63 protein-coding genes (2 of these 63 only partly in view) are annotated in these 54,489 nt (G+C 67.3%); 37 read left to right on the forward strand and 26 right to left on the reverse strand.

The window, feature by feature from the left end:
* The 3 genes from arfB to ACWDXS_RS02070 form a co-directional block, all read left to right on the forward strand.
* Positions 1–132, forward strand: the 3' end of a protein-coding gene (gene arfB / locus ACWDXS_RS02060) for an alternative ribosome rescue aminoacyl-tRNA hydrolase ArfB (RefSeq protein WP_379313894.1). It extends 297 nt beyond the left edge of the window; only the last 132 of its 429 coding nucleotides appear in the window; its start codon lies beyond the left edge, outside the window; it ends in the stop codon at positions 130–132.
* Positions 133–323: 191 nt separating this feature from the next.
* Positions 324–1,004, forward strand: a complete 681-nt coding sequence (ribB, locus tag ACWDXS_RS02065) for a 3,4-dihydroxy-2-butanone-4-phosphate synthase (protein ID WP_449961054.1) — start codon at positions 324–326, stop codon at positions 1,002–1,004.
* Positions 1,001–1,681, forward strand: a complete 681-nt coding sequence (locus ACWDXS_RS02070) for an HAD family hydrolase (RefSeq protein WP_449961057.1) — start codon at positions 1,001–1,003, stop codon at positions 1,679–1,681. Before ribB ends, ACWDXS_RS02070 begins: the two co-directional genes overlap by 4 nt.
* A gap of 17 nt (positions 1,682–1,698) precedes the next feature.
* Here ACWDXS_RS02070 and ACWDXS_RS02075 read toward each other — a convergent pair whose 3' ends face one another.
* The gene (locus ACWDXS_RS02075; protein WP_449961060.1) at positions 1,699–2,139 is read right to left on the reverse strand and encodes an orotate phosphoribosyltransferase; all 441 of its coding nucleotides are present in this window, start codon (positions 2,137–2,139) and stop codon (positions 1,699–1,701) included.
* Between the two features lie 3 nt (positions 2,140–2,142).
* Entirely contained in the window at positions 2,143–2,982 is an 840-nt protein-coding gene (locus tag ACWDXS_RS02080; RefSeq protein WP_449961063.1) for a LysR family transcriptional regulator, read from the reverse strand.
* Between the two features lie 105 nt (positions 2,983–3,087).
* Here ACWDXS_RS02080 and ACWDXS_RS02085 point away from each other — a divergent pair, with 105 nt between their 5' ends.
* Positions 3,088–3,813, forward strand: a complete 726-nt coding sequence (locus tag ACWDXS_RS02085) for an SDR family NAD(P)-dependent oxidoreductase (protein WP_378989872.1) — start codon at positions 3,088–3,090, stop codon at positions 3,811–3,813.
* 87 nt (positions 3,814–3,900) lie between these two features.
* Here the strand turns inward: ACWDXS_RS02085 and ACWDXS_RS02090 are convergent, their stop codons facing one another.
* A complete protein-coding gene (locus tag ACWDXS_RS02090) occupies positions 3,901–4,566 on the reverse strand; it encodes a maleylpyruvate isomerase family mycothiol-dependent enzyme (RefSeq protein ID WP_449961066.1) in 666 nt (221 codons plus the stop codon).
* Between the two features lie 529 nt (positions 4,567–5,095).
* Between ACWDXS_RS02090 and ACWDXS_RS02095 the strand changes: the two genes are divergently transcribed.
* The 4 genes from ACWDXS_RS02095 (at position 5,096) to ACWDXS_RS02110 (ending at position 8,579) form a co-directional block, all read left to right on the forward strand.
* Positions 5,096–5,491 (forward strand): MerR family transcriptional regulator, encoded by a 396-nt coding sequence (locus ACWDXS_RS02095; protein WP_449961069.1) that lies wholly within the window; start codon positions 5,096–5,098, stop codon positions 5,489–5,491.
* Positions 5,492–5,598: 107 nt separating this feature from the next.
* Positions 5,599–6,522 carry an NADP-dependent oxidoreductase gene (locus tag ACWDXS_RS02100; protein ID WP_449961072.1) on the forward strand — a complete coding sequence of 308 codons (924 nt, stop codon included), beginning with the start codon at positions 5,599–5,601 and terminating at the stop codon, positions 6,520–6,522.
* A gap of 205 nt (positions 6,523–6,727) precedes the next feature.
* A complete protein-coding gene (locus ACWDXS_RS02105; RefSeq protein ID WP_449961075.1) occupies positions 6,728–7,843 on the forward strand; it encodes a protein kinase family protein in 1,116 nt (371 codons plus the stop codon).
* 418 nt (positions 7,844–8,261) lie between these two features.
* Positions 8,262–8,579, forward strand: a complete 318-nt coding sequence (locus tag ACWDXS_RS02110; protein WP_449961077.1) for a hypothetical protein — start codon at positions 8,262–8,264, stop codon at positions 8,577–8,579.
* A 138-nt stretch (positions 8,580–8,717) separates the two neighbouring features.
* On the opposite strand, the gene ACWDXS_RS02115 is transcribed toward ACWDXS_RS02110, so the two are convergent.
* Positions 8,718–9,200, reverse strand: coding sequence for a hypothetical protein (locus ACWDXS_RS02115; RefSeq protein ID WP_379316722.1), 483 nt, complete (start codon positions 9,198–9,200; stop codon positions 8,718–8,720).
* A gap of 288 nt (positions 9,201–9,488) precedes the next feature.
* Here ACWDXS_RS02115 and ACWDXS_RS02120 point away from each other — a divergent pair, with 288 nt between their 5' ends.
* A complete protein-coding gene (locus tag ACWDXS_RS02120) occupies positions 9,489–9,893 on the forward strand; it encodes a hypothetical protein (protein ID WP_449961081.1) in 405 nt (134 codons plus the stop codon).
* 36 nt (positions 9,894–9,929) lie between these two features.
* Here the strand turns inward: ACWDXS_RS02120 and ACWDXS_RS02125 are convergent, their stop codons facing one another.
* Positions 9,930–10,463, reverse strand: a complete 534-nt coding sequence (locus ACWDXS_RS02125; RefSeq protein ID WP_449961084.1) for an AAA family ATPase — start codon at positions 10,461–10,463, stop codon at positions 9,930–9,932.
* Positions 10,464–10,833: 370 nt separating this feature from the next.
* Between ACWDXS_RS02125 and ACWDXS_RS02130 the strand changes: the two genes are divergently transcribed.
* The 3 genes from ACWDXS_RS02130 to ACWDXS_RS02140 all read left to right on the forward strand — a co-directional run bounded on the left by ACWDXS_RS02130 (position 10,834) and on the right by ACWDXS_RS02140 (position 12,490).
* Positions 10,834–11,079 carry a VOC family protein gene (locus ACWDXS_RS02130; RefSeq protein ID WP_378989880.1) on the forward strand — a complete coding sequence of 82 codons (246 nt, stop codon included), beginning with the start codon at positions 10,834–10,836 and terminating at the stop codon, positions 11,077–11,079.
* 530 nt (positions 11,080–11,609) lie between these two features.
* Entirely contained in the window at positions 11,610–12,227 is a 618-nt protein-coding gene (locus ACWDXS_RS02135; RefSeq protein ID WP_449961087.1) for an alpha/beta hydrolase, read from the forward strand.
* Between the two features lie 119 nt (positions 12,228–12,346).
* Complete coding sequence (locus ACWDXS_RS02140) at positions 12,347–12,490, forward strand: pentapeptide repeat-containing protein (RefSeq protein WP_449961090.1); 144 nt, start codon at positions 12,347–12,349, stop codon at positions 12,488–12,490.
* Between the two features lie 69 nt (positions 12,491–12,559).
* On the opposite strand, the gene ACWDXS_RS02145 is transcribed toward ACWDXS_RS02140, so the two are convergent.
* Positions 12,560–13,558: a helix-turn-helix transcriptional regulator gene (locus ACWDXS_RS02145; protein ID WP_449961093.1), complete on the reverse strand. Its 999-nt coding sequence runs from the start codon at positions 13,556–13,558 to the stop codon at positions 12,560–12,562.
* Positions 13,559–13,661: 103 nt separating this feature from the next.
* Here ACWDXS_RS02145 and ACWDXS_RS02150 point away from each other — a divergent pair, with 103 nt between their 5' ends.
* From ACWDXS_RS02150 to ACWDXS_RS02165, 4 genes are all read left to right on the forward strand, one after another.
* The gene (locus ACWDXS_RS02150) at positions 13,662–14,048 is read left to right on the forward strand and encodes a VOC family protein (protein WP_449961096.1); all 387 of its coding nucleotides are present in this window, start codon (positions 13,662–13,664) and stop codon (positions 14,046–14,048) included.
* 61 nt (positions 14,049–14,109) lie between these two features.
* Entirely contained in the window at positions 14,110–14,715 is a 606-nt protein-coding gene (locus ACWDXS_RS02155) for a TetR/AcrR family transcriptional regulator (RefSeq protein ID WP_449961099.1), read from the forward strand.
* On the forward strand, positions 14,712–15,479 hold the full coding sequence (locus ACWDXS_RS02160) for a maleylpyruvate isomerase family mycothiol-dependent enzyme (RefSeq protein WP_449961101.1): 768 nt from the start codon (positions 14,712–14,714) through the stop codon (positions 15,477–15,479). Before ACWDXS_RS02155 ends, ACWDXS_RS02160 begins: the two co-directional genes overlap by 4 nt.
* A gap of 23 nt (positions 15,480–15,502) precedes the next feature.
* Positions 15,503–16,228 carry an oxygen-binding di-iron domain-containing protein gene (locus ACWDXS_RS02165; RefSeq protein ID WP_387447332.1) on the forward strand — a complete coding sequence of 242 codons (726 nt, stop codon included), beginning with the start codon at positions 15,503–15,505 and terminating at the stop codon, positions 16,226–16,228.
* Between the two features lie 70 nt (positions 16,229–16,298).
* Here ACWDXS_RS02165 and ACWDXS_RS02170 read toward each other — a convergent pair whose 3' ends face one another.
* Positions 16,299–17,450 (reverse strand): hypothetical protein, encoded by a 1,152-nt coding sequence (locus ACWDXS_RS02170; protein ID WP_387447333.1) that lies wholly within the window; start codon positions 17,448–17,450, stop codon positions 16,299–16,301.
* 11 nt (positions 17,451–17,461) lie between these two features.
* Positions 17,462–18,388 (reverse strand): metal-dependent hydrolase, encoded by a 927-nt coding sequence (locus ACWDXS_RS02175; RefSeq protein ID WP_378630996.1) that lies wholly within the window; start codon positions 18,386–18,388, stop codon positions 17,462–17,464.
* A 118-nt stretch (positions 18,389–18,506) separates the two neighbouring features.
* Between ACWDXS_RS02175 and ACWDXS_RS02180 the strand changes: the two genes are divergently transcribed.
* The gene (locus ACWDXS_RS02180) at positions 18,507–19,115 is read left to right on the forward strand and encodes a TetR/AcrR family transcriptional regulator (RefSeq protein ID WP_378989891.1); all 609 of its coding nucleotides are present in this window, start codon (positions 18,507–18,509) and stop codon (positions 19,113–19,115) included.
* Between the two features lie 48 nt (positions 19,116–19,163).
* On the opposite strand, the gene ACWDXS_RS02185 is transcribed toward ACWDXS_RS02180, so the two are convergent.
* The 5 genes from ACWDXS_RS02185 to ACWDXS_RS02205 all read right to left on the reverse strand — a co-directional run bounded on the left by ACWDXS_RS02185 (position 19,164) and on the right by ACWDXS_RS02205 (position 23,074).
* Positions 19,164–19,733: an ABC transporter permease gene (locus ACWDXS_RS02185; protein ID WP_378989892.1), complete on the reverse strand. Its 570-nt coding sequence runs from the start codon at positions 19,731–19,733 to the stop codon at positions 19,164–19,166.
* A gap of 25 nt (positions 19,734–19,758) precedes the next feature.
* Positions 19,759–20,778, reverse strand: a complete 1,020-nt coding sequence (locus ACWDXS_RS02190) for a medium chain dehydrogenase/reductase family protein (RefSeq protein ID WP_449961106.1) — start codon at positions 20,776–20,778, stop codon at positions 19,759–19,761.
* Positions 20,779–20,864: 86 nt separating this feature from the next.
* A complete protein-coding gene (locus ACWDXS_RS02195; protein ID WP_378989894.1) occupies positions 20,865–21,434 on the reverse strand; it encodes a TetR/AcrR family transcriptional regulator in 570 nt (189 codons plus the stop codon).
* Positions 21,435–21,486: 52 nt separating this feature from the next.
* On the reverse strand, positions 21,487–22,293 hold the full coding sequence (locus ACWDXS_RS02200) for an SDR family oxidoreductase (protein WP_449961109.1): 807 nt from the start codon (positions 22,291–22,293) through the stop codon (positions 21,487–21,489).
* A 4-nt stretch (positions 22,294–22,297) separates the two neighbouring features.
* On the reverse strand, positions 22,298–23,074 hold the full coding sequence (locus ACWDXS_RS02205) for a crotonase/enoyl-CoA hydratase family protein (protein WP_449961112.1): 777 nt from the start codon (positions 23,072–23,074) through the stop codon (positions 22,298–22,300).
* A gap of 252 nt (positions 23,075–23,326) precedes the next feature.
* Between ACWDXS_RS02205 and ACWDXS_RS02210 the strand changes: the two genes are divergently transcribed.
* The 3 genes from ACWDXS_RS02210 (at position 23,327) to ACWDXS_RS02220 (ending at position 26,596) form a co-directional block, all read left to right on the forward strand.
* On the forward strand, positions 23,327–23,746 hold the full coding sequence (locus ACWDXS_RS02210; RefSeq protein ID WP_378989897.1) for a YciI family protein: 420 nt from the start codon (positions 23,327–23,329) through the stop codon (positions 23,744–23,746).
* 6 nt (positions 23,747–23,752) lie between these two features.
* Positions 23,753–25,030, forward strand: coding sequence for an RNA polymerase sigma factor (locus tag ACWDXS_RS02215; protein ID WP_387447337.1), 1,278 nt, complete (start codon positions 23,753–23,755; stop codon positions 25,028–25,030).
* Between the two features lie 207 nt (positions 25,031–25,237).
* Positions 25,238–26,596 carry an MFS transporter gene (locus ACWDXS_RS02220; RefSeq protein ID WP_378989900.1) on the forward strand — a complete coding sequence of 453 codons (1,359 nt, stop codon included), beginning with the start codon at positions 25,238–25,240 and terminating at the stop codon, positions 26,594–26,596.
* 55 nt (positions 26,597–26,651) lie between these two features.
* Here the strand turns inward: ACWDXS_RS02220 and ACWDXS_RS02225 are convergent, their stop codons facing one another.
* The 6 genes from ACWDXS_RS02225 to ACWDXS_RS02250 all read right to left on the reverse strand — a co-directional run bounded on the left by ACWDXS_RS02225 (position 26,652) and on the right by ACWDXS_RS02250 (position 32,895).
* Complete coding sequence (locus ACWDXS_RS02225; RefSeq protein WP_378989901.1) at positions 26,652–27,128, reverse strand: nucleoside deaminase; 477 nt, start codon at positions 27,126–27,128, stop codon at positions 26,652–26,654.
* Positions 27,125–28,105: an ornithine cyclodeaminase family protein gene (locus ACWDXS_RS02230; RefSeq protein ID WP_449961117.1), complete on the reverse strand. Its 981-nt coding sequence runs from the start codon at positions 28,103–28,105 to the stop codon at positions 27,125–27,127. Before ACWDXS_RS02230 ends, ACWDXS_RS02225 begins: the two co-directional genes overlap by 4 nt.
* A gap of 28 nt (positions 28,106–28,133) precedes the next feature.
* Entirely contained in the window at positions 28,134–29,060 is a 927-nt protein-coding gene (locus ACWDXS_RS02235; RefSeq protein ID WP_378989904.1) for an ABC transporter permease, read from the reverse strand.
* The gene (locus ACWDXS_RS02240) at positions 29,057–30,115 is read right to left on the reverse strand and encodes an ABC transporter permease (RefSeq protein ID WP_449963377.1); all 1,059 of its coding nucleotides are present in this window, start codon (positions 30,113–30,115) and stop codon (positions 29,057–29,059) included. Before ACWDXS_RS02240 ends, ACWDXS_RS02235 begins: the two co-directional genes overlap by 4 nt.
* A 155-nt stretch (positions 30,116–30,270) precedes the next feature.
* A complete protein-coding gene (locus ACWDXS_RS02245; protein WP_449961120.1) occupies positions 30,271–31,896 on the reverse strand; it encodes an ABC transporter ATP-binding protein in 1,626 nt (541 codons plus the stop codon).
* Positions 31,897–31,902: 6 nt separating this feature from the next.
* A complete protein-coding gene (locus ACWDXS_RS02250) occupies positions 31,903–32,895 on the reverse strand; it encodes a BMP family protein (protein ID WP_378989906.1) in 993 nt (330 codons plus the stop codon).
* A gap of 134 nt (positions 32,896–33,029) precedes the next feature.
* Between ACWDXS_RS02250 and ACWDXS_RS02255 the strand changes: the two genes are divergently transcribed.
* Positions 33,030–33,776, forward strand: coding sequence for a GntR family transcriptional regulator (locus ACWDXS_RS02255; RefSeq protein ID WP_387447342.1), 747 nt, complete (start codon positions 33,030–33,032; stop codon positions 33,774–33,776).
* A gap of 17 nt (positions 33,777–33,793) precedes the next feature.
* Here ACWDXS_RS02255 and ACWDXS_RS02260 read toward each other — a convergent pair whose 3' ends face one another.
* On the reverse strand, positions 33,794–34,624 hold the full coding sequence (locus tag ACWDXS_RS02260; protein WP_449961123.1) for a TetR/AcrR family transcriptional regulator: 831 nt from the start codon (positions 34,622–34,624) through the stop codon (positions 33,794–33,796).
* A gap of 74 nt (positions 34,625–34,698) precedes the next feature.
* On the opposite strand from ACWDXS_RS02260, the gene ACWDXS_RS02265 reads away from it, so the two are divergent.
* Positions 34,699–35,943, forward strand: coding sequence for an MFS transporter (locus ACWDXS_RS02265; RefSeq protein WP_449961126.1), 1,245 nt, complete (start codon positions 34,699–34,701; stop codon positions 35,941–35,943).
* Positions 35,944–36,029: 86 nt separating this feature from the next.
* Here ACWDXS_RS02265 and ACWDXS_RS02270 read toward each other — a convergent pair whose 3' ends face one another.
* A complete protein-coding gene (locus tag ACWDXS_RS02270) occupies positions 36,030–37,175 on the reverse strand; it encodes an LLM class flavin-dependent oxidoreductase (RefSeq protein WP_449961129.1) in 1,146 nt (381 codons plus the stop codon).
* An 88-nt stretch (positions 37,176–37,263) separates the two neighbouring features.
* Positions 37,264–38,136 carry a LysR family transcriptional regulator gene (locus ACWDXS_RS02275; RefSeq protein ID WP_378989911.1) on the reverse strand — a complete coding sequence of 291 codons (873 nt, stop codon included), beginning with the start codon at positions 38,134–38,136 and terminating at the stop codon, positions 37,264–37,266.
* 71 nt (positions 38,137–38,207) lie between these two features.
* Between ACWDXS_RS02275 and dapA the strand changes: the two genes are divergently transcribed.
* Together dapA and ACWDXS_RS02285 are read left to right on the forward strand one after the other, a co-directional pair.
* A complete protein-coding gene (gene dapA / locus ACWDXS_RS02280) occupies positions 38,208–39,098 on the forward strand; it encodes a 4-hydroxy-tetrahydrodipicolinate synthase (protein ID WP_449961133.1) in 891 nt (296 codons plus the stop codon).
* Positions 39,099–39,164: 66 nt separating this feature from the next.
* Positions 39,165–40,697 carry a DHA2 family efflux MFS transporter permease subunit gene (locus tag ACWDXS_RS02285; protein ID WP_378989914.1) on the forward strand — a complete coding sequence of 511 codons (1,533 nt, stop codon included), beginning with the start codon at positions 39,165–39,167 and terminating at the stop codon, positions 40,695–40,697.
* Between the two features lie 62 nt (positions 40,698–40,759).
* Here the strand turns inward: ACWDXS_RS02285 and ACWDXS_RS02290 are convergent, their stop codons facing one another.
* Positions 40,760–41,191: a type II toxin-antitoxin system Rv0910 family toxin gene (locus ACWDXS_RS02290; RefSeq protein ID WP_449961136.1), complete on the reverse strand. Its 432-nt coding sequence runs from the start codon at positions 41,189–41,191 to the stop codon at positions 40,760–40,762.
* 295 nt (positions 41,192–41,486) lie between these two features.
* Here ACWDXS_RS02290 and ACWDXS_RS02295 point away from each other — a divergent pair, with 295 nt between their 5' ends.
* Genes ACWDXS_RS02295 through ACWDXS_RS02315 form a run of 5 tightly spaced genes read left to right on the forward strand, consistent with a single transcriptional unit; the run spans position 41,487 to position 45,383 of the window.
* Positions 41,487–42,866 carry a sensor histidine kinase gene (locus ACWDXS_RS02295; RefSeq protein WP_449961139.1) on the forward strand — a complete coding sequence of 460 codons (1,380 nt, stop codon included), beginning with the start codon at positions 41,487–41,489 and terminating at the stop codon, positions 42,864–42,866.
* Positions 42,844–43,257 carry a roadblock/LC7 domain-containing protein gene (locus tag ACWDXS_RS02300; protein WP_378989920.1) on the forward strand — a complete coding sequence of 138 codons (414 nt, stop codon included), beginning with the start codon at positions 42,844–42,846 and terminating at the stop codon, positions 43,255–43,257. The genes ACWDXS_RS02295 and ACWDXS_RS02300 overlap by 23 nt, the downstream gene beginning before the upstream one ends.
* Positions 43,254–43,604, forward strand: coding sequence for a DUF742 domain-containing protein (locus ACWDXS_RS02305; RefSeq protein WP_056817094.1), 351 nt, complete (start codon positions 43,254–43,256; stop codon positions 43,602–43,604). The genes ACWDXS_RS02300 and ACWDXS_RS02305 overlap by 4 nt, the downstream gene beginning before the upstream one ends.
* Positions 43,579–44,181 (forward strand): GTP-binding protein, encoded by a 603-nt coding sequence (locus ACWDXS_RS02310; RefSeq protein ID WP_266289261.1) that lies wholly within the window; start codon positions 43,579–43,581, stop codon positions 44,179–44,181. Before ACWDXS_RS02305 ends, ACWDXS_RS02310 begins: the two co-directional genes overlap by 26 nt.
* Entirely contained in the window at positions 44,178–45,383 is a 1,206-nt protein-coding gene (locus ACWDXS_RS02315; RefSeq protein ID WP_378989921.1) for a cytochrome P450 family protein, read from the forward strand. Before ACWDXS_RS02310 ends, ACWDXS_RS02315 begins: the two co-directional genes overlap by 4 nt.
* Positions 45,384–45,429: 46 nt before the next feature.
* Here the strand turns inward: ACWDXS_RS02315 and ACWDXS_RS02320 are convergent, their stop codons facing one another.
* On the reverse strand, positions 45,430–45,825 hold the full coding sequence (locus tag ACWDXS_RS02320) for a nuclear transport factor 2 family protein (RefSeq protein ID WP_378990020.1): 396 nt from the start codon (positions 45,823–45,825) through the stop codon (positions 45,430–45,432).
* Positions 45,826–45,952: 127 nt separating this feature from the next.
* Between ACWDXS_RS02320 and ACWDXS_RS02325 the strand changes: the two genes are divergently transcribed.
* The 4 genes from ACWDXS_RS02325 (at position 45,953) to ACWDXS_RS02340 (ending at position 48,406) form a co-directional block, all read left to right on the forward strand.
* The gene (locus ACWDXS_RS02325) at positions 45,953–46,564 is read left to right on the forward strand and encodes a TetR/AcrR family transcriptional regulator (RefSeq protein WP_378989922.1); all 612 of its coding nucleotides are present in this window, start codon (positions 45,953–45,955) and stop codon (positions 46,562–46,564) included.
* Positions 46,565–46,594: 30 nt separating this feature from the next.
* On the forward strand, positions 46,595–47,473 hold the full coding sequence (locus tag ACWDXS_RS02330; protein ID WP_449961148.1) for a siderophore-interacting protein: 879 nt from the start codon (positions 46,595–46,597) through the stop codon (positions 47,471–47,473).
* Positions 47,474–47,570: 97 nt separating this feature from the next.
* Entirely contained in the window at positions 47,571–48,032 is a 462-nt protein-coding gene (locus ACWDXS_RS02335) for a MarR family winged helix-turn-helix transcriptional regulator (protein WP_378989924.1), read from the forward strand.
* The gene (locus tag ACWDXS_RS02340; protein ID WP_378631042.1) at positions 48,029–48,406 is read left to right on the forward strand and encodes a DUF5313 family protein; all 378 of its coding nucleotides are present in this window, start codon (positions 48,029–48,031) and stop codon (positions 48,404–48,406) included. The genes ACWDXS_RS02335 and ACWDXS_RS02340 overlap by 4 nt, the downstream gene beginning before the upstream one ends.
* 44 nt (positions 48,407–48,450) lie before the next feature.
* Here ACWDXS_RS02340 and ACWDXS_RS02345 read toward each other — a convergent pair whose 3' ends face one another.
* Positions 48,451–49,005, reverse strand: a complete 555-nt coding sequence (locus ACWDXS_RS02345) for a TetR/AcrR family transcriptional regulator (RefSeq protein ID WP_378989925.1) — start codon at positions 49,003–49,005, stop codon at positions 48,451–48,453.
* A gap of 215 nt (positions 49,006–49,220) precedes the next feature.
* On the opposite strand from ACWDXS_RS02345, the gene ACWDXS_RS02350 reads away from it, so the two are divergent.
* The 4 genes from ACWDXS_RS02350 (at position 49,221) to ACWDXS_RS02365 (ending at position 53,091) form a co-directional block, all read left to right on the forward strand.
* Positions 49,221–50,459 carry a cytochrome P450 gene (locus tag ACWDXS_RS02350; protein WP_449961153.1) on the forward strand — a complete coding sequence of 413 codons (1,239 nt, stop codon included), beginning with the start codon at positions 49,221–49,223 and terminating at the stop codon, positions 50,457–50,459.
* 57 nt (positions 50,460–50,516) lie between these two features.
* Positions 50,517–51,314, forward strand: coding sequence for an N-acetylmuramoyl-L-alanine amidase (locus ACWDXS_RS02355; RefSeq protein WP_379314318.1), 798 nt, complete (start codon positions 50,517–50,519; stop codon positions 51,312–51,314).
* A 420-nt stretch (positions 51,315–51,734) separates the two neighbouring features.
* On the forward strand, positions 51,735–52,571 hold the full coding sequence (locus ACWDXS_RS02360) for a carbohydrate-binding protein (RefSeq protein WP_449961155.1): 837 nt from the start codon (positions 51,735–51,737) through the stop codon (positions 52,569–52,571).
* A 127-nt stretch (positions 52,572–52,698) separates the two neighbouring features.
* Positions 52,699–53,091 carry a hypothetical protein gene (locus ACWDXS_RS02365; protein WP_378989929.1) on the forward strand — a complete coding sequence of 131 codons (393 nt, stop codon included), beginning with the start codon at positions 52,699–52,701 and terminating at the stop codon, positions 53,089–53,091.
* Between the two features lie 56 nt (positions 53,092–53,147).
* Here ACWDXS_RS02365 and ACWDXS_RS02370 read toward each other — a convergent pair whose 3' ends face one another.
* On the reverse strand, positions 53,148–54,489 hold the 3' portion of the coding sequence (locus ACWDXS_RS02370; RefSeq protein WP_449961159.1) for an ATP-dependent Clp protease ATP-binding subunit. 1,256 nt of this gene lie beyond the right edge of the window; 1,342 of the gene's 2,598 nt are visible here — the last part of the coding sequence; the start codon falls outside the window, past its right edge — the gene reads right to left on this strand; it ends in the stop codon at positions 53,148–53,150.

The following is a 54,489-nucleotide window of genomic DNA, read 5'->3' on the forward strand; positions in this document are numbered from 1 at the left end:
GATGCCGCTGCCGCCCCGCCACCCGTTCGCCGCGCCACCAAGCCCTCGCGCGGAGCGAAGGAACGACGCATCTCCGCGAAGAAGCGGCGCGGTGTCACCAAACGCAACCGCCGCGCGTCCCCCGACGACTAGCCGACGGCATCCCTCGGCGGCGGCACAACAAACGACATATTCCGCGAGGTCAGGCCCGGAACAGCAGTACGCGGCCGAGCGGATGCTTCGTGCGGTTGATGGGGGCTGCGTGCGCAAGCCCCGGGGCGTACGATCACAATGATCTTGGTTTTCTTTCTTGCCTGCTGTGTTGAGTGCGTGATTTCACTCCCATGACCTGGACAGGAAGGCCAATGATGACCGTTGCAGCGAGCACACACGACCGAGCGAATCTCTTCGATGAACTCGATGATGCGATCAGCGAAATCACCGCCGGCCGGCCAGTGATCGTGGTCGACGACGAGCACCGCGAGAACGAAGGCGACTTGATCATGGCCGCTGAACTGGCCACGCCTGAAACGCTCGGGTTCTTCATTCGCTACACCGGAGGAGTGGTGTGTGCGCCGATGTCGGTCGAGCGGGCCGAGCTGCTCGGGTTGCCGCCGATGACCGCAATGAATCAGGACTGCAAGCAGGCCGCGTTCACCGTGACCGTCGATGCGGTAGCGGGCGTGGTGTCCGGCATCTGCGCGGCCGACCGCGCCGCTACCCTGCGCGCACTGGCGGACCCGGCTACCCGGCCGGAAGACCTTCAACGGCCGGGCCACGTATTCCCATTACGAGCACATCCTGACGGGCTCGCGGCGCGTCAAGGTCACACCGAAGCCGGAGTGGAATTGATGCGGCTGGCCGGCCTGTCCCCGGTGGCGGCGATCAGCGAGGTCTGTCACGACGACGGGGCGGTGATGCGGTTGCCCGCATTGCGTGCCTTCGCCGATTCCCATGAGCTGAAACTGATTTCGATCGATCAGCTCATCGCCGCCACCGGAACCGCGGCGCCCGTTCCCTCATGAGCAAGTACGTCGAGGCCGTCTTGTTCGATCTGGACGGGACTCTCGCCGCGACGATGGAGCCCTGGGACCGCTGCTGGGCGCAATACGCCGCCGGCCATGGCCATATATGGACCGATGTCGACCGACACAGGACGCATGGCCACGGTGACTGGGCCCAGTATCTGGCCCGGGTGTGTGGTGTCGATTCCGTCGATCAGGTCATCGCCGATTGCGTGAGGGCGATGATCGACCAGCTCGAGGCCGGTCACATCGAGTTGCTCCCGGGGGTGGACGCGCTGCTGAGGGCGGTCACGAGCCGGGCGGTGACCGGTGTGGTGTCGGCTTCTCCACGCCGGTTTGTCGCTGCCACCCTCGATCATTTCGGGCTGCGCCGCTCCTTGCAGGTCGTGGTCGCTCGTGAGGACCAGACGCAAACCAAGCCCCACCCGCAGCCCTGGTTGCATGCCGCGGCCCTGCTCGCAGTCGACCCGAATACTTGTATAGCAGTGGAGGATTCGGTGGCAGGGATTCGGTCAGCGCATGCGGCAGGGATGCGGGTGCTGGCGATCCCGAGCTGGGCGCCCGACCTGTCTCCGAGCGAAGCGAAACTAGCCGAGTATCTGGCCCCTGACCACCGCCACGCCCAGCAGTGGCTGAGCAGCATGCTCACCGAATCGGCCAGCACGATCACCCGCTGACGCGAATCACGTTGCTCCTACTGCTGATGCACGGTGTCGAGAATTTGTTTGGTCAGTACGGGGCGCACGGCCACCTGTACCGACGGGAGCTGGTTGATATCCGGGTTCGAGCGGTCGATCGCACAGATGACCGTGTCGACGATCGCTCCCCGCGATCGCAACTGCTCGGTCGCGGCGACGACCGCTCCACCGGTAGTGATGACATCCTCGATCAGGACGATGCGGCGGTCCCGCACGTCGCCGCCTTCGGCAAGCTGTTGTGTGCCATAGGGTTTCGCTGCCTTTCGGATGAACAGCGAGGGCAGTCCGGTCAACTGGCTCAGCATGGTGACGAGTGGGATCCCGCCCAACTCGAGGCCACCGAGCATCTCCGTGTCTTCCGGGACCAGTGCGACCAGCTGTCCTCGGCAGATGCGGACGTTCCTGACCGCGCGGTATGCGGCATTTGCGGATGCCATCGCCTAGAGGCTTGTCGCCGTGCGGACGAGGTCGGCGATGGCTTGTGATCTGCTGTGTGGTGGCCAGGCGATGACGGTGGTGACGGCCGGTGCGTCCGGCACCGCCACGATGGCGTGCTCGTGGCGTAGCTGGGTTCGGAGCGACTCGGGCATGACCGCGCAGGCCCGGCCGAGCGTGATCAGCTGGGTCAACTGGGTATGGTCGCGAACCTGTGGGCCGGGGCCGTCCGGATAGCTTCCATCGGGTCGAGGCCATCGCGGCAGGGGCAGGTCCGTCAGGGCGTTGACCTCAGCCATCGACAGGTGAGTTCGGTCGGCGAGGGGGTGCCCTGCGGGCAGGACCACGATCTGCTGTTCGGTGTGCAGGTCCTCGGTATCGAATCCGGCTGTCGTGTCGTAGGGCCGGTGGAGCAGAGCGACGTCGGCACTCCCGTTGCGTAGCAGGCTTTCCGGTTCGCCGGGCCCGCACAGCACCACCTCGACTGCGACAGCGCAGGGGTCGGCGGCGTAGGCGTCCAGCAGCTTCGACAACAGTTCGCTGGACGCTCCTGCCTTGGTCGCCAGCACCACACCGGGCCGGTCGGCAGCGGCGCGGCGAGTGCGGCGCTCGGCGGCTTCGACCGCTTCGATCGCCAGCCGGGCCTCCCGCAGCAGCACCGCCCCGGCTGGGGTCAACGTGATCGCGCGCGTAGTGCGATGCAGCAGAACGACTCCGAGCCGGCGTTCCAGTTGCTGGATCGCCCGCGACAGCGGTGGTTGCGCCATCGTGAGCCGTTGCGCCGCCCGCCCGAAGTGCAACTCCTCGGCGACGGCGACGAAGTATCGCAACTCCCGCGTCTCCACCGGGCCATCGTATCCGGCACTTACCACGGCCAATACCCGCGCGGTATCGACGCACACCCGATCGGTCTTGGACGTCCCACCCGTATCCGCAGCATTGTCAACGGCATGAGTGAACGGACAATCGCGCTGGTGACCGGCGCGAACAAAGGAATCGGATTCGAGATCGCGGCGGGCCTGGGCGCCCTCGACTGGCGAATCGGTGTGGGCGCGAGGGATCGACAACGCCGCGACACCGCGGTGGAGAAACTGCGCGCGGCCGGAATCGAGGCGTTCGGCGTGCCGCTCGACGTGGACGACGACGCGAGTGTCGCCGCCGCGGCCGAGCTGATCGCCGACCATGCGGGAGGGCTCGACGTCCTGGTCAACAATGCCGCGATCACCGGCAGCGTGCCACAGACGCCCACCACGGTCGATCCCGCGACCGTGCGCGCTGTCGTGGAAACCAACGTGATCGGCGTCATCCGGGTCACCAACGCGATGCTGCCCATGCTGCGCCGCTCGGCAGCACCGCGAATCGTCAACATGTCCAGCAGCGTGGGCTCGCTCGCCCTGCAGACCGCTCCCGGCCTCGACACGGGCCCGGTTCCCACTGCCTACTCGGCGTCGAAGACCTTCCTCAACGCCGTCACCATCCAATACGCCAAGGAACTGGGCGACACCAACATCCTGATCAACTCCGGCTGCCCAGGTTTCACCGCCACCGATCTAAACGGTTTGCGAGGCGTCCGCACTCCAGCACAGGGGGCGGCGATCGCGATTCACCTCGCGACTTTGCCCGACGACGGACCGACCGGCGGATTCTTCGACGATGCCGGAACAGTGCCTTGGTGACAGGCCCACGGTGCGTCCGGGCCCTTCCCCGGATCGCTGTTCACCGCACGGTCGTGACAGGTGCGGCCTCGGCGGAGGGGGACGGGATCATCCGCTGCGGGTGCCGGATCGAGCGGTCACCCGGTCGCGCAGTATCGGCACGCCGGGTCCGGCGAGGTCATCGCAGTACGCAGATCTGCCGGCCATCGCCATGGTCAGCGCGATCGTGGTCCCGCTGACGACAGGGCCGGACCCGGCAGCAAAAGGTCCGTCGGTCGCCTCCAATCGCAGGCCCTCGGCATTACTGCGGCTGGTGACGGTGAAGTCACGTCCGGCGTAGAAACGCGCGACTTCGGTAGCGGCTTCCGTCGACGGTGTGCGCGGTAGTCCGAGGGGACGCCGGATGTCTTGTGCGTGGACAACGACTTCACCGAGCCAGGCCGCCGTGGGTCCGGGAGCCGCAAGGGTGCTGGTGACGACCGCCCGGAACCGTTCGAGGGTTTCGGCGGGAGTACTCCCACGGTGCTCGGCGAGACGCCGGTTGTTGTGCTTGTCGAAGTCGAACCGGGCACCCAGGACGCTCGACAGCCAGCGCAGCCGTCCGATGCTCGCCGCTGCGGTGAGGTGCGCGACGACCTCTTCGACCACCCAGTCCCCACACAGCGAGGGCCGTCCCCACTGCTGGTCGTCCAAGCCGGCGAGATCGTCGGCCAGGGCGGCACGTTCGGCGTGGGCCATCGCCCACAGGGTGTCACGGGCCAGGGCATCCGACACGAGGTACCTCCAACACTCAGTCGCCTACGGGTGCGATGTGCACCTCACGGTGTGCGGCGAAACGGGCGCGCGGAGCCGCTTCGTCGTTCTGTAGTGCAGACGCCGCGATCTGCGCAGACTCATCGGTGCGTGCGTTGTGAATGTCATGTGGCCATGCCGAGGGTTTCGAGAATCCAGCGTATTGCGCGGCGAGTCCTTGTGCGATACCGGCTGCGGGTTCAGGTCCTGGACGTAGTGGTTGGTCACGCCGGGTTCGCGCTACTCGCAGACCATGAACGTCGCGTCGAAGCGCACACCGACCACGGCGACGCCACTGCCGAGATAGTCGCGATGCGCGTCGGGCTCACCACCGCCCGGATTCCTGCGGTGACAGACTGAACCGCAGTCCTCGCACACGCGGGCTGCTCGCCGAACATGCCGAAAGCGGCCGACTGCCGAACTTCCTTTTCGAATCGTCGCTTGGGCGCGGCCCCAGCTGACTACATCGAAGGCCCTCCGGGCTGGGAGCACATCGGCGTAGCCTCGCAGGATGCGGATCGGCGAGCTGTCCAAGCGCACGGGCGTGAGTCCGCGCTCACTGCGGTACTACGAAGCGCAGGGTCTGCTGACCAGCTCACGCTCCGGCGCCGGGCAGCGCCACTATTCCGATACCGAGGTCCAGCGTGTGTCGCTCATTCGGCAGCTGTTCGCCGCGGGTATGTCCAGCCGGGTGATCGCGACCGTGCTGCCGTGTGTGGACATTCCCGGTGACCTGGGTGTCGCCGAGGAGACGTTCGCGACGATGACGCGCGAGCGCGACCGGATCGACGCCGAGATCGCGCACCTGACCGAGAACCGAGATGCGCTCGACGCGCTGATCAGGGTCAACAGCCGGCACCGGGCGGAGCTGTCGGTGGCCGCCGAACCGGTGGCGCGGTCGGCCTGATGCTGTGACCTGCACCTCGATCGGTTGCCTCTTACATCGGTGTGAGGGGTGAGGATGGCTACAGAGCCCGGAATCACCTGGGCCGGTCATTCGAGAGGCGGCGGAAAATGGGGCAGGCGTGGGGTTTCGGCAGGTATGGCGGGCCCGAAGTACAGGAGTTCTTCGATCGTCTCGATCCCGTTCCCGGTCGCGGCGAGGTGCTGATCCGGGTCGACGTCGCCGGCGTGAATCCCCTTGACCACCTTGTGCGCTCGGGTCTGGTCCCTGGGCTCGACGGCGGACGTCCATTTCCCCGCGTGCTGGGCATGGAGGCAGCCGGAATCGTTCTCGCCCGGGGCGAGGATGTCGAAGGGCTCGAGGTGGGTGATGCGGTCTTCGGCTTCGCACTCACCGGTGGTGGTACCTACGCCGAGACGACGGTGCTGTCCGCGCCGAACACCGCGCGCATCCCGGTGGGCCTGTCTGCGACCGTGGCGGCAACGCTGCCGGTGGCCGGGACGACCGCGGTGGATGCGCTCGACCAGCTCGACCTTCCGGCCGGTGCCACGGTCCTGGTCAACGGCGTCGGCGGTGGGGTCGGCCTCGCCGTCGCCCGGCTGGCCATCGGGCGCGAGCTGCGTGTGATCGGCACCGGCAGTACTGCCAAGCGCGAGCACGCTGAAGCCATCGGAGTGCGGTTCATCGACTACGCCGCCGAGAACGTCGTCGCGGCGGCGCGCGAGCTGGTTCCGCACGGCTTCGACGGGGTCGTCGATCTGGTCGGAGGTACCTCGCTACGGACGGTCGCGCCACTGGCCCGCAATCCTCGCAACGTCATCGCGGTGGGTGATATGTCTGTGCCCGACCTCGGTGGGCGTTTCATCGAGCGTCGCCTGGACCGAGAGAATCTGGAGCGCTCCGCCCAGCTGGCCCTCGACGGAGTCCTCGCACCCGTGATCACCGCGGTCCATCCGCTTTCCGACGCCCCGGCAGCCCTCGCCACCGTCGAGAACGGTCACATCTCGGGCAAGGTCGTCATCAAGGTGACATGAGAAGCGCCGGCTTTCCGACGCCGAGAGCGGGCCGCACCCAGGATCGCGGATCGGGCAACAGCGATACCACCCTGCTCAGAGTTCGACAGGTTGAGACCGCGATAGGCTGACTGTTGATTGCCGCGGAATCGCAAGTGCGGCTGGGGGAGGGGCGGACGTGGTGATACGTGGCCGAGAGTCCCGCGATGCTGCGGCGCCCCTTGACATGTCGCGCACGGAGCGCCTGCGCGTCCACGGCGCCGTCTCTACTGCGCTGGCACTGCACAGCGATCATGCGTTGGGCGAGCTCGTGGATGCGGCCGTGCCGATCGGTTCCGGTATCGGCGGGAAGTCAGCGCTGCTGGAGATCGCCGGAGCTTCGGTTTTCGTGAAGCGAGTGCCCCTCACCGATCTGGAACGGCAGCCGGAGAACGTCCGGTCGACGGCGAACCTGTTCGATGTGCCGCAGTTCTACCACTACGGTGTCGGCCTCATCGGTGGGGCGGGCTTCGGAGCTTGGCGCGAGCTCGCCGTGCACACCATGACGACGAACTGGGTGCTCGCTGCCGAACGCGAGGGGTTCCCGCTGATGTACCACTGGCGGGTGCTGCCGGACACGACGCCGCTGTCGGACGAGCTCGCCGACATCGATCGCGCCGTCGCCTACTGGGATGACCGACCCCGGATACGGCATCGGATCGAGGCCGTTCGGGACTCTTCGGCGAGTATCGCGCTGTTCCTGGAGTACATTCCGCAGACCCTGCACGAGTGGCTGAATGGCCAGATCGAGGCGGGCGATGAGGCCACCGACCGGGCCTGCGCCATGGTGGACCGGGAGTTGGCCGCCGCCACCGCCTTCATGAACGGCCGTGGGCTCCTGCACCTCGACGCGCACTTCCAGAACATCCTGACCGACGGTCGACGCCTCTACTTCGCAGATTACGGCCTCGCGCTCTCCTCCGGGTTCGACCTCTCACCGCAGGAAGCCGCGTTCTTCGACCGGAACCAGAGCTATGACCGCGGCTTCACCGCAACCTATTTGGTGAACTGGCTGCTCACCGCTCTGTACGGGCTCCGGCGGGACGACCGGGCCGAACGCATCGAGATGGTGCGCGCCATCGCGGCGGGTGCGCCGCCGGAGGGTATATCCGAGGGGGCCGCCGCGGTTCTCACCCGGCAGGCGCCGGTCGCTGCGGCGATGTCCGCGTTCATGCTCGCGTTCCAGCAGACGAGCCGGAGCACCCCGTACCCGGACGTTGAGATCCGCCGCCTGCTGGACGAGCAGACTTCTGTGTTCGCTCAGCCGCTCCTGTCGTCAGATCAGCTCGGGCGGAAGTGCTAACGCCGGGACAAGTGTTGCGAGGTCGGCAATCGATGATCTGTCTCCAGATCGAACGGTCGCGACGGGTCATTTCCCGATCCCAGCGAGGGCCGCTGGACGACTACCTCTCCGTCTTCCGAGATGGCGGGGAGCACGCGCGCGATGACGGTCGCGTGAATGACGTCGTTGAGGCGCCCGACGTGTGCGCGTACCGCCAGCGCGGCATCGAGGAGGTCGTCGTTGAATCCGTACCTGGTGTCACCTCATGACTCGTTGCGGATCCAGCGCCCTGGAAATCAGCCTCTGCGGCGGCGAGGTGCGCTGTCAGATCGCTTCGTCCATTCCCGAGAGGTTTCACCACCACGGGCTGGCAGGGCAACCGCTGGCACCAAATTGCGTCCTGAGTGGAGTGAACGATCTCATCGGTACGCTCGTAAGCATGGGTGGGGACTTGCTACTGCTGATCGCCACCATCGGTCCGGTGGCACTGTTGGGGTGGGCGGCTGTTCGGGCGAAGCACCGCGGCCTGGGAGGGGCGTTCGTCGGGCCATTTCAGGAGATGTTCGATCCCGGTGCGGCGCGAGCGCAGATCGTCATCGAGGAGATCGCGGAACTGCCGGATCCCGCGGACTGCGGCGACCCGGACAACGACGATGATTCGCCGAACACGGTGGTGTACAAGGGCATTCGGCTCTCCATCGACCCTGATAGGGCTCGGCGGCGCGGAGGTGGTGGGACCGCCAGGCAAGCAGGATGAGCACCCGCCTGGCAAACCCGAACAGCCGTCCGACCATCACGCTCTCCGAATTCACCGTCTGATGGTTGCGAGGATTGACGAAGTGCACTCTCCTGGTCGACGTTTCGAGAGTTGCTCCTGCGATGACTCATTCCGAGGTCATCGAGACGTTGGAACAGGGGCGGCGATTGCGGCGTCGAGGCTCTGGACAGCTTTGTCGTACTGATTGCGGTCGAACAGAAATGGGCCGAATGCGGCGCAGTCACGAGTGGTGCGATACGGCTGTTCGAAGTGGTCCCACACGACAAGGTCGCCGGTCGAGATTATGCGCGTCAGCAGCGGCCAGCAGCCGAAATCCCCGCAACTGCAAGCAAGTACAGGAGTCTTCTGTCCCATGGTGAGGGGAGAGGAACCGTGAAAATGCTCCTCCGCTGACTCGAACCGGACGAACAGGGGGACGAGGCCACCGTAACGGCCGCCCACAGGCTCCAGGTCGGCGCTGATTTCGAAGGTGTCGATGAGATCGGTCAGAGGGATGGTATCGATGCGGGGCATGATCTGGGGGACGTCGGTGGGGCCGGGTGGTCCTGGCCGATAGTCGAACCCGATCTCGCTGATAGCTGTCAATCGGTTGCGCTGCAAGCGCTTCCGATCTCGGGTGATCGACCCAGCACCCGCACGGCGGCGCGCGTCGGGGGCCTGGGCCCTGCGGGGGATCACCGACTGAGGCGCACGACGCCCTTCCCAGTTGAAAGAATCACGGCGTCAATGTATCCAGCGCTCGCCCATCCTGCAAAGGTGGAGGCCCTCTGCGACGCCGCCCAGCCGGACGCTCATCGGTAGGTGAGTGCGTTAATCGGCTGGGACCGCGGACGTCGGGGTCGCGCGGGTCGTGGCATGAGCGTGCTTCTGGCCGCTAGCATCACGAGCGTGGGCGACCAGGACCGGCCGAGCGAGCGGGTTGTCGAGCAGCGACTGCGAAACCGCGCGATTGAGGCACTGGAGACACTCGTCGAGGGGGACGAGGGTGTTCGTAGATGGGGGTACGGGGATTACGTCAACGAGTTCTTCGACACGATCGACGACGACGGAGCCTGGCGATGGCGCGAATGGTCGACGTTCACACCGGCAGAGGTGACTGCGCTCGACAAGGTGCAGCGAGCACTCCTTGATGCCTGTGCTGCGACACCTCGGATTTCGTCCGATGAGGAGTTCGTCGCTTCGGGGTGGCCTAGGCGTATCAAGCCGGTCGCGGCTGCGGCGCTCGAACTGATGCAGTCGAGAGGTCGTTTTCGAGAGGATCGCGAGGAAGATGTGCCTTCGCGTACGAGCTGAAACTCACACCACACCGATCGCACGAGAATCGGCAGATCAGTATGTCAGTGCGTTCAGAACCGCATGGCCGCGCTGGTCAAGTGGGCAGGCCAGCTCGAGGATGGGCACGTCTTCGAGTAACTGCATGTCGTCGACGTAAACCAGTTCCAGCAGAGCATCATTCACGCTGCGCCGGAGCCCGGTCAGTTCCGGTGTGGGTAGTACACGTTCGGTCTCGGCAGTGATGGGAACAATCACCAGCAGATCGAGGGAGGCCAGTGCGGTGCGTAGGGCGGTTTCGTCGATCCCGGCTTCCGCGTCGACGCCGATGGCTGCCAGATATGCGAGGAAGTCGAGCGGTGTCTTGTCGTATACCGCAGCGGGTGCGGGATCGCCGAGTAGGCGCATCGCGTAGCGCAACTGTGCCCAATAGTCCGCGGCCACGGGCGGATACGCGAATTCGTATCCTTCCTCTTCGAGTAGTACGTACGGTTCCTGGATTGCTGTGTGCCCGCGCTCCAGTCGCGCACAGAGCTCTTCGACCAAGGTTGTCTTGCCGGTTCCATGCGGTCCGGAAACCCCGATGCGCAACTCTGCCCCTTCCAATGTCTGGTCACTAGTCTGCGTCCTGCAAGGAATCGTGCGGAAATCAGGTGTGGAGTCCAGGGTGTCAGGATGCCCAGGCTGGAGACCACCGCCCCCTCCTTCGAGGCGATCGCGCCGAAATTCGCCTGTCTGCAACCAGTTCCTGATGAGGACTGTTGCCCGACGGCACCTTGCCGACGGTGTTGATCAGTGCGTCCAGCCGGGCCGTCAGGTGTGGGGGTAGGACGCGGCGGAGTTTGGCCGTCGCGCTGTCGGCTGCGCGGGCGGCCGGTCGGCGCCGCGGCTGGGGAAGAGCCCGAGTAACACGGCCACCGCCTCGTCGTCGGTCAGTGGCATCCGTCAGCAGGAGCACACAGTGAAGCTCGTCTCGATCCGTGTGATCACTGACGACATCCAACGACTGGTCAGCTTCTATCAGCACGTGACCGGCGTCGAAGCCAACTGGGCTACACCAGATTTCGCCGAAATCGTGCTGTTTCGAGATCCCGACGGCAACCTGATCAACCTCTTCACCCCGGCGGCCCGGACACAGCAGGTCCGCCACCGAAACATTACGTCACGTCGCGGAGTAGTACGGACTTCAGCAGGTCGCCACCCATAGAGTTTCACGGATCGGTGCGCACAAGGTCGTAGACATAGGACCGTTCACCCTTGCGGCTCACCCACACGCCCTCAGGAGGAACCTCGCCTTGCCCAGGTTCGTCGAATGGGCGACTCGATACCTCATCGGCCGCGTTGCACACCACCCAACCGAAGTCGGGGAGTCGGCGACACCAGATATCGAGGTCGGTCCGCTTATACGATGGGAACCCGTGCGCGTCCCCATCGCGGACGAACTCATATGTCAACCCATCCACGCGCCGCACGAACCTCACACCCGACATCGGGCCATTCTCACCGAAGACCTCGGCACGAACAAGCAGGTCCCCGGTCAGGTTGACGAGAACCCAGGGACCGCATACGTGGTCAGCTCTGCTGATTGCTGAGCAATCCTCGAGCAGGTGAGCCTCTGTGCGTGAACGGCAGGCAGTGTGCCGGCCCCTGTGCGCGCCGCCCCGGAACAGGACAGATGCCCACTGAGGGTGCGAGCGCGTGTTCCGCGGTGGCTTGAACCCCGTAGGGTTTGTTTCGATGACGGCATCGACGCACGCTCACTGCTTCCATGCCGGCGCTGTAGGCGAATCACCGCTCGTTCTGCTCCATGGCTCACACGGCAGCGAATCCGACCTCATTCCGGTAGCCGACGAAATTGCCCCAGAGGCATCAAAACTGAGTGTCCGTGGCACGGTCAGCATGGATGAGGGCTATGCCTTCTTCCATCGCTTGCCGGACCGTCGCGTAGACCCGCGCGACATCGTCACCAGGACGCGGGTGCTGGCAGGTTTCATCGCAACCGCCTGCGCTGACTACAACCTCACCAGACGCCCCGTCGCAATCGGTTTCTCCAACGGCGCCATCATGGGCGCGGCTCTACTCATCACCTATCCGGGATTGCTGGCGGGAGCGATCCTCTTCCGTCCCCTGGCCCCGTTCGCCCATGATCTAGCCGACCGCGTCGACAACACTCCAGTTCTGATAGTCGACGGCGCTCACGACAACCGCCGGTCACCCGGGGACGGCCTCCAGCTGGCTGAACAGCTGCGCCGTGCGGGAGCCCGGGTAACCCATCAGGTGCTATCGGTCGGCCATGCGATCACCGCCGAGGACAAAATCGTTGCGCGCGAGTGGGTTCTGGCGCAGAGGTACTGAGCGATGGCGCTCAACCGAGGTGCCATACAGTGCCCGGGCAATCTCCACGCGCCTGCGGTCATGCTCCGAGCACGACTGGTCTACGCACAAACTTCGAGTTTCACGAGACAACCAGTTTCATGCTTGCAGAGTTCAAGGGCGATTTCTCTGGCGCGAAGTTCGACGGGGTGATATTCCAGCATGCCGAGTTCTCCGGTGCTGTCGACGACAGCGGGGCGGACTTCAATCCGATCGGCTTCCCTCACATCAAGTCTCAGAGCTGAGCGCTGCTGATCCTGCTCCAAGTTCGGGTTCGGCTTGGCGGTGCGATTGCCTACTGATCTCGACGTTGCTCAGTCATCGGCATTACCGGTCGGTGGGATTGCGCCGGATGTCGTGGCGGCGGTGAGGCGCTGGCCCAGGGCGCGCACGGCGTCGTTGAGGGCGTCGGGGTGCTCGATGACAAAAGGGCGGTTCAGGGCGGCGAGGACGGGGGGAATCCAGTCGAGGTGTTCGGCGCGGATGAGGACTCGGACCCAGGGGGTGGGATCGGTGGGTGGGGAGTCTATTTCGTGCAGCGTTGCGATGGTCGCGGGGAGTAGTGGGCGGATTTGGGTGGGTGTGCCTTGGACGCGGATCGATACTTCGTGCCGGTAGGGGGCAGTGGCGAGGGCGGACACGAGGTGGGTGGTCGGGTCGAATTCGGTCGGTGGAGTGAAGGTTTCGGGGAGGGTGGTTGTCTCAGTGATGCGGTCCAGTCGGAACTGGCGTAGGTCGTCGGTGTTGTTGTCCATCGCCGTCAGGTACCAGCGGCCGGAGTGGGCGACGAGGCCGTAGGGGTGCACGGTCCGCTGAGAGTGTTGTCCGTTCCGGTCGGTGTAACCGATGGCGACTAGTCGGTGTTCGCGGGTGGCCGCGGCGATGTCGAGGAGGACGGCGGTTTCGACCGGGACTTCGGGGCGGGCGTCGGTGGTGAATTCGGCGGTGTTCACCAGCGCGTCGAGACGAGCGCCCAGGCGTGCGGGCAGGACGCGGCGGAGTTTGGCGGTCGCGCTGTCGGCGGCGTGGACCGATGTCGTCGAATGGCTGGTGAGGAGTCCGAGCAGCACGGCTACCGCCTCGTCATCGGTCAGCATGAGTGGAGGCATCCGGTAGCCGGGAGCGAGCCGGTACCCGCCGTAGCGGCCGCGGACCGACCGGACGGGGATATCCAGGTCGGTGAGATGGGTGACGTAACGCCTGACGGTGCGTTCGTCCACGCCCAGCCGCCCAGCGAGTTCGCCGACGGTATGGGTGCCGCCCGTCTGCAACAGCTCGAGCAGGGCCAGTACTCGGGCCGTGGGGCGCGTCATCCGGCAATTCTCCCATCGATACCGGGCGGAAACTGTCCGGTATCGCCTCTACCTTGGGATTCGGCGGTGGAACTTCCGCCCTTCCCGACAGCAGGAGTACGCAATGAACCTCGTCTCGATCCGCCTGATCACCGACGACATCGAACAGCTGGTCGGCTTCTATCAGCGGGTGACCGGTGTCGAAGCCCGGTGGGCTACACCGGATTTCGCCGAGATCGTCACTCCGGCCGGCACACTCGCGATCGGAAGCGTGCGTACGGTCGCGTTGTTCGGGGCCGGCAGCGCGCGCCCTGCCGACAATCGCACCGCGATCATCGAGTTCATGGTCTCCGACGTCGACGCCGACTACCGCAGGTTGCGCGACTCCGTCGAGGACTTCGTCAACAAGCCGACGACGATGCCGTGGGGCAACCGGTCGCTCCTGCTCCGAGACCCCGACGGCAACCTGATCAACCTGTTCACCCCGATCACCGCGCGGGCCGCCGGGTAGGCGTGCAGCCCACCGTTGACCGCTTGCCTAACGGCGTTCATAATAACTAACTATGGACGCTATGCCGAGGCGTGATCGGAAAGCGGAACGGCGTGAGGCGACGCGGCAGGAAATTGTCGAGGCCGCGTGGGAGATCGCACGGGAGCGGGGACTGGCGCAGCTGACACTGCGCGAGGTCGGCGAGCGGATCGGAATGCGGGCGCCGTCGCTGTACTCGCACTACGGATCGAAGAACGCGATCTACGATGCGATGTTCGAGCAGGCTTGGAGTGAGTGCGAGCGCGTCTCGATCGACGCGCTGCGCTCGGCCCCCACGGACCCCCGCGGCCTCGTGCGCGTCTTGGCACTGGCGTACTTCGATTTCGCGGTTGCCGATCTCGCCCGCTATCAGCTGATGAACCAGCGCACGATCCCGGGATTCGAACCCTCACCCGAGGCGTACGTGTCGGCGGTCCGCGCGCTCGACGAGGTCATCGCGGTGCTCGCCACGATCGGCGTGACCGACCGCGATGACGTGGAGATCTGGATTGCGATCCTGTCCGGTCTGGTCGATCAGCAGCTCGCCAACGATCCGGGCGGGCACAGTCGGCGCAAGCTGTTGGACCGCGCCGTGGACATGTGGGCCGACAGTGTCGGCCTTCCGCCGACGAAGGAGCCGCAGAAATGACGGCTGTCGAGCAGACGGCGGTGACTGCGCGGCGCGCGATGCTCGCCCATACCGACGCGATGCGGCTCGCCCGCGACGAGTACTCGCGCTTCGCCGACGCGGTCGCCGCGCTCGACGGTGATGACTGGACTGCACCGACCGAGTGTGCCGGGTGGACCGTGCACGACCTCGTCGCCCACGTGGTCGGTATGTCCACGATGGCATCGTCCCCGCTGGAGAATGCCCGCCAGACCCGGGCTGCCCGTAAGCGGTTGCGGCCCGGCCGGCAGCTCGTCGACGCCGTGACCGCGTATCAGGTCGAACGATTCGGACAGCAGACGACGGATCAGCTGGTCCGGTCGATGGCGGGCATCGCGCCCAAGGCCGCGGCAGCGCGCAGACGTACCCCGGGGTTGCTGCGCAATCGAACAATTCCCGAGCAGCAGCTGGTCAACGGCACCGCCGAACGGTGGACCATCGGGTACGCCATCGACACGATCCTGACCCGTGACCCGTGGATGCATCGGATCGACTTGGCCCGGGCCGCCGGGCACGTTCTCGTGCTGACCGATGAGCACGACGGGGCGATCGTGGCCGACGTGGTGCAGGAATGGGCCGCCCGCCACAACAAACCCTTCGACCTGTGCCTGACAGGTGCCGCTGGAGGCCGATGGCATTGCGGCACAACGGATGAACGCCTCGACCTCGACGCGGTCGAATTCTGCCGGATCCTCTCCGGCCGCGCCGAAGGCGCTGGACTACTGACCACCCAAGTGCCGTTCTGACACTGCACCGAATCGAGCCGACCATGACCACCACCATCGAGGAAATCGCCGCCGACATCTACCGCATCTCGACGTTCGTGCCCGACATCGGCGAACAGGGGCTGACGTTCAACCAGTTCCTGCTCGCCGATGATCAGCCGCTGCTGTTCCATACCGGGCATCGCGCGATGTTCACCGACGTCGCGGCGGCGATAGCACGGGTCACACCGGTGAACCAGCTGCGGTGGATCACCTTCGGGCACGTCGAATCCGACGAATGCGGGTCGATGAACCAGTTCCTCGCCGCGGCCCCCGAATCGCAGGTCGCCCATGGTGCCGTCGGCTGCATGGTGTCGCTGGACCACATGGCCGACCGGCCACCGAGACCGCTTGCCGATGGCGAAACCATCGAACTCGGCCGGATGCGAGTGCGCCACATCGACACCCCACACACCCCGCACGGCTGGGAAGCGCGTGTGTTGTTCGAGGAAACCACACAGACTCTGCTGTGCGGGGACCTGTTCACCCACCTCGGTGCGGGCGCGGCCCTCACTACCGGCGACATCGTCGGCCCCGCCGTTCACGCCGAAGATCTGTTCGCCTACTCGTCGCTCGCACCGGCGACCCCGATGATCGTCGACCGACTCGCTGAGCTCGCACCGAAAACGCTGGCGCTGATGCACGGTTCGTCGTTCACCGGCGACGGCGGCGCCGCGCTGCGCGCATTGGCCGACAGCTACCGCCACCGCATCGGCGACGCCACGGCTTGATGGCTTGCCGCCGGCGATACGCCGAGCGGAGGGGAACGTTCTGCTGACCGCCTCGAGCGCGGCCGGCGGATCAGCCGGGCGCTTGCGATGCTGCCGCCACGGGTGCGTCCGGGGCGGGCCGTGCGCGCGGCACGGTGAAGGTCGCCAGGACCGAAGCGATCGCGACGGCGAAGCAGGCTGCTGTGTACCAGAGGTTTCCGATGGGGTCGCCGTTGGTTGTTTCGCCGTTGACGGCGGCGAAGAAGTCGGGGAGCGACGCGATCCAGAGAGCGGCGAAGACGACCAGGTAGAGGGTGGCGAACCGTTGGACGAAGGGGTCTTCGTACTGCGGGGGTGTGGCGGTTCCTCGGCGTAGTTCGGTCCACTGGCGGACCATGACGATCCCGGCGACCACTGCGAGGACGGTGAGTTCCAGTGCGTAGACGATGCCGCGCACGGTGGTGCCGCTCATGCCGATGACGGTGGCGGGCAGCGGGAGCAGGAACGTGCCGACCGAGGCCAGCAGGCCGATGACGATGGTGCGCCAGGTCAATTCGACGCCGGAGAAGTGGCGGCCGTCGTCGACGTGGCGGCCGACGAAATACTGCACGCAGAAGGCCAGCGACATCGGCCACAGGGCCGCGAACACGACGACGCTGCCCATCGGGACCGAATCGAACATCGGCTGGTTGATCGGGTTGTCGATCGACCATTCCCACCAGCGCAATTGGGGCCCGAGATGGTCGAAGATCTCGTAGAAGGCGTGGTGGACGAAGCCGACGCAGGTGGCGCCGATCAGGGTGCCGTAGCGGCTGAAGATGCCGAGCATCCGGACGATGCCGAACGCCATCGTCGCCATCAGCGGGTAGATCGCGATGATGTAGATGGGCAGTCGTCCCCAGAGGAAGTCCACGGTGAAGACGTTGTGCGCGAACATCGTGTCGACGTGTTCTTCGATGCCGAACGCCGCCGGGAAGTACAGCGGCGGTTCGATGACGAACAGGTAGGCGGTGGCACCGAACCACAGCACGAGATTGGTCGGGTCACCGTGGCGGCGCAGGCGCACGATCGCGTACCAGAGCGCGAGAATCGCGCCGACGACGATGGTGAGCTCGAGGACCGGCAGGGTCCAGTTCTCGAGGGCGAACGGGTTGCGGAACTCGACGAGTCCGCCCGCCTCCTCGCAGGAGAAGCCGAGTTCGTGAGCGAGTTCGGCGAAGGTGGGGGAGCAGTGTTCGGCCATCGGGCTACCTTCTACGAGCTGACGGAATCGGCTGTGTACCAACGGGTTACGTCGTAACCTTCGTCATAGCGGCGGAACCACTCGTCGGCTAGCGCGGGCAGCTTCTCGTGCGCGGGATTGTGTCCGGGCGTCTGGCTGCGGATGATGCCGCCCAGCGCGACGAGCTGTTCGCGCAGACCGAGATCGTCGAACGCGCGCGGCATCGTGCCGTTGTCGGCAGGCTGGAGGAACGGCAGCCACCGGCGCAGGGTCTGCCCCCTGCGGTAGTTGGCGAACATCGACAGCGCGTCGACCTGGCGATCTTCCAGCGGCACATGCTCGTTGAAGCCCTCGCACGCCACCCGGATCACCTGCAACACGTGCCGGAAGATCGAGGCCGCCACCCGCATCCGGTACAGCTCGCTGTCGACCACCGAATTGAAGATGATCAGCGCCGAACTGCGGTGCTCGACTTCCTCGACGAAATGCCAGATGAACAGTGAGGCGACGCGGTCGTCGCCGGGGGCGAACAGATTCTTGTCGTTGTCGAGCATCAGCTTGAACACCGGCGTGAACGTCGCCTCGAGGTCGGCGGTGTAGGCGAGGCGGTACTTCACCGAGGTCTCGGCGGTGAGCTTGTCGAACTCGCCGATCACCGCGTCGAGGGTCTGCTGCAAGCCGGGATAGCGGCGGATCAGCGCCTTGACATGCTGGCGATGCGCCGTCGAATGCTGCCCTTCCTGGCGCATGAAGGCGTCGGCCTCCGACGCCACCTCGGGGTCGGTGATCTGCGGTTTCGCCTGCGTGATCAGTTGCACGATCATTTTCTCGAAGCCGATGGCCAGGAACGAAACGGCATTGGCCATCGACGAGAACGCCGGGTTCTGCGGATTCCACAGAAACGGCACGTCGTAGTCGGAGAACGCGAAATCCATTTTGCGGACGTGAAGGTCGGTCACGGTGAGTTACCTCGTTGTTCGGCCACGGTTGATAGAGCAATCATACGCACGAGGCTTCGCGTGTATGATCACTTTTACGGAATTCGCCCTGACCTGGGGTTGTGCTAGCGTCCACCTGGTGGCGCGTAGACGTGGGTGGGGCGGCAGTCCGCCGGGTGACGATGCGGAGGCGACGCGCCGGATCATCGCTGCCGCAGTCGAACTCATCGGCCGGACCGGTGCGGAGATCAGCATCGCCGACGTGGCGGAGTCCCTCGGTGTCATCCGGCAGACGGTGTACCGGTATTTCCCCAGCGCCGACGCGCTCATGACCGCCTCGGCCATCGCCTCGGTCGACGATTTCCTCGATCGACTCACCCGGCAGGTCAGCGGCCTGGGCGACCCTGTCGAAGCGATGACAGAGGCCGTCGTCTTCACCCTCACCGATGTTCGCCGGACTCCCCACCTGGGAATTCTGCTGTCGAGCTCGTATTCCAACGCCCACCCGGAAGGCATGACCTCCGATGAGGCCCAGGCGTTCGGTATGACCATGATCCGCCGCTTCGACGTCGACTGGGCCGCTCACGGATACGACGAGCCGGCGCTGCGCGAACTCGTCGAATACGTGCTGCGCACCATGCAGTCGTTCTTCCTGTCACCGGGCAACCCGGCACGCTCCGACGACGAACTGCGCCGGTACCTGCGGCGATGGATGGGATCGGCGATCGGCGCGCAGCAGAAGGGCTGAACGCCGAACGCGCCCGTCCGGAATTCCGGACGGGCACGAAACGCATGCTCAGCTCGCGGCGGCGATCCTGCGGGGCTCCAGCGCGGCGGCGAGCAGATAGCTGCCGCCGCCGGCCAGTGCCAGCGCCCAGTACAGGTACGCGCCGTCGAGAAACAGTGCGGCCGTAGAGCTCACGGCCAGCCAGGCGCCGAGCGTGTATTGCAGGACGTCGCGGTAGGCGACACCGCCGGCGAGGTAGAGCAGTCCGACGATCAGCCCGGACCCGGTCGGCCAGAGAGTCGCTGCGGTGTCGGGGCTCAGCGTCGAACCGAGCGCCGTGATCAGGAAGAACAGCGCGGCGAAACCGATCAGCCACGATGCGCCGAGCAGATTGCCCACGACCGCTTCCTGTCCCGTCGCGCCGCGCTGGGCTCGCAGGGAGACGACGGTGGTCACGATCATGGCCGCCAGCAGGCCGACGCCCAGCAGCGCGGTCGGCACGAATCCGGGGAGGTCGAGCAGGGGGTTCGGGCCATGGCTGAGGGCGAAGGTGCCGTGGCCGACCAACCAGGCGAGGCCGAAGCTCAGGTAGATGGGGCGGTTGTCGAGGACGGTGCGAACGGGCTGGGAAACGTACATGACTGATCTCCAGGGTGTGAGCGGGTCAGGCGCTGACGAGGACGACTTTGCCGGTGACGGTGCCGGATTCGGCGAGCTCCAGAGCTCGGGCGGCATCGGTGAGAGTGATACGGGCCGCGACCTGGGCGGTGACGGTGCCCGCGGCGGCGAGGGAGAAGACCTGGGACAGATCTTCGGCGATTCGAGCACGGAAGCGGGTGATGTTGCGCTTGCCTGCCCACAGGTTGTAGAAGTGCGCACGTCGCTTGTTGGGCAGCATGTTCCACCACAGCAGGCGGGCGAACAGTTTCAGCACCGGCAACCGGGAGTCGCCCTCGTCGTTCTTGGTGGCCGCCGTTCCGTAGGAAACGAGGGTGCCGCCGTCGGCAAGCAAGTCGAACGAATCGCTGATGCCGGGCCCGCCGACGTGATCGAACACCGCGTCGACACCGTGCGGTGCGATGGCCCGAACCTGGTGTGGCACATCGGCGCGGTAGTCGATCCAGGTGGCACCCAGCGCGGTGACCGCGTCGGCATGGCGAGCGGACGCGGTGCCGATCACGTGAATGCCCGCGGCGCGGGCCAATTGGACCAGGGTCGAGCCGACGCCACCGTTGGCGCCGTGGACCAGTATCGTCGCGCCCGGCTGAACAGCGGCGACGCGGTGCAGCATCTGCCAGGCGGTGATGCCGTTCACGACAAAGGTTTCCGCGTCGGCGGCGTCCAGGGTGTCCGGCACGGGGATCAGATCGGCGGTGTCGAGGTCGACGTGGCTGCTCCAGCCGCCGGTCTTGGTCAACGCGGCCACCCGCTTGCCCACCAGTGTCGCGTCGTCGGCCTCGACCACCGTGCCGACCAGGTCGTAGCCGGGCACGAAAGGAAACGGTGGCTGGTCGTAGTACTTACCGCGGCGCATCTGCTGCTCGGCGAAGGACACCCCGGAGGCATCGACTCGAACCAGTGCGCGACCCGGTGCGGGTGCGGGGAGTTCGCGTCGGGTGACGAGCAGGCCGCTGGGGTCGACGCGACCGGGCAGGACGATTTCGGTGGCGGTGGTGGTGTTCATCAGGAGCTACCTTCCGTGGTGTGTGACTGGTCAATCACTCTTGCTGCAAAAGAAAGCTCCACCCTGAAAAGGCTGGAGCGAGAGGGTCAGTGGGCTTTCGGGTGGCGCATTCCCGTCGTCAGGGCGGTGGCCCAGGCGCTGTCGTTGCCGTCGAGCCCGAGGGTGGTGACGAGGTGGCAGAGCTGTCCGTAGGCGATGAAGTACTGGATCTGCTCGGGGGTGCCGCCGGAGCGGCGCTGCACGAAGGTGGTCACCTTGGCCAGACCCCGGCGCAACGCGTCGGCGATTTCGGGGATGTCGGTGGCGGACTGGGCGTGCACCTGCAACATGAGCAGGCTCTTGTCGGCGATGAGTTCGGCGTAGGCGCCGCCCATGTCGTGCAGGATGGCGGCCGGGTCCGTCGCGGTGGAATTGGCCGCGCCCGTGGACATCGCGCGTTCGACGAGGTCGAAGCAGTGATCGAGCGCGGCGACGAACAGGGCGACCTTGCCGGGGAAGAGTTTGAAGACGTAGGCGGGGGAGATGTCGGCGCGCGCGGCGACGGTGTTGATCGGGGTGCCGTGGTAGCCGGTCTTGGCGAACTCGATGATCGCCGCGTCGACGACCGCGTCACGCCGGACGTCCGAGGTGGAGAGGGTGGCGCCGCGCTTGGTCATGTGAGTGACTGTACACTCACTCTTTCGCGGGCGTCAACGGGTGACCGGAGATTCAGTGCAGATCGGCGAGGGCGGCGTCCACGTCCGGGCCGGTCAGGCTGTGCCGAATACTGTGCATGACCAGGCGCAACGGTCGTGGGCAGTCCGGGACGGCGGAGAGGCGATCGGTGGCCACGACACGCGCCGGTGCGCCGAGACGGTCGCGGACCCGGGTCATGAGGTCGTAGCGGCTCAGGGTTTCCGCGCCCGCGAGGTGCACGGCGCCCGCCTCGTCGGCGAGCTGCTCGAGTGCGGGCGCCAGGCTGGGTAAGTACAGCGGATTGCAGACGATATCGGTGCGCGCGGGGATCTCGGGTGCGGCGAAGCGGGCCAGGAACTTGTTCGACAGTGGGCTGCGCCCGTAGACGAGGGGCAGGCGCACGACCAAGTGCCGGTCGCGTTCGAGGACCAGATCCTCGGCGGCCACCTTGGTCTCGCCGTAGACGTTGATCGGTGCGCGCGTGGCGCTTTCGTCGTAGTACTCGGCGGCGCCGTCGAAGACATTGTCGGTCGACAGGTAGACGAGCTTCGCGCCCGTGTCGCCGATGGCGTCGAGCAGCGGGACCATCGGCGCCACGTTCGCGGCACGGGCCGCGGCGGGATCACGCTGCGCGGCACCGAGATCCACGACACCGGCGGTGTGGACGACCACGTCGAAACCTTGTGCGACGAGGGCGCGCACCGCGCCGGTGTCGGCGAGATCCACCGGGGTGAGCCCGTGCCCGCCCCGGCTGGTCCCGACGACCTCGTGGTTCGCGGCGAACTGCGCGTGCAGCGCGCTGCCGACGAAACCGGAGGCGCCGAGGATCAGGATCCGCACCGTGTCAGCGCGCCTGCCAGTTCGGCTTGCGCTTCTGCGCGAATGCGATGGCGCCCTCACGCATGTCCTCGGTGACCGCGACTGTCATGATCTCGCGGTTGGACTGGTCCCAGGCGTCGTCGGCGAGCTTGCCGTCGATCATGCCCAGCGCCACCCGCTTGCTGGCCTGCACGGCCAACGGCGCGTTCTCGGCGATCCGACCGGCCAGCGCGAGCGCCGCGTCGAGAACCTCGGCGGCGGGCACGACACGGTTGATCAGGCCCAATTCCAGCGCACGGGCGGCGGTGATCGGTTCACCGGTGAGGATCATCTCCATCGCGACCTTGCGGGGGAGCTGCTCGGGCAGACGGAACGCGCCGCCTGCCGCGGCGAACAGGCCGCGGGCGACCTCGGGCAGGCCGAAGGTGGCGGTCTCGGCGGCGACCGCGAGATCGCTGGCCAGGACGAGCTCGGTGCCGCCGCCGAGTGCGAAACCGTTCACCGCGGCGATGGTCGGCTTGCTGATCGGATGCCGGACGTACCCGGCCAGGTTCCAATCCTCATGTCCCGGGGCGAGAATCGACTCACCGCGGCTGAGCGCCTTCAGGTCCGCGCCCGCACAGAACGCCCGCTCGCCCGCGCCGGTGAGGACCACCGCGCGGATCTGCGGGTCGGCCTCGGCTCGCTCGAGCGCCTCGCCGACCCCCGTGCTCACTTCGGCGTTGACCGAGTTCATGGCCTCGGGCCGATTCAGCACGATGACGAGCACATGCTCGCGTTGCTCGACGAGAACTGCGCTCACGAGTGACTCCTTCGCTAGGTGGCTGTCAGCATGACAAACCTCTTCGATCTGTATCACGCCGGACGATCTTGAATACCCGAATCGGGGATTCGTGTCCGTCGTCGTCGCGCGCGCCCGGCACTCGTCGTAGGCTGCCGAACACTCGCGAAAAGAATGTTCGGCCGGGTGTCGATCCGCAGCGGTGCCCGTTCGACCTAGGGATGAACGCAGGGCCCGGCAGGCGGGTCCACACCGATCCGAGGAGACGAAACCATGAAGTTCATGCTGATCATGCGCGCCACCGACGAAGCCTGGGCCGCGGCGGCCGATATCGACTTCAACGAGATGCTCGAGACCATGGGCAAGTTCAACGACGAGTTGATCAGCGCCGGAGTGCTGGTCGCCGCCGAGGGGCTCGACGACGCGGCGCAGGGCGTGGTCGTCGACTACTCGTCGGAGACCCCGGTGGTCACCGACGGGCCCTACGGGGAGACGAAGGAACTGTTCGGCGGGTTCTACATTCTCAATGTGGCCTCCAAAGAGGAGGCGATCGAGTGGGCCAAGCGCATGCCGGTCGTCGTGCCGGGCACCAAGACCGAGATCCGACGAGTCCCGAGCATCGATGAATTCCCGCAGGACAATGTCTGGGTCGCGAGGGAGCGCGCGTGGCGTGAGGCCAGCGGCCAGCTCTGAATCACGATGAGCGACCACACCGGCCGCGAGGCCGTGGCCGCCGTCTGGCGGATCGAATCGGCCCGGATCGTCGGCGCCCTCGCGCGCTACACCCGCGACTTCGCGATGGCCGAGGATCTCGCCCAGGAGGCGTTCGCGGAGGCACTGGTGACCTGGCCGCGCGAAGGCGTGCCACGTCAGCCGGCCGGGTGGTTGCTCACCGTCGGCAGACGCCGGGCCATCGACGCGTTCCGGCGCCGAGCCGCCCTCGACGACCGCTACGTCGCCCTCGCCGCCGACCTCGGCGAGGGCGACGCGCTCACCGGCGGGGACCCTGTGCGTGCCGGGCAGGACGTGCTGTGGGATCCCGATCAAATCGGCGACGATGTGCTCGCGCTGATGTTCATCTCGTGTCACCCGGTGCTCTCGAGGGAGGCGCGGTTGGCCTTGACGTTGCGTGTCGTCGGCGGTTTGACCAGCGACGAGATCGCCAAGGCGTGCCTGGTCCCGACCGCGACAGTGCAGGCCAGGATCACCAGGGCGAAGAAGACTCTCGGCGCCGCCGAAGTCCCCTTCGAGGTGCCGCCGGTCGCCGAGCGCCGGGCCCGGCTGGGTTCGGTGCTCGGGGTCATCTATCTGATCTTCACCGAGGGGTCGTCTGCCAGCACCGGCGACGACCTCATCCGCTTCGACCTCGCGGGGGAAGCGCAGCGGCTGGCCCGCGTGCTGTCGCGGCTGATGCCCCACGAACCCGAGGTCTACGGACTGCTGGCGCTGCTCGAACTGACCGCGGCGCGATTTCCTGCCCGCACCGGTCCCGACGGTGAGCCGGTCCTGCTCGAACAGCAGGACCGCCGCCGCTGGGATCGCTCGGCGATCCGGCGCGGTCGTGCGGCGCTGGTGAAAGCCGGTGCGGTCGGGCGTGGACTGGGCGCCTACGGGCTTCAGGCCGCGATCGCCGAATGTCACGCCGTCGCACCGTCGGTCGAGCGGACCGACTGGGAACGGGTGGTCGTGTTGTACGAAGCACTGGGCAGACTCGCACCGTCGCCGGTGGTGGACCTGAACCGGGCGGTCGCGGTATCGATGGCCGACGGGCCCGCAGCGGCCCTGCCGATCGTCGACGAGATCACCGCATCCGGCGCCCTGTCCACCTCGCACCTGCTGCCCAGCGTGCGCGGTGAACTGCTCACCCGGCTCGGCCGCACCACCGAAGCTCGTGCGGAGCTCGCCGAAGCCATCCGCCGGTGTGGCAACGAACGTGAGAAGAACGTCCTCGCAAAAAAGCTCGCCGGACTCGCCTGATCGTCGTGCACCGGCGCCGCCCGCCGCAGCGGGGCTCGGCCTGCACTCGCGGGTCGGCCAGGTCGCCGAACGGCGGCAGAAATACCCCGGGTCGCAGGACCATATTCGCAGTATAGAGGCCATAAAGGCCGGTCTTCGCGCGCTCGTAACGTTTGCTCGCAAAGAGGTCGGGTATTCGTGAAAGGCGACGACGAGAGGGTGTTGTGGATGTCAAGGGAATCGAAAACGGTGCTGCACCGGGCAATCGGTGCGTCGGCGATCGGTAATGCGGTCGAATGGTTCGACTACGGTGTCTACGCCTATCTGGCGACGTATATCGCGAGGTCGTTGTTCCCCGGTGACGGTGAGTCCGGGATGGTCTACACGCTGCTCGGTTTCGCCGTATCGTTCCTGATCCGGCCGGTCGGCGGCATGATCTGGGGTCCGCTCGGCGACCGCATCGGGCGCAAGCGCGTGCTCGCCACCACGATTATTCTGATGGCCGGATCGACCCTCGCCGTCGGCCTTATCCCGAGCTTCGACATGATCGGCATCGGCGCCCCGATTCTGCTGTACGCGCTGCGCATGATCCAGGGACTTTCCGCCGGTGGTGAATATGGTGGCGCCGCGACATTCATGGCCGAATACGCACCCGATCGCAAGCGTGGATTCTATGGAAGTTTCCTCGAGGTGGGCACGCTCGCCGGCTTCACGCTCGGCAACCTGGTCGCCCTGCTGCTGGTGAATGTCCTCGACGACGCGTCGATGAATTCGTGGGGCTGGCGCATCCCGTTCATGATCGCCGGTCCGCTGGGCCTGATCGGCATGTACCTGCGTAGCCGGGTGGAGGACACCCCGGTGTTCCGCGAGGTCGACAGCAAGGACGAGACCGAGGAAGTCTCCGGCGTCTACCGCGATCTGGTGACGAAGTACCTGCGCCCGGTGCTGACCCTGTTCGGCCTGGTGATCGCGCTGAATGTCGTGAACTATTCGTTGATCAGCTACACCCCGACCTACCTCGGCTCCGCGCTGGGTATGGACAAATCCGATGCGTTGCTCGTGCCGCTGATCGGCCAGATCGCGATGTTGTGCACCCTGCCGTTCCTGGGTGCCCTCTCCGACCGGATCGGGCGCAAACCCATGTGGATGTTCTCGTGTGCGGCGATGATGGTCGCGGTGATCCCGGTCTACCATCTGATCGGTTCTTCGCTCACCGGCGCGATTGTCGGCTTCGCGATCCTGGGCATGCTCTACGCGCCGCAGCTGGCGACGATCTCGGCCACGTTCCCCGCGATGTTCCCCACCATCGTGCGGTTCGCCGGTGTGGCGATCGGCTATAACGTGGCCACGTCGATTTTCGGTGGCACCGCCCCGGTGATCAACGAGTCGATCATCAGCGCGACCGGCAACAACATGGTTCCGGCCTACTACATGCTCGCTGCGTGCGCGGTCGGCCTGATCGCGTCCTTCTTCCTCATCGAGACCAAGGGTGTCTCGCTGCGCGGCACACAGGTGCCGGGTACGCCCGAGGCGATCGAGGAACAGCGTGAACTGGGCGAGCCCGCCGAGGTCGTCGCGGTGAAATAGATCGTGCACCGAGGGCGCGGCGTCGATCCGGCGCCGCGCCCTCGGTGTCTTCGGGCTAGTTCTGCGCGGCCGCGCGGAACACGGCGAGAGCTTCCTCGCCGAGGTGTGGTCCGCTGACCTCGACCGGCACGTTCGAGCTCGCGACGACCTCGGCGCAGGTGAGTCCGAAACTGGTACCCGGGGGCATGATCGGCCCGAATTCGGCTGCGGCCGCGGCGAAGACGATGCGGCCGACTCCGGCCCACACCATCGCGGCGGCGCACATCGGGCACGGTTCGCCGCTGGCGTAGACGGTGGCGCCCCGCAGTTTCGCCGCGTGGCCCGCGGCGGTCGCGAGGGTGATCGCGACCAGTTCGGCGTGGGTGGTGACGTCGCCGGTGGTGTTCACCGCGTTCACACCCTCGGCCAGGACCGCGCCGTCGTGGCCGAGAGCGACCGCGCCGAAGGGGCGATCGCCGAGCGCGGTGGCGTGCCCGGCGAGGTCGATGGCGCGACGCAGATGGGTGATGTCGATATCGGTCAGCTCGCTCATGAGGTGAGATCCACTTCCGTTCCGATGCCGTTGGCGCGGGCCTTGTCGATGAGCAGGCGGGCGGCGGCCAGATCCTGCAGGCCGATGCCCACCGAATTGAACAGGGTGATGTCGCGGTCGTCGTGACGGCCGGCTGCCCGGCCCGCGATCACCTCGCCCAGCTCGGTGCCCACCGCGTCCTGCGTGATCGCGCCTTCGGCGATGGCCATCAGCGTGTCGCCGGATTTGGTGAGCGTGGTGCCGATCGAGTCTACGACGACCCTGGACCGGCGCATGGCCTCGCCGTCCACCTCCCGGTGATCCGCCCTCGGCGGTGCGCCCACCGCGTTGACGTGCAGACCGTCGCCGAACCAGGCGCCGTGGACGATCGGCTCGCGGGACGGCGTGAGGGTGCACAACACGTCGGCGGCGCGGGTGACCGACTCCGGGCTGTCGAGGGTACGCACGTCGAGACCGAGATCGGCTATCGCACTGCGGAATCGGTCGACCGTAGCTGCGGTGCGCGACCAGACCAGCACGGTCTCGAGCTCGCGCACGGTCGCAATCGCGCGCGTGTGCTCCACGGCCAGATTGCCCGCGCCGATCACACCGAGTACCGAACTCGATGGTCGGGAAAGATATTTCGTCGCCACCGCGCTGGCCGCGGCGGTCCGCACGGCGGTGACGAGGCGTCCGTCGATCAGTGCCTCGCACGAACCGTCGGCCGCCGAGGTCACCACGATCACCGACCGTTGCACCGGCAACCCGCGCCCGCGATTGGCGGGCAGGTCGGCGAGCAGTTTGACCGCGGCGGCACCGGCGGATTCGGCGGCGGCGACCATGGGCACGAAGGCCGCGCCGCCCAGTGTCATCGCCGGTGGAGCGGGGACGAACGCGGTGCCCAGCGCCAGATCGGCGTGCGCGCGCTCGACGGCGGCGAGCACCTCACCGCGGTCGAGGACGGCGGTCACATCGGAGTGCGACAGGATCAGAGTCAACGGTGGCTCCTGCGAAAGTAGGGGCGGGTCAGGAAGTTCGGGCGAAGGCGACGGTGAGGTCGCGCGGCGAGCGGCTGTTGCCGACCAAGCCGCTGACGGCCACGATCGCGATCAGATAGGGCAGCATCACCAGCAACGCGAACGGCACATCGACGCCGAGGGCGGGCAGTGCGAACTGCAGGGCCTGGGCGAGACCGAAGAACACCGATGCCCAGATCACCCCGAGCGCACGCCAGCGGCCTGCGATCACCGCGACCACGGCGAGATAGCCGATGCCGCCGGTCATGTTGTCGCTGAACGAATGCACCTCCGACAGCGCTAATTGCGCGCCGCCGAGGCCGGCAGCGAACGCGGCGAGCAGCACACAGCCGTACCGGGCGGCCTTCACCGGCAGACCTGTGCGGTCGGCGGCGACGGCGTCTTCACCGATCGCGTCGATCACCAGACCCAGCTTGGTGCGGCGGGAGAACACGACCGCCAGGACGGCGACGACCGCGATGCACAGATAGCCGAGCGCGGTCTGCCCGAACAGGGCGGGACCGATAACCGGGATATGGTGCAGCACCGGTATCGGCAGCGCGTCGAAACCGGGAACGCTGTGGCCCTTGCCGTCGTCGAGCAGCAGGCGCGCACCGTAGGTGGTGGCGCCGAGTGCCAACGCGTTGCCGGCGATGCCGACGACGATCTGGTCGGCGCGCAAGTCGATACTCCAGATCGCTTGCAGCGCACCGAAGATCAGGGCAGCGAGCACGGCGGTGGCCGCGCCGAGTACCGGCGAACCGGTGGTGACGGCGCCGAGCACGCCGGCGAACGCGCCGGTCAGCATCATCGCCTCGAGGCTCAGATTGAGCACACCCGCGCGTTCGCTGACCAGCTCTCCGCTCGCGGCGACGAGGATGGGCAGGGTGAAACCGATTCCGCTGGTCGCGATATCGGTGACGGTATCGAGGCTCATCGCGGCGCTCCTGCCGGATCGGCGGTGTCCACGGACGGCACCGGTTGTGGTGCGGGTTCGGTCTTGCGCCTGCGAGTGGTCCAGATGGCGGCGCCCGCGATGAACACGATCATCAGCGACTCCACGACCGCGATGGTCGACGCGGGCACATTCGCGGCCAGCTGCAGGTTGATCCCGCCGGAGACGAGGAACCCGAGCAGCAGCGACACCGCGACCACGGCGGCCAGTGAGCCACGTGCCAGCAGGCCGACGACCAGACCGGAGAATCCGTATCCGGAGGAGAACCCTTCGGCGAGGACGAACGGCGCCGTCGCCACCAGCAGCCCGCCCGCGATGCCGGAGAACGCGCCCGCCGCCGAGAGGCTCAGGAAACGCAGCCGACGCACCGGCAGCCCGAGCCGCGCGGCCGCGTCGGGATTGAGCCCGACCGCCCGCAATCGGGTACCGAGTGCGGTGCGACGCACCAGGATCGCGGTGCCGAACGCGGCCATCACGGCGATCCACAGGGCAATGGTCGCGGGCGAGCGTTCGATGCCCAGCAGCGGCAGATGCGCGGCCGCGGTGAGCTGTTCGGACTGCGGCAGCGTCTCCGAGGACGTCACCGGCTGGCGCAGCAGCGCGGGCTCGTGCACGACGAGCAGCACCAGCGCCAACCCGACGAAGTTGAGCAGCAGCGTGGTGATGATCTCGCTGGTGCCGCGCGCGACCCGCAGGTACGCCGCGATGGCGGCCCACAGCCAGCCCGCGGCTGCCGCCCCGATCAGCACCGCGGGCAGGGTGATCACGGCGGGCGCACCGGTGAGCGTGGTGCCGATCGCGGTGGCGGCGATGCCACCGGCGCAGATCTGGCCCTCGCCACCGACATTGACCAGTCCGGCGCGGTGGGCGATGGTGAAGCCGACGGCCACCAGCATCAGCGTGGCCGCGACATTGAGCGAGGCGCCGATCGCGTAGTCGCTGCCGAACATGCCCTCCCACAGTGCTGTGATCGTGGCGCCCGGTGCCGCGCCGGCGACGGCGGCCAGGATCAGCCCGATCACCCCTGCCGCGAGCATCGCCGCGACGGCGACGACGATCGGGTGGTGTGCCCACTGGCGCAAGCCTGCCGGGTGCTGCTTCGAGGAAGGCTTGCCGAGCCCGCGCAGCCCGCCCAGCGACGTTCGCCGAGGTGGGGGCGCGGTGGCCGCGGTCGTGGTCCGACTCGGTGCGCTCATGCCGCGACTCCCATCATCAATTCGCTGATCTGTTGTGCCGCTGTGGGATCGGCGGTCTCGATCGGTCCGGCGAGTGTGCCGCGATACGCGACGAACACCCGGTCGCACAGCGCGAGCAACTCGGGTACCTCGCTCGACACCACCAGCACCCCACAGCCGTCGGTGGCCGCATGGCGCAGCTGGGTCAGCACGAAATCGACTGCGCCGATGTCCAATCCGCGCGTCGGCTGGGCGGCGACCAGGCAGCGCAGGTTCGCGGCGGACAGTTCGCGGGCCAGCACCACCTTTTGCTGATTGCCACCCGAGAGCGAACCCATCGGCACCCACGGCCCGGCAGCGCGCACATCGAAGCGGTCGAGTTCGGCCTGGGCGGCGCGTCCCATGGCCTGCTTGTCGAGCAGTCCGAAGCGCCGGAAGCGGCCGAGTCGGCCGAGGAAGAGGTTCTCCGCCAGGGTCATCTCGGCGACCATCGCGTCGCGGTGGCGGTCCTCGGGCACGACGCCGAGTCCGAGCCCGGTCCGGGTGGCGGGGTTGGCGGTCGTGACATCGGTGTCGGCGAGCGTGACCGTGCCGGCGCTCACCGGGGTAGCCCCGGCGAGGACCGCGACGAGCTCGCTCTGCCCGTTGCCCTCGACGCCCGCGATTCCGACGATCTCGCCGGGCCGCACGACCAGACACGCATCGTCGAGCGCCGCGCTGCCGTCGGCGCGATGCACGGTCACTCGATCGATGGTGAGAACCGGTGCGGGGGAATCGGATTCGGCAGACGACTCGAGACCGGCGCTAGACGGGGTCGATTCGGTGGCAGGGCCGACCGGGAGAGCCGTTGCGGGTGAATCTGCTGTCGTCGCCGAATCGGCGGGATCCAGGCCGATGGTCGCGGCGACGGTCGGGTCGAGGTCGGCGGCGGTATGCCCCACCATCGCGGTGAGCAACTGGGCGATGGTGGTGTTCGACATCCGCCCGGCACCGGCGACCATGCCGCGGCGCAGCACGGTCGCGGCATCGGCGACCCTGGCCACCTCACCGAGTTTGTGCGTCACCAGGACTACCGCTTTGCCGTCGGCGGCGATGGCGCGGCAGGTGTCGATCAGCGCGTCGATCTCGGCCGGATCGAGCACTCCCGTCGGTTCGTCGAGCAGGATCAGCGCCGGATCACGCAGCAACGCCTTGACGATCTCGACCTTCTGCCTCGCGCCGACCGGCATGGTCGCGACCTGCTGGTCGAGGTCGATGCGCAGGCGGTAACGCTGTGCGATCTCGTCGAGCCGGTCGGTCAGCTCCTTGCGGCGCGACCGGAGTCCGTGCTGGGTGAGCAGCAGGTTCTCCGCGACGGTCATGGTGGTGACCAGACTGAAGTGCTGGTGCACCATGGCGACACCGGAAGCCATCGCGGCGGCGGGGGAGTCGGGCCGGAAGTCCTTGCCGCCCAGCTGCATACGCCCGGTGTCCGGGTGGTAGCCGCCGAAGACGAGATTGCACAGCGTGGACTTGCCCGCGCCGTTCTCGCCGAGAATACAATGGACAGTGCCGGATTCGACGGTGACGTCCACGTCGTGCAGCGCCTGCACGTCACCGAAGCGCTTACCGACCCCGTGCAGGGTCAATGCGGGAGTGCTCATCGTGGATCAGTACGGCTTGACCGCGCCGGTGGACAGGGCCGTTTTCGCCTTCGCGAGTGCGTCGGCGACCCCGGAGTCCTTGCTGCACAGCACGAAATCGGTGCCGTCGTTGGGCGAGGTCAGCCCGAAGCGCACGTTCTCGGCCTTCCACGAGTCGTCCAGAACGGCCTTCACCGCGAACTCGACCTCGGCGCCGATGTCGGTGTGTACGTAGCCCAGGTACGCGGGGTTGGTGCAGTCGCCGGGGATCGGGCCGCCGACCATCGTGGCGTTGGACTGGGTGGCGGCCTGCTCCATTCCCGCCTTGCCCAGGTTCACGATCTGGCCGAGCGTGCCCGCGCCTGCGCCGTAGTCGGCCAGTGCGGCCTGCTTGGCCTTGGCGGGGTCGTTGAAGTCGCCGACGTACTGCGGGGTGAGCACCTTCGCGTCCGGCTTCGCGAACCGCGCACCGTTGCCGAAGGCGTTGGCGGCGTTGACGATCGCGGGCAGTTCGACGCCGCCGACGAAGGCCACCGTGCCCGACTTGGAGCCCGCCGCCGATACCGCGCCGCTGAGGAATTCGGCCTCGGCCTGCTGCGGGTCGTAGTAGGCGAGGTTGGCGAGTGGCTTGGCGTCGGCCGGTCCGCCGATCTCGACGAACTTCACGTTCGGGAACTGTGGCGCCACCTTGCGCACGTCGGCGTCGGTCTGGCCGCCGAGGGAGATCACCAGGTCGTTGGCCGAGGCGAAGCGGACCAGGGCCTGCTGGTAGTCGCTGGCGGCGACCTGTTCGACCTTGCTGAGTTCCACCTTGTCGCCGAGCGCGTCGGCGACGCGCTGGTAGCCGAGATATCCGGACTGCATGAAGCCGGTGTCCGACAGTGAGCCGGGGAAGAACACGCCGACCTTCAGCTTGCCGCCCGACGCCGTGGAATCGGCGGAGCCACAGGCCGACAGGAGGGCAGCGGCGGCGAGCGCGGCCGAGCCGAAGGCGATCGCGCGCCGAGTGGACTTGTGCACGAGGTACTCCTTGATCGAACGAACCGCTCACTTAGCGGTATACCGTTAAGTGTCAGCCTGGGGCTCGGAGATGACGGGCGGATTACCGAAAAGTAAGAAACGGTCGCATGCCGCGAGCGGACTACCGTGGTGGCGTGCAGGAGCAGAAGGATGGTGCGGTGGCAGACGAACCGGCGAAGAAGTCGCTGCGGGATCAGGCCTACGAGGAGTTACGTGACCGGATCATCGATCTGCGCTTGAGCCCTGGTCAGCGGCTCGTGGAACGCGACCTCGCCACCGAGCTGGCCATCTCGCGGATCCCGCTGCGCGAGGCGCTGCAGATGCTCGAACGCGAGGGTCTGGTCGTGATCGTGCCGAGGCAGGGCGCGATCGTCGCCCCGTTCACGGTGACCGACGTGCGTGACCTGTTCGATGTTCGCGAAAGCCTCGAAGTCCTCGCGGCGCGCCTGGCCGCCGAACGCGCCGAGCCGGCCGACCTCACTGCCCTGCGTGCGCAGCTCACCGCGGCCCGCCAGGCCACTGCCCGTGGCGACCAAGCCGCGATCGCCGCCGCGAACGCGGGGTTTCACGCCGTCATTGTCGAAGTGTCCGGCAACCCACTGTTGCAGTCGTTGTTGCGCCCCTTGGAATCCCGAGTCCGCTGGCTGTTCCACCTGACCAAGGAACGTGACCCGGGCACCCAATGCGACGAACACGAAGCCCTCTACGCCGCGATCGCCGCGCACGACTGCGACGCGGCCGCCGAAATCGCCTACCGCCACGTAGCTTCCGGCCGTGAGCCCAGCCTGGCCCTGTCCGCCCAATGGTCCATGCCCGACATCGACCCCGTCTCGGCCACCCGCACCCGCCAACGCGGCTCCCACCGCGAGAAGACCGCGTAGATCGCGGCGTTTGGGGTCTAGTCGGTCAGGAGCTTGAGGACGAGGGGGCGGGACATGGTTCCGGCGACTCGGCGGGCGAGCTGATTCGCCCCCGCCCCAGCGGCGTGGGCGGTGCGCAGGGCGGTTGCGAGTTCGGCGCGGGCGGCATCGGCAGCGGCTTGGGCTTCGCGAAGGCGGCGGGCGGCGTCGTCTACCGGGGTGGTCAATGCATTGACCGGTTCGGGGAGGGTGGCGTCCGGCTGCGGCGCGACGGGTTGGGGTGTGGTCGCGAGGTTTCGCAGTGCGGCCCGAGCGAATTCCTTCACGAACTCGCGGGTGGCGTCGGTGTCGGAGGCGGCGTCGCCGAGCAACAGGCGCGTGGTCTGGGGGACGGCGTGGGTCCAGTTGGCGAGGCCGCAGAGGGCGAGTAGGAGGCGGCCTGCCTGCTTCTCGTCGACACCGAATTGTTCTTGGGCACGGTCGAATTTCTGTCCGTAGTGGTCAGCGCGCCAACCGTCGACATCGTGGGCGTCGGTGCCGCGGTGCAAGCCCTCCCAGAGCAGCAGGCGCAGCAGCTGCGGATGGTCGCGGTGGTAGTCGAAGAGCTTGCCGACGTAGTCGCCCGGCTCGGTCTCGGCGAGTGGCTGCACGACCTCCATGAATTCGCGCATGGTGTCGACGATGATGACGTCGAACAGCCTGTCCTTGCTGCCGAACAGGCCGTAGATGCGTTCCTTGTTGACGCCGGCGGCCTCGGCGATGCGATCGACGCGGGCTCCGGCCAGACCGTACTGCGCGAATTCGGCTCGCGCCGCACGCAATAGGGCCTGTCTGGTCGCGTCGCTGCGTTTGATGGTGCTCGCCGTCATGGGACTGACTTTACCAGTTCTTTAAACCAACTATTTGGTTGACTCTGTCCCTGTGCGAGCCTACTGTCGTCGACATGGCATCACCGACAGTCCAGCTTCCGGTCGGAAGTCCGGCCCCTGCCCGCGTTCGCGACACGTCGCCCCGTACGCACACCGGGTGCACCCTCCCTGTTTTCGTGCTGTCGGCCCTGGTGGCCACCGGCCAGATGTACACGCCGATTCCCCTGTTCGAAGCCATGAAAGCAGAGTGGAGTGTGGGTTCGGGGGCGATGACATGGGTCATCAGCGCCTTCGCCTTCGGCTACGCGGGCGGCTTCGTGCTGTTCGGCCCGCTGTCGGATCGATACGGCCATCGCCGGGTCCTGGTCACCGGCATGCTCGTGGCCGCGGTGGTCACCCTGTTGACCGGTCTGGCGTTCAGTGCGCCCGTGGCCGTCGCGCTCCGGATCGTGCAGGGCCTCGTCGTCGGCTCCATTCCGCCCGCGATCATGGCCTACGTCGGCACGCGCATCGCGCCGGGGCACCGGGCCGTGGTCACCATGTCGGTGGCCACCTCCTTCTTGGCCGCCACCGTCATCGCCCAGATCGTCTCGCAGGCCGTGGTCGCGTCGTTCCCGTGGCGCACCGTATTCCTCGGCTCCGCAGTCGTTTTCGCGGCCTTGGCCTTCGCGCTGCGGGCCGTCATGCTCGATGACGCCCCCACCGGCCGTGACCTCCCGCTGCGCCACAGCTACGCCGCCATTCCCGCGGTGCTGCGCATCACGCCGCTGCTCCCGATGCTCGTGGCGGGCGCCCTGAGCATGGCCGTCATGGTCGGCATCTACACCGGGATCGAGCTCACCGGCCTGGTCACCGGTTCCGGCGAACTGCTGACCCTGCGGGCGGGCGCCCTGCCGGTGATGATGGCGCTGCCACTGCTCGCCATTCCGCTGGCGCGCCTGTCCAAGCCCTCCCAGATGGTCCTCGGCGTGCTGATCGCGGCCACCGCGATGGTCGCCGCGACCTTCGAAGGCTCGCACCTGGCGGTCCTCACTGTGCTGCTGGCGGTCCTGGTCGGTGGCCTCGGCGTCATCGCCCCCGCGGTGTTGCAGAGCGCGGGTGAACTCGGCGGCGATGCCCGCGCGGCAGCCTCTTCGGTCGCCATGTTCAGCTTCTACGTCGGCGCGACCCTGGGCCCGATCGTCGCGGCAGCGACTGCGCCACACGGCTTTTCGACCCTGGCATGGACCCTGGCTCTGCTCCTGGTCCTTGCCCTGTGCCTGACTCTGCTCGGCGCTCGCCTGCAGCGCTCCGCGCGTCTCGCGGCCGCGACGGGTTGACCGTCGAGTAGATCAGGCAAGCTCTTATGCCGCCGCCGACGCACCCCGACGCGGCCACCGAAATCGCCTACCGCCACGGCGGTTCGTCACAGTCGGCGGATTCCGCGTGCGACCTTGGCGAACGATGACCCGGTCAGGAGTCCCGTCCGCAGTTTCGGGTGACACGCGCCGAGGTCGACCAACACGGCGTAGGTCAATCCGTGGTCGCGCCGCTCGGCGATCTGGTCGAGCACCTCCGCCGGTGTGCCGACCTGGAAGACGTCTCGGATCAACGACAACGGTGCGCGTCGACCGTATTCCAGCGCGGTGGCCTCGTCGATGGTCTGCGGCAGGATGTCCTGGGCGCCGGAGAACGTGGGGCCCAACGGATGCTCGACGCCATGGCGTGCCCAGGCCTGCGCGGACGCGGCGAGCATGTAGGCGCGGATCACCGCCGAATCGAGGATCTCCTCGACAATCGTCTGCGACTTCGCGGTGATGATCCACTGCCACCCGGCCGCTTGGACCGCAGACGGGTCGCGTCCGGCATCCGAGGCCGCGGTCCTGATCGTGTCGAGCTTGTCGCGGTATTCGGCTGGGCTGCTCGGAAAGGCGGGCAGCCACGCGTCGGCGAATCGACCGGCCACCCTGAGCATGCGCGGTCCGTGCGCTCCCATCCAGAGCTCCGGTCGGGTACCGCGGTGCGGCGGCAGCGCGAAGACCGCGTCGCGGAGAGGGAAGAATTCGGAATCCCGGGAGATCGGCTCACCGTGGGACTCCCACAATGCCCGAATCGTCGCGACAGCCTCCTCGAAGCGCGCGACCGGGCGTTGCCAATCGACACCGTAGGGCTCGTTGTTCTCGCGTTCTCCCGGACCGATCCCGAGAATCGCTCGCCCGCCGCTGAGCAGATGCAAGGTCGCGGCGGCCTGTGCGGTCACCGCCGGATGCCTGCGACCGGCGTCGGTGACTCCCACCCCGAGCCGGAGCCGACTCCACCGATTCCGCGCCGCCGCGCGCCCGAGCAGGGTCCACGGTTCGTAGTACGCGTCCGCGACGGGAACGACCCGTGCGCCGCCCGCATGGCTCGGCTTCCACACCGACGAGGGAAACAACCCGATCAAGTGGTCGACGACCCACAGGGAGTCGGCACCGGTCGTCGCGGCGACGAACTTCGCCGTGCGGTGGGTGAGATCCGGCGCACCGCGGGAATGAAGACCCGGATCGACTATTCCGGTCCTGACTCGTGCCATGGGCTACTCCCACTACTCGATGTCATCACTGCGGTCTCCCTGTCGACCGGCTCGATTATCCCACCGATCGGCGGTAAGCCGGATGTGCCTAGCCCGCGGCGTGCAGGGCGAGCCGGGCGGCGTGGATCGCCGGATGCAAGCCGGTGCCGTTGCGGTATACGAGCTGGGTGTGGCGGCGGATCGGCAGGGGAGTGAGGGTGATGTGTTCGGGGGGTGCGTAGAGGGCGAGGGCGGGGACTATGGCGGTGCCCGCGCCTGCGGCGACGAGGGTCAGGACGGTGTCGAAGTCGTCGGCGTGGTGGCGGATGTGGGGGGTGAATCCTGTTGCCTGGCAGGCTCGGATCGTCAGGGTATGGCACAGCGTGCCGGGGGTGCCCGCGATCCAGGGGGATCGGCGGTGTGCGGCCAGCGAGTCCTCGGTGGGCACGGGGCCCAGCGTGGCCAGGTAGACGGTTTCGGTGTGGAGGGGCTCGGTTTGCAAGGAGGGGTCCGTGTCGGCGGGGACCAGGTCGTAGTCGTGGGTGAGCGCGATATCCAGGGTCCCCGCGCGCAGGGCGTTCGGGATGTCGGCGGGGTCGATTTCGGTGACGGTGAGTTCCAGGCGCGGGTGGTCGGTGCTCAAGGTGACGAGGGCGGGCGACAGCAGGGTGCGCGCCGCGGTCGGAAAGGTGCCGATGCGCAGGGTGCCGGCCAGCTCGTCCCTGGTGCAGGACAATTCGGCGTCGGCGTGTTCGAGGGCGGCCAGGATCGTTTCGGTGTGCCCGACGAGGAGCTGCGCGGCGGGGGTGAGAGCGACGCGGCGGCCCGAGCGTTCCAGCAGCGGGACGCCCGCTTCGCGTTCGAGCGCGGTGAGCTGCTGGGATACCGCCGAGGGCGTATAGCTGAGCGCCTCGGCGACCGCGGCGATGGTGCCGCGATGGGCGAGTTCGCGGAGCAGGCGAAGTTTGCGGACATCGAGCATCAGTTCAGCTTACGGTCATCATCATGAATGTGAACTGGACCTGATGGTGGATCTGGCTCGACGATAGAGTCATGACATCGCTACACGGCCTCTTCGTCCCTTTGATCACGCCGTTCACCGCCGACGGGGCCGTCGAGCCCGCGGCGCTGGAACGACACGCGCACGCTGTCCTCGACGCGGGGGCGACCGGACTCGTCGCGCTCGGCACCACGGCGGAGCCGTCCGCGCTCACTGCCGCCGAGCGTGCGCGAGTCCTGGATATCTGCGCGAGCGTCTGCGCCGACCGCGGCGCACCGCTGATCGCCTGCGCGGGCGGCAACGCCACCGCGGAATCGGTGCGAGCGATCGCCGAACTCGCGCGGCCCGTCGCGGCCGTGCTGGCGGTGGTGCCCTACTACGTGCGACCGAGCGAAGAAGGCGTGATCGCGCACTTCACGCAGTTGGCAGCGATCAGCCCGGCCCCTCTGCTCGTCTATGACGTGCCGCACCGCACCGGACGCCCGCTCAGCGGCAGCACGTTGATTCGTCTCGCGAATACCCCGAACATCGCCGGCTTCAAGCACGCCGTGGGCGGAATCGACGCGGCCAGTGTCGAATTGATGGCCGCCCATACCCCGGCGACAGTGCTCAGTGGCGACGACCGTTTCGCCTCCGCGCTGCTGGCTCTCGGCGCGCACGGCGCGATCCTGGCCGCGGCCAATATCGCGCCCCGTGCATACGCCGATCTCATCGAGGCATGGCACGCCGGTGACGTCGTCCGGGCCCGCGCGATCGGTGACCGTCTCGACGCGCTCGGCGCGGCCCTGTTCGCCGAGCCCAACCCGACGGTCATCAAGGCGGTGCTCGCCGAGCGCGGTCAGATCTCCAGCGCGGCCGTTCGGCTGCCGATGCTGCCGGCATCGAGTGCCGCGACGAGGGCGGCGCTCATGGCCAGCGAGGCGGCGACGATCACGCGGGTGTGACATCGACCAGATCACGAACAGAAAATTTCACTGGTCATCGGCAGCGAAAGGTGCTTGGGTTAACCGGTGACGAAACCTCCGGATATCGGCGCCGCCGCGCCCGATCACACTCCTGACAAGCTGGATGCCGCCGTGTTGAAGGTGGCGGGCGTCGTCGTCTTGGGCGCGGTGATGTCGATTCTCGACATCACGGTGGTCACCGTGGCGATCCCGACGTTCATGCAGGACTTCAACGCCTCCGTCGAGGTCGTCGCCTGGACCATGACCGGTTACACCTTGGCGCTGGCCTCGGTCATCCCGATGACCGGCTGGGCCGCCGATCGCTTCGGCACCAAACGCCTCTATATGGCGGCGCTGACCTTCTTCATCATCGGGTCGGTGCTGTGTTCGATGGCGTGGAGTATCGAGTCGCTGGTGGCCTTCCGTGTCATCCAGGGCATCGGCGGCGGCATGCTCATGCCCCTCGGTATGACGATCATGACCCATGCCGCGGGCCCGCAGCGGATCGGGCGGGTGATGGCGGTACTCGGCGTGCCCATGTTGCTCGGCCCGATCTGTGGCCCCATTCTCGGTGGCTGGCTCATCGACTCCTTCAGCTGGCACTGGATCTTCCTGATCAACCTGCCGCTGGGCATCGTCGCGCTGATCCTGGCCTGGATCGTGTTCGCTCCCGACAAGCCCAAACCCTCGGAATCGTTCGACTTCCTCGGCATGCTGCTGGCCTCGCCGGGTCTGGCGCTGTTCCTGTTCGGTGTCTCCTCCATTCCGGAGAAGGGCACCGTGATGGCCTCGCGCGTGCTGATTCCGGCGATCATCGGCGCGGCGCTGCTGGTGGCCTTCGTGTTCCACGCGCTGCGCACCGAGCATCCGCTGATCGACCTGCGGCTGTTCTCCAACCCGTCGCTGCGGTACTCCGTGCTCACCATGTCGCTGTTCGCGACGGCGTTCTTCGGCGCAGGCTTCCTGCTGCCGAACTACCTGCAGCAGGTACGCGGGGAGACGGCGTTCGACTCCGGTCTGCTCATGGCCCCACAGGGTATCGGCGCCATGCTGACGATGCCGATCGCGGGATTCCTGGTCGACAAGATCGGCCCCGGCAAGATCGTCATGTTCGGCATCACCTTCATCACCCTCGGCTTGGCCGGGTTCACCCAGCTGGGCGCCGACACCTCCTACCTGCTGATCGGTGGCGCGCTGTTCGTGATGGGTCTGGGCATGGGCTGCACCATGATGCCGGTGATGACCGCCGCGATCCAGACGCTCTCGCACGCACAGGTCGCGCGCGGTTCGACATTGATGAACATCATCAACCAGACCGCGGCGTCGATCGGCACGGCGACGATGTCGGTCGTGCTGGCCGCCCAGCTCAACGATCACCCGGAGGCGAAGGTCGCGATCGGCGCCAACGCCCGGCCCGATCTCGCCGCGCAGGTTCCCCCGTCGGTCATCGAGCAGGGACTCGACCTGGCGGCGACAGCGTTCAGCAACACGTACTGGGTCACCGTGGTACTCGCTCTGCTGACCCTGATCCCGGCGTTCTTCCTGCCGCGAACCAAGCCGAAGGCGCCGATCGACGCCGAAGCTGTGGCGCTGGCCTGATCGGTCATACGCGGAAAGCCCGGACGGAACTCTCTGTTCCGTCCGGGCTTTCGCGTCGGGGTTCAGCCGTAGAGCTTGACGAACATCTCCAGTGAGCGCTCGATATCGCCGCGCAGGGCCTTCGCGACGGCGGACCCGATCGGGCCGAACAGCGGCGCACCGCCCAGGTCGATGTCGACACTCACCTTCGACCCGCTACCGCTCGGCTCGACGAGCATGCCGAGGCCGAACTTGGTGCCGCCGATACCCGTGCCGGTGAGGGCGAGCTTGCGCGGCGGTTCGGCGGTGCGCACGGTCCAGGTGACTTTGTTGCGGAAGCCCTTCACGCGGGCGATGCCGACGACAACGGTGCCCGGTGTCAGCTCCTCGGGCAGTGTTCCGCGCCAAGCCTCGTGAATGGTCAGCCAATCGCCGAGGTGCGGAAGGTCGGACGCGTGCGCCCAGGCCTGGTCCGGTGGGACGGGGACATCGACGGAAAGCTTCAGTTTCGCCACGCCGGGATAATATCCGGTACCCGGGGTTCCGCGAGCATCGGCTCGAGGCATAGCGAACCAGAATAGATCAACTGTCCAGTAGCGTGCAATGTTTCGAGCGGGAAACATGATGTCGGACAGGAAGATCCGTGTCGCGATCGTTACGTGTGCTGCTAATGTGTGCGGGTCGCTGGAATCGGGGCGTGTGAATCGGGTATCCGAAATCACCCCGCGGTGGACAGTGAATGCCTCGGCGGGCCGGCCGGCGAGGGCCACCGGCAACAGCGCCGTGTGGTCGAGGACGACGAAAGATCTGATGAACTCAGGAATTGCGGTGCTGTTGCTCGTCATCGGTGCGCCGCTGTTACTGCTCGCGATCGCGGTCAGTGTCATGGCCATGCGGAACGAGCGCCGACAGCGGCAGCGAGCCGACGCCGCCATCCGGGAACGCCTCGCCTGCGAGAACGCCCTCATGCAGCTGGCGCAGGGCACACTGCCCGCGATCACTGCCGCGGTGCGCCGCCACGAGATCCCCTCGGTCGCGGTGGATCTGCCGGTGGAACTGGGCGATTCGCAGTTCGGCCAGGCGCTGCAGTGGATTGCCACGGGTCATGCCGAGGACCTGCGCGTGGTCACCGAGGAAACCAGGGCGATGGTCGAGCGCTACGGCGAACAACGTCGCCTCGGTGAGATACAGGACGCCCGGGACCAGACCCGCGGTGAGCTCTCGGCATCCTCGCGGGCGGCCACGAGCGCCGCGGTGCGCTCCTTCGGCACCTCGGTGGTGAGCCTGGGCACCGACCTCGGACAGGTCGTCAGTGCCGCACTGCGCGAACATCGCGACGACGCCATCTACGAAACGCTCACCCGGATCGACCACACCGTGCAGCAGATGATCCGGCAGGCGCAGTCCTATGTGATCGTCTCCGGCGGTCTGCCCGGCCGCCGGTGGCCGCAGCAGTCGCTCACCGATGTGGCGGGCGGCGCGACCGGACGGGTCAGGGAATTCCTGCGGGTGCGCGCGGCCCAATCGGACCGGATCGTGATCAGTCGCGCGGTCGAACCGCTCGTGCACACCATGGCGACCCTGCTCGACAACGCGCTGCGCTACTCACCGCCGTCGTCGTTCGTCGAGATCGGTTTCCAGGAGGGCCATCACGGCGTCACCGTGATCATCGACGACGCGGGCATGCGGATGAGTCCCGAGCAGCTCGAGGACGCGCGCCTGGTGCTCAGCGGCGAACGCCCGGTCGACATCCACGATCTCGGCCCCGCGCCGAAGGTCGGCTTCCCCGGCATCGCGGCGCTGGCCCGGCGCTACGGATTCTCCGTGCACGTCGACGGGCCCAACATCTTCGGTGGCATGCGGGCCATGGTGTATGTACCGTCGGCGCTGCTGGTGAGCGGCGACGCCCCGCGGCTGCCCGAGCCCGAACTCGCCGCGCCCGCACACATTCCCGTGGCGGTCGCCGAGATCGAATCGCCCGGCGCCGACGTTCACGAGATCACCAGCGGCGGGCTGCCCAAGCGCCGCCGCAGACCGGTTGCCCCGGATTCGGCGGGGGTAACGACAGAGTCGGGGCACGCGCGCCCCGACCTCGCCGCTGCCTGGCGCAGCGGATCCCGCAGCGGTCGTGCCGCTGCGGCCGAGCGAACCACGGAAGGAACAGCCGATGAGCACACCGGTAGCCGATAGCACCAACCGATTGGCGTGGCTGCTCGAGGATCTCGAGATCCCCGGCGTCCGCTTCGCGGTCCTGCTGTCCGAGGACGGACTGCGCATCGCCCACTCCCGTGGCGTGAGCAAAGACGACGCCGAACGGTTCGCCGCGGCGGCCTCGGGCCTGCGCTCGCTCGGTAAGGCGCTCGGCGAGTTCTGCGGCGGCCCGTCGAACGCGGTGCGCCAGAACATGACCGAGTACGACGAGGGCATGATCATGATCACCGCCGCCGGTGTGGGCGCGCTGCTCGGTGTCGCCACCACCGCCGATGTCGATGTCGCGCTGGTGGCGCATCGGATGAACGAACTGGCCTCGCGCGTGGGTCACGAGATCGGCAGCGCGCCCCGCCTAGGCGGGAGGAATTGAGCCGCGGCAGGCGCGATCCCGATCTGGTGCGGTCCTATGTGCGCACCGGCGGGCGGGTGCGTGCCGCCCATGATCTGGACCTGGTGACCCTGGTCCGTGCCGTCGAGGACGCGCGTCCCGATCACCGCCCCGACGAACGTCGCCTGCTGGCTCTCACCAGCCGCCGCGGCGCTCTGTCGATCGCCGAGCTGTCGGCCTATCTCGACCTGCCCGCCTCCGTCGTGAAGATCATCGTCTCCGATCTGCTCGACAGCGGTCACCTGCACTGCCCCACCCCGGCACAGGTGAAGCCGGAACTCGCATTGATCAAGGAGGTGCTGCATGGCCTCCGCGCCATCGCGGGATGAGGTCGACTACGTCGCGGAAACCGTGACACGGTCGGTGAAGATCCTGGTCGCAGGCAATTTCGGTGTCGGCAAGACCACCTTCGTGTGCGGGGTGTCCGAGATCAGGCCACTGCGCACGGAAGAGACGATCACCGAGGCCAGTATCGGTGTCGACGACATGGCGGGTCTGGGCAGCAAGGTGTCGACCACTGTCGCACTGGATTTCGGCCGCATCACCCTGAATCCCCAACTGGCGCTGTACCTGTTCGGTACGCCGGGCCAGGAACGATTCGCCCCGCTGTGGGAGGAACTGGCTCGTGGTGCTCTCGGCGCGCTGGTGCTCGTCGACACCCGCCGTATCGAGAAGGCCGATGACGTGCTCTCGGCGCTGGAACAGCGTGGCGTGCCGTACGCGGTGGCGGTGAACGAATTCGAAGGATTCCGGCGCTACCCGCTCGAGGAGGTGCGCGAGGCGCTCGACCTCGCGCCCGAGACTCCGGTGATCGCGCTCGACGCACGTCGCCGTGATCAGGGCCTGCGCGCACTGATCACGCTGGCCGAATACCTCTTTCGCAGACAGGAAGCAACAGCGTCATGACGGTCGATATCGCCGCCGACGAACGGGTGGCGATGTGGGCACCCGAATTCGCCGCCGACCCACAGGCGGCGTACCAGCGGATGCGGCGGCGGTTCGGCTCGGTGGTGCCGGTGGAGTTGTCGCCGGGCATCCGGGCCACGCTGGTGATCGGCTATCACACCGCCGTGCGCATCCTCAACGATCCGGAGCACTTCCCGGCCGACCCCCGCATGTGGCAGCGAGACATCCCGCTGGACTGCCCGGTGCTGCCGATGCTGCAGTTCCGCCCAGCCGCGCTGCGCACCACCGGTGCCGAGCACACCCGATACCGGCAGGCCAATGTCGCCGGGATCGCCGGGGTGGATCTGTACGCGATGCACAGCACCGTCGAACAGTTCGCCATCCCGCTGATCAACAGCTTCTGCGCGACCGGGTCCGCGGACTTGCTGAGCCAGTACGCGTTTCCGCTGGTGTTCCAGGCGCTGAACTCGATGCTCGGGTGCACGCCCGAGATCGGGCAGCAGGTCGCCACCGGGATGGCGCAGATCTTCGAAGGCGACGACGCCGAGGCGGGCAACAACCTGCTCGCCTCCGCACTGGCCGATCTGGTGGGGTTGCGCCAGCGCGAACCCGGTGACGACGTCGCCACCCGCCTGCTCCAGCACCCGGCGGCGCTGACCGACGAGGAAATGGTGCACCAGCTGCTGGTGCTCTACGGCGCGGGCATCGAGCCGATGCTGAACCTGGTGGTCAACACCTTGCGGCTGATGCTCACCGACGACCGGTTCGCCGGAGATGTGCTCGGCGGCAGCCTGTCCACGCGCGACGCGCTCGACGAAGTGCTGTTCACCGACCCGCCGCTGGCCAACTTCTGCATGACCTACCCGCGTCAGCCGATCCTGGTCGAGGACACCTGGCTGCCCGCACACGAACCGGTCGTCATCAGCATGTCGGCCTGCAACAACGATCCGGCCATCGCCGGGCGCGATGTCGTCGACAACCGGGCGCACCTGGCCTGGAGCGCGGGGCCGCACGGCTGTCCGGCCAAACCGGTGGCGTACCTGATCGTGCAGGACGCGATCGACCAATTGCTCGACGCGCTCCCGGAATTGAGCCTCGCCGTGCCGGTCGAGGATCTGGTGTGGCGGCCCGGCCCGTTCCATCGGTCGCTCGCGGCCTTGCCCGTGAGTTTCCCGAAGACACCGCCGCTGCCGATGCCCTGAGATCAGACCGCGCGCAACGCTGGTCCGCCACACCGCTCCACGAGTTTCAGGCGATCTCGGAGGGCGCGGTCAGCGCGGCCTGCATGGCCACGCCGTCGACGTAGGTGTGCTTCGCCTTGACCGCGCCGTCCTCGACGGTGACCATGTCCGCGATATCCACATCGACGGCGCCGCCGGTGACGGAGGTGCCCGACAGCTTCCATCGCACCACCCAGAAGTCGTCGCCGACGCGCAGGTCGACCTGGGTGAAAGTCAGATCGGGGACGAGGGCGAAGGTCTCTGCGGCGGCGGTTCGGATTTCCGCGCGCCCGTGCGCTGGTGCGCCCCCGGAGTGCAGGTGGAAGACCGAATCGGGCGTGTGTAGCGCGGCGATCCGGTCGGGGTCGCGCTCGGCCCAGCAGGCGTGATAGCGCTCGAACAGATCCTTGGTGGCATCGGACATAGTCCCCAAGCCCTTCGAATATACAAACAGGATGACTGTATGTTCCCGAATCCGGTGTGGCCGGTCAAGGGGCGAACGGCCTCGGATCTGCCGCGACCCTCGTCCTGCCCTAGACTTCGACGTCGCCATGAATCCTGATCGCCGGACCCAAGCCGAACGCTCGGCCGCCACGCGTGCCGCGGTGATCCGTGCCGGGCGAGAGCTGTTCGGGCAGTTCGGGTACGGGGCGGTGAGCACGATCGCGGTCGCCGAGGCGGCCGGGGTCAGTCGCGGCGCGCTCTATCACCAGTTCGGCGAGAAGCGGGATCTGTTCGAGGCGGTGTTCGAGGATCTCGAGCGCAGCTTGGTGGAGGTGATCGCCGCCGCCGTGGCCCAGGCGCGTGCCGAGGATCCGATCGCGAGCCTGATCGTGGGCTGCCTGGCGTGGTTGCAGGCCTCGACCGCGACCGAGGTGCGCCGGATCGCGCTGCTCGACGCGCCCGCGGTGCTCGGGTGGGCCCGGTGGCGCGAGATCGAGTTGCGGCACACCATCGGCCTGGTGGAGAACGCGATGGCCGGTGCCATGGCCGCGGGCCGGATCAGGAAGCAGCCGGTGCGGCCGCTGGCGCTGGTGGTGGTCGGTGCGCTGGACGAGGCGGCGCAGTACCTGGCGCATTCGGCGGACGCGGGGGATATCGTCGCTGTCCGCGCGGTGATCGAGCAGCTCATTTCCGGCCTCGCCGTCGATCAGGGCGGGTAGTTCGCAGGCGCAGTAGGTTAGGCTTGCCTAATGACGACTGGGACTGTGAATCGACCGGCCATGGTCTACGCGCCGCTGACGGTTCGTCGCGCGGTACGGCTGACGCCGCGGATGGTGCGGGTGACCCTCGGGTGTCCGGACCCGGCCGCCCTCATCGACGCCGGGCCCGACCAGTACACGAAGCTCTTCTTCCCGCTCCCGGGCAGGCCGCGTCCCGTCGTGCCGCCGCCACTGGACGACTCGGGCAGTGTGATGAGTTGGTACCAGCGCTATCTCGCGATGCCCGACGAGATCCGCCCGCCGATGCGGACCTACACGGTCCGGGCGCAGCGGCCCGAACTCGGCGAGCTCGACATCGATTTCGCCCTGCACGCCGAGCACGCGGGTCCCGCCTCGGACTGGGCGTCGACCGCGGTGCCGGGCGACGAGATCGGCCTGCTCTGCCCGCCGCACGCGCTCTACACCCCGCCCGCCGACCCCGAGTGGCAGCTGCTCGTCGGTGACGAGACCGCGGTTCCGGCGATCGGCGCGATCATCGAACGCCTCGCCGTGGGAGCGCGAACGCGAGCGTTCATCGAGGTCGAAGGCCCGGCTGACGAGCAGGGCTTCGAGACCCGCGGCGACGTACTGATCGAGTGGGTGCATCGCGGTGATCGCCCGCACGGCGACGCGGTGGTCGCCGCGGTCCGTGCGGCCGAGCTCCCCGCGGGCGTGCCCTACGCGTGGATCTCCGGTGAGGCCGAGTTGGTGAAGCTCACCCGGCGCAATCTGGTCCGCGACCGTGGTGTCGACAAGCGCGCGATCACCTTCACCGGCTACTGGCGTCAGGGGCGTAGTGAGGAGGACAACGGCCGCGAGAAGGTGCGCCGTGCTGCCGCCGGTGAGCCACTGGTCCTCGACGAGGACTGACGCGCATCGTCCCGCCGCCCATCTGTGATGCCACTAATAGTTATTGCACTAACTATTAGTGGTGTAATAGTGTGTGGGCTGAGAAAGGTGGTGGACGATGCAGGAGCTCGACGACCCGCTGCGGCTCGACCGGCAGGTGTGCTTCGCCCTGGCGGTGGCCAATCGATCCGTGCTGGCGGTCTACCGGCCGCTGCTCGAACCGCTCGGCCTGACGCATCCGCAATATCTGGTGATGCTGGCCCTCTGGGGTGAGGCGCCGATGTCGGTGAAGGCCGTCGCCGAGGCGATCCAGCTCGACTCCGCGACCTTGTCACCGCTGCTCAAGCGACTCGAATCCGCCGGTCTCATCACCCGCCGCCGCGATCCGCACGACGAGCGCACGCTGCACATCGACCTCACCGAGGTGGGCCGTGACCTGCGTGAACAAGCCGAGCAGATCCCGCCCGCCGTCGTGGCACGCCTCGGCGTGAGCCTGGCGGACCTGGAAGAACTGCGCGATGTCCTCGGCCGGGTGAACGCGGCCGCGCGACGCGCATCCGATGTGAGGGAGCAGCAGTGAGCAACTCGACCCCGAATCTCTGGCAGCGCGTTCGCTACATCACCGGCGGAACCCTGCCGCCCTCGATGTCGGACTGGGTGCTCGCCGACCTCACCGGCCCCGGCGCGACCCGCCGATACCTGATGCGCTTCCTGCTGCCGGTGCTGCCGGTGCTGTGCCTGTTCTTGCTGGTGCCGGGCCCGCTGTGGATAGGGCTGTCGATGATGGCGTTGCTGTACCTGCCGCTGGTCTACTTCACTGTGGCGTTGGTTTACGTGTACCGGCGGCACCGCCTGGTCAGCCATGGCTTCGATCCCGAGTTGGCCAACGAGGCCGAACGCCGTCGGACCGAGGCCGAACGCGTTGCCTACGAGAGTCGCCACCACCGCGGCTGAGCTGAGCCGCGACGGATCGAGGACGCGCGGACCGAACGGGGGAGTCAGCCCGCACGCAGGGTGGGCCCGACGAATCGTTCGACCAGGTGACGTTCCGCCGTGGCGTCGGGCAGCGGCCAGGTGAGCAGCGACAACACGACGCGCACGACCCAGCCCGCGGCCTCGTCGTCGGGGGCGATCCGGGTCAGCGCGGTCGCGATGTGACCGAGTTCCGGTGCGCCGGCGAGGAATTCGTCGGTGTCGGGAGAGCGGTGCCGGATCAGCCACTGGCGCAGCACCGGGTCGGCGCGGATCGCGGCGACGGCGGCCAGGATCGCCTCGACGGGTCGTCGGCGGGGCGGGACCGAGTCGACGACCGCCTCCACGCGTGCGACGACGGAGCCCGCGGCCCGGACCATCACGGCGCGTATCAGTCGTGGTTTGCCGCCGACACAGCGATACAGCGTCGCGCGCGAGCACCCCGCGGCCGCGGCGATGTCGTCGGCGGTGACGTTGTCTATGCCACGTTCGAGGAACAGCGCGAGGGCGGCGCGTTCGATGCGGTCGACCGCGATGGTGCGTCGGTCACCGCCGGCCAGCCAGTCGACTTGGTCGCTCACCGGAAACCTCCACACGTGTCTGTCTCAGAGTGAGACGTTCGGTGGAATCTGTCTAGCCGAATCCGGCCAGGCTGAGGGGTGTTTTCGACGAAGTACGCGGCGGATTGTGAGGCAACGCGGTCGCCGGGCTGTCTCATCTCGAGACAGTCGTTGACCGCATGCCTCTGCGCGGTACACGGTGAGCGCCGACAGCCCGACCAGGAAAGGCGGCAGCCGTGACCACGGACCTCGAAGCGATCGACCTGTTCGATGCGACGGTGCTCGACGACCCCTACCGGATGTATCGCGCCCTGCGCGAACAAGCGCCGGTCTATCGGGTACCCGGCACCGATTTCTTTCTCGTCGCCTCGTGGGCCGAGGTCACCGAAGCGACCCGGCGCCCCGCGGAGTTCTCCTCGCATCTGACCGGCGTGCTCGTCGCCCAGCCGGGCGCGGCGCCGATGACCTTCGACCTCGACGCGACCGGGCGAGCGGTCCACGTGCTCGCCACCGCCGACAGCGACGTCCATGCCGTCCACCGCGGCATCGTCGGACCGGCTCTGGCCAAACGGGTGCGCACGCTCGGCCCGTTCGTCACCGCACTGACCGAACGGCTGTGGGCGGAAGAACTCGACGGCGATCGGATCGACTGGGCCACCGGGGTCGCCGATCGTTTGCCGCTGGCGCTGATCGCCGAACTCGTCGGTCTGCCGGGGACCGATGTCGCGAAACTGCTCTCGCTGGCCTACGACTCCACCGAGATGCTGGGCGGTATCGTCGCCGAGGGCCGGATGACCGAGCTGATCACCTCCGCGGCCGAGCTCGCCCACTACGCGTACCTCGCGATCGGCAACGCGAAAGACCGAGTGGCCGATCGAGATTCGCCGCGAACCCTGCTCGAGGTGCTCGTCGCCGCGATGGATGCGGGCACGATCGACGAGCAGCAGGCGGTACTGATCCTGGTGCAGCTGATCGGTGCGGGAGGGGAGTCGACCGCGGGTCTGATCGCCTCGGCGGCGCGACTGCTCGCCGCCGACCTCACTCTGCAGACCCGTCTGCGTGAACGCCCCGAGCTCGTCCCCGCGTTCCTCGACGAGGCACTGCGCCTGGAGTCACCCTTTCGTGGCCACCACCGCCACGTCATGGTCGATACTCGGCTCGGCGGTGTCGACCTGCCCGCGGGCAGTCACCTGCTGTTGCTGTGGGGTGCCGCCAATCGCGATCCCGCCGTCTACCCGGATCCCGATATCGTCGATCTGGACCGGCGGCGCGGCCGTGCCCATGCGGCGTTCGGCGCGGGTGCCCATTTCTGCATCGGGTCCGCCTTGGCTCGGCTGGAAGCGACCGCCGCGATCACCCTGCTGCTCGAACGCACCGAACGGTTCGAGCTGATCGAGCAGGAGCCGCCACGCTGGGTGCCCAGCCTGTTCGCCCGTCGCCACGCGACTCTTCCGCTGCGCATCACCCAGCGCTGAACACGGGTTCGGCGGGGACGAGGCCGGGTCGTCGGCACGGTGTGGCACGGTGTCGGGGTGCGTCCCCGTCTGTTCCTGCCCGCCTGCCTGCTCGCGGCGACAGCGCTGTTCGCCGGCTGCGCGTCCACCACCACGGACGCGAACCCGGCGACGTCGACCGCGACGGCCGTTTCCTCGGAGAGTGCCGTGCCGCCGACTTCGCCCGCCGTGAACCACACGGTTGTCCTCGATCCCGGTCACAACGGTGGCAATGCCACCCATCTCACCCAGATCAACGCACCGGTGCCCGATGGGCGCGGCGGCACGAAGGCCTGCAACACCACCGGGACCTCGGCCGCCAGTGGCTACACCGAGCACGAGTTCACCTGGGACGTCACCCTGCGAGTGCGCGACCTGCTCGCCGCCCGCGGTGTTCGGGTGATCCTCACGCGCGCCGACGACACCGGTGTCGGACCGTGTGTCGATGAGCGCGCCTCGATCGCGAACGAGTCGGGCGCCGACGCGGTGGTCTCGATCCATGCCGACGGCAATACCGGTGCGGACGCGCACGGATTTCACATCGCCTACGCCGAACCTGCGCTGAATCCGGTACAGGCCGAGGCGGGGACGCGTCTGGCGAGGGCGTTGCGTGATGCGATGATCGCCGGTGGCGCGGTGCCCTCGACCTATGTGGGATCGGCGGGACTGGATCCACGGGCGGATCTGGCCGGGCTCAACCTGGCCGAGCGACCGAGCGCACTGGTCGAATGCGGGAACATGCGCTCGGCGACCGACGCCGCGCTCATCGAGACCCCCGAGGGCCGGGCTCGCTACGCCGAACTCGTCACCGCCGGAATCCTCGCGTTCCTCGGCTGATTCGGGCGCCCGTCCGCCTATTTCGGAGGAGTCGCGCAAAGTTCGCCAGGCTCCCTGCTGTGGGTACTCGCCCTCGAACAGTAAGACAGCTTGTTGCCGACATGGCTACCTATCTACAACCGATGGCAAATCTGTACACCCCACACAGCAGCGAGATTAACCAGCCGTTTGCTTCGGGTGGATACCGGTTGGTTCCAAACGTGGATATTCGCCGTATTCGCACAGTTGGGAAATGATCCGCGAATACCGGTCGGTAGCAGTATTTTTCGCTACCGGGACGGTTGACGAATGATCTTCGTCACCCTAATCTTCGGAATCACAGTTCGATATCGAAGTGTTCAGTGTCATCGCTCGAAATGTTTCCCGGACGGCAAGCCGGCCCCTGCCGTCCTCCGCGTGCGTTTCCAAGGAGTACTGATAGTGAGAAGTCGAATCCTGTTCTTCGCCGGAGCAATGGCATTGGCGCCCATCGCCACCGCAGTGGTGCCCGCCGGGAGTGCCACCGCGCACGGTTGGATCACCGGACCCGCGAGCAGGCAGGAGCAATGCGCCCGTGGCCTCGTGCCCTGCGGCGCGGTGAAATACGAACCGCAGAGCGTGGAGGGACCGAAGGGGCTCACCACCTGTAGTGCGAACAAATACCCTGAGCTCGACGACGACAGCCTCGGCTGGGTGCCGCAGAAAGTCTCCGGCAGTGCGAGTTTCACATGGAAGAATACCGCGAATCATCGCACGCTGAATTGGGAATACTTCATCGGCAACACCAGAATTGCTGTGTTCGACGGCCGGAACGAACAGCCGTCCATGGAGGTGACCCATACCGTCGATGTGTCGAGTTATTCCGGCCGCCAGAAATTGCGCGCGGTCTGGAATATCGGTGATACCGCAGCGGCCTTCTACAGTTGCGTCGATCTCGAGGTGAGCGGCGGGGGCGGCACACGGCCGCCTACGACCACCCCGAAACCCACCACTTCCCCGCCGGCCACCAGCACCCCGGCCCCGACCACCACACCGCCCCCGACGACCACGAAACCCCCGGCCACAACCACGAAACCGCCGGTGACGACCACTCCCGGGCACGAGCATCCGACAACCACGGCCGCCCCCGGCGGATCGCCCTGGCGTCAGGGCGCCACCTATGGCATCGGCGACAAAGTCACCTATCAGGGCGCCACCTATAGCTGCAGGCAGGCGCACACCGTGCACGACCCGAATTGGACGCCACCGAACACTCCCGCACTCTGGTCGCGGCTGTAGCCGGCGCGACGAGGTCGGCGAAACGGTTCGTGTGTTCTCCCACCATCGGTCCCGCGATGGGGTGAGGATGGGGACCGACTCGCCGACCTCGCGTTCGGTCGGCCCGCAGCACAAGGACGTGAGAAATATGAGTGACAGGAAATTCGCCATCACCGTTGCTGCCCTCGGGACGGCGATGCTGGCCACGACCCTCGGTGCACCCACCGCCTCGGCCGGAGTTTCGCAATTGACGGTGAAACCCAACCTCAGCGTCGGCTCGGCAACCGACTACGGCACCGGATGCACCCACCAATTGCTGGCCAGGCTCAGCGTCGGCATCATTCCTGTCGCCTTCTACGACAACGGCGCGTTGCTGGCCGTGGTCGCGCCGACCGACGGCGTCGCCATGTTCAACTGGGTGCCGTCCTACACCGGCGCCCACACGATGACCGCCGTCCAGGACGGCATCGCCAGCAGCGCGAATGTGACGGTCGGCCGGGGCTTCCGCTTCGGGGAATCCTGCGTGGTCACCGGCGGCTGACCCCATGACAACACTGTGGCCCGGTTCGTACGAACCGGGCCACAGTCGTCGTTTCGCTACTTCGACGCGAGCTTCTTGTCGTCACCCTTCTTGCTCGCGGCCTTCTTGGCGGGTTTCTTGGCCGGCTTCTTCGCCGCGGGCGCGGGTGCGGAACCATTGGTGTCGGGCTTACCGCCCGGGTTCATCGCCGTGACGACCAGATCGTCGTCGGCGGTGTCGACCTTCACCGTGCCGCCGGGATCGAGCCCGCCGTCGAGGAGCAGCCGCGAGACCCGGTTGTCGAGCTCTTTCTGCACCGTACGGCGCAACGGTCGCGCACCGAATTCGGGCTGGAAACCGCGCTCGCTCAACCAGTCCACCGCGGACTGACTGATCTCGAGTTCGATGTCCTGGGCGGCGAGCATGCGCCGGGTGCGATCCAGGATCAGTTCGACGATCTGTTCCAGCTGCTCCTTGTCCAGGCGATGGAACACGATCTGCTCGTCGATCCGGTTGAGGAACTCGGGCCGGAAGTGCTGGCGCAGTAGCTCTTCGAGCTGCGGCACGATGGAGTCGAGGTCGCCGGGTGGCGCCTCGAGGATCAGGTGCGACCCGATGTTGGACGTCATGATCACGATCGTGTTCTTGAAATCGACTGTGCGGCCCTTGGAATCGGTGACGCGCCCGTCGTCGAGCAATTGCAGCAGCACATTGAACACATCGGGGTGGGCCTTCTCGACCTCGTCGAACAGGATCACCGAATACGGCTGACGCCGCACCTTGTCGGTGAGCTGGGCGGCATCGTCGTAGCCGACGTATCCGGGCGGGGCGCCGACCAGTCGCGAGACCGTGTGCTTCTCCTGGAACTCGCTCATGTCGAATCGGATCAGGCGATCTTCGTCGCCGAAGACCGCTTCCGCGAGGGCCTTGGCGAGCTCGGTCTTGCCGACACCGGTGGGGCCGAGGAACAGGAACGACCCGATCGGCCGGTTCGGGTCCTTGAGTCCGGCCCTCGCTCGGCGCACCGCCTCGGCGATCGCCACGATGGCCTCGTTCTGCCCGATCACCCGCTTGTGCAGGACGTCTTCGAGCTGGAGCAGGCGCTGCTTCTCCTCGGCGGTCAGATCGGCCACCGGAATGCCGGTGCGCTGGGAGATCACCTCGGCGATGTCGACGACATCGACGATCGGCTCCGACGACGTCGCACCGGACTCCTCCAGCTCCTCCTCGGCGGCGGCGATGTCGGCCTTGAGAGCCGTGGCCTTCTCGTAGTCCTCGTTGTCGACCGCGGCGTCCTTCTCCCGGTACAGCCGCGCGATCGCCTCGTCCCTGGCCTTCACCGCCGGGTCGGGGGTGCCCGAACGCAGCCGGACCCGGGCGCCCGCCTGGTCGATCAGATCGATCGCCTTGTCGGGCATG

This window comes from Nocardia sp. NPDC003183 (assembly GCF_053590715.1).

Bases quoted from the DNA above. Each gene is read 5' to 3' on its own strand.
- ribB (WP_449961054.1), top strand. From the start codon at position 324: ATGACCTGGACAGGAAGGCCAATGATGACCGTTGCAGCGAGCACACAC.
- ACWDXS_RS02070 (WP_449961057.1), top strand. From the start codon at position 1,001: ATGAGCAAGTACGTCGAGGCCGTCTTGTTCGATCTGGACGGGACTCTC.
- ACWDXS_RS02075 (WP_449961060.1), bottom strand. From the start codon at position 2,139: ATGGCATCCGCAAATGCCGCATACCGCGCGGTCAGGAACGTCCGCATC.
- ACWDXS_RS02085 (WP_378989872.1), top strand. From the start codon at position 3,088: ATGAGTGAACGGACAATCGCGCTGGTGACCGGCGCGAACAAAGGAATC.
- ACWDXS_RS02095 (WP_449961069.1), top strand. From the start codon at position 5,096: ATGCGGATCGGCGAGCTGTCCAAGCGCACGGGCGTGAGTCCGCGCTCA.
- ACWDXS_RS02100 (WP_449961072.1), top strand. From the start codon at position 5,599: ATGGGGCAGGCGTGGGGTTTCGGCAGGTATGGCGGGCCCGAAGTACAG.
- ACWDXS_RS02105 (WP_449961075.1), top strand. From the start codon at position 6,728: ATGTCGCGCACGGAGCGCCTGCGCGTCCACGGCGCCGTCTCTACTGCG.
- ACWDXS_RS02110 (WP_449961077.1), top strand. From the start codon at position 8,262: ATGGGTGGGGACTTGCTACTGCTGATCGCCACCATCGGTCCGGTGGCA.
- ACWDXS_RS02135 (WP_449961087.1), top strand. From the start codon at position 11,610: ATGACGGCATCGACGCACGCTCACTGCTTCCATGCCGGCGCTGTAGGC.
- ACWDXS_RS02140 (WP_449961090.1), top strand. From the start codon at position 12,347: ATGCTTGCAGAGTTCAAGGGCGATTTCTCTGGCGCGAAGTTCGACGGG.
- ACWDXS_RS02145 (WP_449961093.1), bottom strand. From the start codon at position 13,558: ATGACGCGCCCCACGGCCCGAGTACTGGCCCTGCTCGAGCTGTTGCAG.
- ACWDXS_RS02150 (WP_449961096.1), top strand. From the start codon at position 13,662: ATGAACCTCGTCTCGATCCGCCTGATCACCGACGACATCGAACAGCTG.
- ACWDXS_RS02155 (WP_449961099.1), top strand. From the start codon at position 14,110: ATGCCGAGGCGTGATCGGAAAGCGGAACGGCGTGAGGCGACGCGGCAG.
- ACWDXS_RS02160 (WP_449961101.1), top strand. From the start codon at position 14,712: ATGACGGCTGTCGAGCAGACGGCGGTGACTGCGCGGCGCGCGATGCTC.
- ACWDXS_RS02165 (WP_387447332.1), top strand. From the start codon at position 15,503: ATGACCACCACCATCGAGGAAATCGCCGCCGACATCTACCGCATCTCG.
- ACWDXS_RS02170 (WP_387447333.1), bottom strand. From the start codon at position 17,450: ATGGCCGAACACTGCTCCCCCACCTTCGCCGAACTCGCTCACGAACTC.
- ACWDXS_RS02185 (WP_378989892.1), bottom strand. From the start codon at position 19,733: ATGTACGTTTCCCAGCCCGTTCGCACCGTCCTCGACAACCGCCCCATC.
- ACWDXS_RS02190 (WP_449961106.1), bottom strand. From the start codon at position 20,778: ATGAACACCACCACCGCCACCGAAATCGTCCTGCCCGGTCGCGTCGAC.
- ACWDXS_RS02195 (WP_378989894.1), bottom strand. From the start codon at position 21,434: ATGACCAAGCGCGGCGCCACCCTCTCCACCTCGGACGTCCGGCGTGAC.
- ACWDXS_RS02210 (WP_378989897.1), top strand. From the start codon at position 23,327: ATGAAGTTCATGCTGATCATGCGCGCCACCGACGAAGCCTGGGCCGCG.
- ACWDXS_RS02215 (WP_387447337.1), top strand. From the start codon at position 23,753: ATGAGCGACCACACCGGCCGCGAGGCCGTGGCCGCCGTCTGGCGGATC.
- ACWDXS_RS02220 (WP_378989900.1), top strand. From the start codon at position 25,238: ATGTCAAGGGAATCGAAAACGGTGCTGCACCGGGCAATCGGTGCGTCG.
- ACWDXS_RS02225 (WP_378989901.1), bottom strand. From the start codon at position 27,128: ATGAGCGAGCTGACCGATATCGACATCACCCATCTGCGTCGCGCCATC.
- ACWDXS_RS02235 (WP_378989904.1), bottom strand. From the start codon at position 29,060: ATGAGCCTCGATACCGTCACCGATATCGCGACCAGCGGAATCGGTTTC.
- ACWDXS_RS02240 (WP_449963377.1), bottom strand. From the start codon at position 30,115: ATGCTCGCGGCAGGGGTGATCGGGCTGATCCTGGCCGCCGTCGCCGGC.
- ACWDXS_RS02245 (WP_449961120.1), bottom strand. From the start codon at position 31,896: ATGAGCACTCCCGCATTGACCCTGCACGGGGTCGGTAAGCGCTTCGGT.
- ACWDXS_RS02260 (WP_449961123.1), bottom strand. From the start codon at position 34,624: ATGACGGCGAGCACCATCAAACGCAGCGACGCGACCAGACAGGCCCTA.
- ACWDXS_RS02265 (WP_449961126.1), top strand. From the start codon at position 34,699: ATGGCATCACCGACAGTCCAGCTTCCGGTCGGAAGTCCGGCCCCTGCC.
- ACWDXS_RS02270 (WP_449961129.1), bottom strand. From the start codon at position 37,175: ATGGCACGAGTCAGGACCGGAATAGTCGATCCGGGTCTTCATTCCCGC.
- ACWDXS_RS02275 (WP_378989911.1), bottom strand. From the start codon at position 38,136: ATGCTCGATGTCCGCAAACTTCGCCTGCTCCGCGAACTCGCCCATCGC.
- dapA (WP_449961133.1), top strand. From the start codon at position 38,208: ATGACATCGCTACACGGCCTCTTCGTCCCTTTGATCACGCCGTTCACC.
- ACWDXS_RS02295 (WP_449961139.1), top strand. From the start codon at position 41,487: ATGAACTCAGGAATTGCGGTGCTGTTGCTCGTCATCGGTGCGCCGCTG.
- ACWDXS_RS02300 (WP_378989920.1), top strand. From the start codon at position 42,844: ATGAGCACACCGGTAGCCGATAGCACCAACCGATTGGCGTGGCTGCTC.
- ACWDXS_RS02310 (WP_266289261.1), top strand. From the start codon at position 43,579: ATGGCCTCCGCGCCATCGCGGGATGAGGTCGACTACGTCGCGGAAACC.
- ACWDXS_RS02315 (WP_378989921.1), top strand. From the start codon at position 44,178: ATGACGGTCGATATCGCCGCCGACGAACGGGTGGCGATGTGGGCACCC.
- ACWDXS_RS02320 (WP_378990020.1), bottom strand. From the start codon at position 45,825: ATGTCCGATGCCACCAAGGATCTGTTCGAGCGCTATCACGCCTGCTGG.
- ACWDXS_RS02325 (WP_378989922.1), top strand. From the start codon at position 45,953: ATGAATCCTGATCGCCGGACCCAAGCCGAACGCTCGGCCGCCACGCGT.
- ACWDXS_RS02330 (WP_449961148.1), top strand. From the start codon at position 46,595: ATGACGACTGGGACTGTGAATCGACCGGCCATGGTCTACGCGCCGCTG.
- ACWDXS_RS02335 (WP_378989924.1), top strand. From the start codon at position 47,571: ATGCAGGAGCTCGACGACCCGCTGCGGCTCGACCGGCAGGTGTGCTTC.
- ACWDXS_RS02365 (WP_378989929.1), top strand. From the start codon at position 52,699: ATGAGTGACAGGAAATTCGCCATCACCGTTGCTGCCCTCGGGACGGCG.